Source organism: Microbacterium shimangi (assembly GCF_043556445.1).
Taxonomy (GTDB): Bacteria; Actinomycetota; Actinomycetes; order Actinomycetales; family Microbacteriaceae; genus Microbacterium.
In genome coordinates this window covers 1-57,422 of sequence record NZ_JBIGII010000003.1, presented here as the reverse complement: position 1 = coordinate 57,422, position 57,422 = coordinate 1, and the positions used below count along the sequence as shown (strand labels likewise).

48 protein-coding genes and 3 tRNA genes (1 of these 51 running past the window's edge) are annotated in these 57,422 nt (G+C 67.9%); 30 read left to right on the top strand and 21 right to left on the bottom strand.

All coding sequences use genetic code 11. The features are described 5' to 3' along the window. The 5 genes in view from ACFXQA_RS01955 to ACFXQA_RS01935 are tightly spaced (at most 34 nt apart) and all read right to left on the bottom strand, a layout consistent with a single transcriptional unit that may run on beyond the window. Positions 1-608, bottom strand: the 5' portion of a protein-coding gene (locus ACFXQA_RS01955) for a dipeptide ABC transporter ATP-binding protein (RefSeq protein ID WP_394518110.1). Its footprint begins 1,000 nt before the window's first position; only the first 608 of its 1,608 coding nucleotides appear in the window; its start codon is at positions 606-608; the stop codon falls past the left edge of the window. Further along, entirely contained in the window at positions 605-1,402 is a 798-nt protein-coding gene (locus ACFXQA_RS01950; protein ID WP_394518109.1) for an ABC transporter permease, read from the bottom strand. The genes ACFXQA_RS01955 and ACFXQA_RS01950 overlap by 4 nt, the downstream gene beginning before the upstream one ends. After that, complete coding sequence (locus tag ACFXQA_RS01945; RefSeq protein ID WP_394518108.1) at positions 1,399-2,421, bottom strand: ABC transporter permease; 1,023 nt, start codon at positions 2,419-2,421, stop codon at positions 1,399-1,401. The genes ACFXQA_RS01950 and ACFXQA_RS01945 overlap by 4 nt, the downstream gene beginning before the upstream one ends. Beyond that, a complete protein-coding gene (locus ACFXQA_RS01940) occupies positions 2,421-4,028 on the bottom strand; it encodes an ABC transporter substrate-binding protein (RefSeq protein WP_394518107.1) in 1,608 nt (535 codons plus the stop codon). Before ACFXQA_RS01940 ends, ACFXQA_RS01945 begins: the two co-directional genes overlap by 1 nt. Positions 4,029-4,062: 34 nt before the next feature. Next, positions 4,063-5,265 (bottom strand): metal-dependent hydrolase family protein, encoded by a 1,203-nt coding sequence (locus ACFXQA_RS01935; RefSeq protein WP_394518106.1) that lies wholly within the window; start codon positions 5,263-5,265, stop codon positions 4,063-4,065. Between the two features lie 274 nt (positions 5,266-5,539). Between ACFXQA_RS01935 and ACFXQA_RS01930 the strand changes: the two genes are divergently transcribed. The 6 genes from ACFXQA_RS01930 to ACFXQA_RS01905 all read left to right on the top strand — a co-directional run bounded on the left by ACFXQA_RS01930 (position 5,540) and on the right by ACFXQA_RS01905 (position 11,169). Continuing rightward, positions 5,540-6,016, top strand: coding sequence for a PPC domain-containing DNA-binding protein (locus tag ACFXQA_RS01930; RefSeq protein ID WP_394518105.1), 477 nt, complete (start codon positions 5,540-5,542; stop codon positions 6,014-6,016). Between the two features lie 36 nt (positions 6,017-6,052). Continuing rightward, positions 6,053-7,123: an aspartate-semialdehyde dehydrogenase gene (locus ACFXQA_RS01925; RefSeq protein ID WP_394518104.1), complete on the top strand. Its 1,071-nt coding sequence runs from the start codon at positions 6,053-6,055 to the stop codon at positions 7,121-7,123. Positions 7,124-7,229: 106 nt separating this feature from the next. Beyond that, positions 7,230-8,663, top strand: coding sequence for a malate dehydrogenase (quinone) (gene mqo / locus ACFXQA_RS01920; protein ID WP_394519063.1), 1,434 nt, complete (start codon positions 7,230-7,232; stop codon positions 8,661-8,663). 8 nt (positions 8,664-8,671) lie between these two features. Beyond that, the gene (locus ACFXQA_RS01915) at positions 8,672-9,277 is read left to right on the top strand and encodes a thymidine kinase (RefSeq protein ID WP_394518103.1); all 606 of its coding nucleotides are present in this window, start codon (positions 8,672-8,674) and stop codon (positions 9,275-9,277) included. A 34-nt stretch (positions 9,278-9,311) separates the two neighbouring features. After that, positions 9,312-10,328 carry a UDP-glucose 4-epimerase GalE gene (gene galE / locus ACFXQA_RS01910; RefSeq protein WP_394518102.1) on the top strand — a complete coding sequence of 339 codons (1,017 nt, stop codon included), beginning with the start codon at positions 9,312-9,314 and terminating at the stop codon, positions 10,326-10,328. 136 nt (positions 10,329-10,464) lie between these two features. After that, a complete protein-coding gene (locus ACFXQA_RS01905) occupies positions 10,465-11,169 on the top strand; it encodes a FadR/GntR family transcriptional regulator (protein ID WP_394518101.1) in 705 nt (234 codons plus the stop codon). Between the two features lie 28 nt (positions 11,170-11,197). On the opposite strand, the gene ACFXQA_RS01900 is transcribed toward ACFXQA_RS01905, so the two are convergent. From ACFXQA_RS01900 to ACFXQA_RS01880, 5 genes are all read right to left on the bottom strand, one after another. Then, positions 11,198-11,968 carry an HAD-IIB family hydrolase gene (locus tag ACFXQA_RS01900; RefSeq protein WP_394518100.1) on the bottom strand — a complete coding sequence of 257 codons (771 nt, stop codon included), beginning with the start codon at positions 11,966-11,968 and terminating at the stop codon, positions 11,198-11,200. Positions 11,969-12,051: 83 nt separating this feature from the next. Then, positions 12,052-12,125: transfer RNA gene (locus tag ACFXQA_RS01895), tRNA-Pro, on the bottom strand. A 131-nt stretch (positions 12,126-12,256) separates the two neighbouring features. After that, the gene (locus ACFXQA_RS01890) at positions 12,257-13,762 is read right to left on the bottom strand and encodes a hypothetical protein (protein ID WP_394518099.1); all 1,506 of its coding nucleotides are present in this window, start codon (positions 13,760-13,762) and stop codon (positions 12,257-12,259) included. A 118-nt stretch (positions 13,763-13,880) separates the two neighbouring features. Beyond that, the gene (locus ACFXQA_RS01885) at positions 13,881-14,804 is read right to left on the bottom strand and encodes a metallophosphoesterase (protein ID WP_394518098.1); all 924 of its coding nucleotides are present in this window, start codon (positions 14,802-14,804) and stop codon (positions 13,881-13,883) included. Beyond that, positions 14,801-17,428, bottom strand: coding sequence for a transglycosylase domain-containing protein (locus ACFXQA_RS01880; protein WP_394518097.1), 2,628 nt, complete (start codon positions 17,426-17,428; stop codon positions 14,801-14,803). Before ACFXQA_RS01880 ends, ACFXQA_RS01885 begins: the two co-directional genes overlap by 4 nt. A gap of 100 nt (positions 17,429-17,528) precedes the next feature. Here ACFXQA_RS01880 and sp36 point away from each other — a divergent pair, with 100 nt between their 5' ends. Both sp36 and ACFXQA_RS01870 read left to right on the top strand, forming a co-directional pair. Next, positions 17,529-17,747, top strand: coding sequence for a Sp36 family protein (sp36, locus tag ACFXQA_RS01875; protein WP_394518096.1), 219 nt, complete (start codon positions 17,529-17,531; stop codon positions 17,745-17,747). Continuing rightward, positions 17,744-18,211: a RidA family protein gene (locus ACFXQA_RS01870; protein WP_394518095.1), complete on the top strand. Its 468-nt coding sequence runs from the start codon at positions 17,744-17,746 to the stop codon at positions 18,209-18,211. Before sp36 ends, ACFXQA_RS01870 begins: the two co-directional genes overlap by 4 nt. A gap of 234 nt (positions 18,212-18,445) precedes the next feature. Here the strand turns inward: ACFXQA_RS01870 and acs are convergent, their stop codons facing one another. After that, entirely contained in the window at positions 18,446-20,413 is a 1,968-nt protein-coding gene (acs, locus tag ACFXQA_RS01865) for an acetate--CoA ligase (protein WP_394518094.1), read from the bottom strand. 370 nt (positions 20,414-20,783) lie between these two features. Between acs and ACFXQA_RS01860 the strand changes: the two genes are divergently transcribed. The 12 genes from ACFXQA_RS01860 (at position 20,784) to ACFXQA_RS01805 (ending at position 32,862) form a co-directional block, all read left to right on the top strand. Continuing rightward, the gene (locus ACFXQA_RS01860; protein WP_394518093.1) at positions 20,784-21,851 is read left to right on the top strand and encodes a TadA family conjugal transfer-associated ATPase; all 1,068 of its coding nucleotides are present in this window, start codon (positions 20,784-20,786) and stop codon (positions 21,849-21,851) included. Further along, entirely contained in the window at positions 21,848-22,735 is an 888-nt protein-coding gene (locus ACFXQA_RS01855) for a type II secretion system F family protein (RefSeq protein ID WP_394518092.1), read from the top strand. The genes ACFXQA_RS01860 and ACFXQA_RS01855 overlap by 4 nt, the downstream gene beginning before the upstream one ends. 72 nt (positions 22,736-22,807) lie before the next feature. Next, on the top strand, positions 22,808-23,062 hold the full coding sequence (locus ACFXQA_RS01850) for a DUF4244 domain-containing protein (protein ID WP_394518091.1): 255 nt from the start codon (positions 22,808-22,810) through the stop codon (positions 23,060-23,062). A 13-nt stretch (positions 23,063-23,075) separates the two neighbouring features. Further along, positions 23,076-23,414, top strand: a complete 339-nt coding sequence (locus ACFXQA_RS01845; protein WP_394518090.1) for a TadE family type IV pilus minor pilin — start codon at positions 23,076-23,078, stop codon at positions 23,412-23,414. Next, positions 23,414-23,743, top strand: coding sequence for an Rv3654c family TadE-like protein (locus tag ACFXQA_RS01840; protein ID WP_394518089.1), 330 nt, complete (start codon positions 23,414-23,416; stop codon positions 23,741-23,743). The genes ACFXQA_RS01845 and ACFXQA_RS01840 overlap by 1 nt, the downstream gene beginning before the upstream one ends. Positions 23,744-23,804: 61 nt before the next feature. After that, the gene (topA, locus tag ACFXQA_RS01835) at positions 23,805-26,555 is read left to right on the top strand and encodes a type I DNA topoisomerase (protein WP_394518088.1); all 2,751 of its coding nucleotides are present in this window, start codon (positions 23,805-23,807) and stop codon (positions 26,553-26,555) included. Continuing rightward, the gene (gene tmk, locus ACFXQA_RS01830; protein ID WP_394518087.1) at positions 26,552-27,175 is read left to right on the top strand and encodes a dTMP kinase; all 624 of its coding nucleotides are present in this window, start codon (positions 26,552-26,554) and stop codon (positions 27,173-27,175) included. The genes topA and tmk overlap by 4 nt, the downstream gene beginning before the upstream one ends. Before the next feature lie 50 nt (positions 27,176-27,225). Further along, a complete protein-coding gene (locus tag ACFXQA_RS01825) occupies positions 27,226-28,392 on the top strand; it encodes a DNA polymerase III subunit delta' (protein WP_394518086.1) in 1,167 nt (388 codons plus the stop codon). Further along, positions 28,389-29,930, top strand: coding sequence for an alpha/beta hydrolase (locus ACFXQA_RS01820; protein WP_394518085.1), 1,542 nt, complete (start codon positions 28,389-28,391; stop codon positions 29,928-29,930). Before ACFXQA_RS01825 ends, ACFXQA_RS01820 begins: the two co-directional genes overlap by 4 nt. 68 nt (positions 29,931-29,998) lie before the next feature. Then, positions 29,999-30,071: transfer RNA gene (locus tag ACFXQA_RS01815), tRNA-Thr, on the top strand. Between the two features lie 53 nt (positions 30,072-30,124). Then, positions 30,125-30,520: a hypothetical protein gene (locus ACFXQA_RS01810; RefSeq protein ID WP_394518084.1), complete on the top strand. Its 396-nt coding sequence runs from the start codon at positions 30,125-30,127 to the stop codon at positions 30,518-30,520. 50 nt (positions 30,521-30,570) lie between these two features. Beyond that, positions 30,571-32,862 carry an MMPL family transporter gene (locus tag ACFXQA_RS01805; protein ID WP_394518083.1) on the top strand — a complete coding sequence of 764 codons (2,292 nt, stop codon included), beginning with the start codon at positions 30,571-30,573 and terminating at the stop codon, positions 32,860-32,862. A 251-nt stretch (positions 32,863-33,113) separates the two neighbouring features. Here the strand turns inward: ACFXQA_RS01805 and ACFXQA_RS01800 are convergent, their stop codons facing one another. Further along, entirely contained in the window at positions 33,114-33,932 is an 819-nt protein-coding gene (locus ACFXQA_RS01800; RefSeq protein WP_394518082.1) for a carbonic anhydrase, read from the bottom strand. 44 nt (positions 33,933-33,976) lie between these two features. Here ACFXQA_RS01800 and ACFXQA_RS01795 point away from each other — a divergent pair, with 44 nt between their 5' ends. Together ACFXQA_RS01795 and ACFXQA_RS01790 are read left to right on the top strand one after the other, a co-directional pair. After that, positions 33,977-34,645 (top strand): TetR/AcrR family transcriptional regulator, encoded by a 669-nt coding sequence (locus ACFXQA_RS01795; protein WP_394518081.1) that lies wholly within the window; start codon positions 33,977-33,979, stop codon positions 34,643-34,645. Between the two features lie 18 nt (positions 34,646-34,663). Then, positions 34,664-35,245 (top strand): isochorismatase family protein, encoded by a 582-nt coding sequence (locus ACFXQA_RS01790; RefSeq protein WP_394518080.1) that lies wholly within the window; start codon positions 34,664-34,666, stop codon positions 35,243-35,245. A 3-nt stretch (positions 35,246-35,248) separates the two neighbouring features. Here the strand turns inward: ACFXQA_RS01790 and ACFXQA_RS01785 are convergent, their stop codons facing one another. The 4 genes from ACFXQA_RS01785 to ACFXQA_RS01770 all read right to left on the bottom strand — a co-directional run bounded on the left by ACFXQA_RS01785 (position 35,249) and on the right by ACFXQA_RS01770 (position 38,915). Beyond that, positions 35,249-35,449 carry a hypothetical protein gene (locus ACFXQA_RS01785; RefSeq protein WP_394518079.1) on the bottom strand — a complete coding sequence of 67 codons (201 nt, stop codon included), beginning with the start codon at positions 35,447-35,449 and terminating at the stop codon, positions 35,249-35,251. A 95-nt stretch (positions 35,450-35,544) separates the two neighbouring features. Beyond that, entirely contained in the window at positions 35,545-36,381 is an 837-nt protein-coding gene (locus tag ACFXQA_RS01780; RefSeq protein WP_394518078.1) for an alpha/beta fold hydrolase, read from the bottom strand. A 79-nt stretch (positions 36,382-36,460) separates the two neighbouring features. Then, complete coding sequence (locus ACFXQA_RS01775; protein ID WP_394518077.1) at positions 36,461-37,264, bottom strand: MOSC domain-containing protein; 804 nt, start codon at positions 37,262-37,264, stop codon at positions 36,461-36,463. A 28-nt stretch (positions 37,265-37,292) separates the two neighbouring features. After that, positions 37,293-38,915: a substrate-binding domain-containing protein gene (locus ACFXQA_RS01770; protein ID WP_394518076.1), complete on the bottom strand. Its 1,623-nt coding sequence runs from the start codon at positions 38,913-38,915 to the stop codon at positions 37,293-37,295. 174 nt (positions 38,916-39,089) lie between these two features. Between ACFXQA_RS01770 and ACFXQA_RS01765 the strand changes: the two genes are divergently transcribed. Both ACFXQA_RS01765 and ACFXQA_RS01760 read left to right on the top strand, forming a co-directional pair. Then, complete coding sequence (locus ACFXQA_RS01765; RefSeq protein ID WP_394518075.1) at positions 39,090-39,773, top strand: phosphatase PAP2 family protein; 684 nt, start codon at positions 39,090-39,092, stop codon at positions 39,771-39,773. 151 nt (positions 39,774-39,924) lie between these two features. Further along, the gene (locus ACFXQA_RS01760) at positions 39,925-41,628 is read left to right on the top strand and encodes a S1 family peptidase (RefSeq protein ID WP_394518074.1); all 1,704 of its coding nucleotides are present in this window, start codon (positions 39,925-39,927) and stop codon (positions 41,626-41,628) included. Positions 41,629-42,570: 942 nt separating this feature from the next. Here the strand turns inward: ACFXQA_RS01760 and ACFXQA_RS01755 are convergent. The 3 genes from ACFXQA_RS01755 to ACFXQA_RS01745 all read right to left on the bottom strand — a co-directional run bounded on the left by ACFXQA_RS01755 (position 42,571) and on the right by ACFXQA_RS01745 (position 48,452). After that, positions 42,571-43,584, bottom strand: a complete 1,014-nt coding sequence (locus tag ACFXQA_RS01755; RefSeq protein ID WP_394518073.1) for a hypothetical protein — start codon at positions 43,582-43,584, stop codon at positions 42,571-42,573. Between the two features lie 150 nt (positions 43,585-43,734). Beyond that, a complete protein-coding gene (locus ACFXQA_RS01750; protein ID WP_394518072.1) occupies positions 43,735-44,601 on the bottom strand; it encodes a hypothetical protein in 867 nt (288 codons plus the stop codon). A gap of 122 nt (positions 44,602-44,723) precedes the next feature. Continuing rightward, a complete protein-coding gene (locus ACFXQA_RS01745; protein WP_394518071.1) occupies positions 44,724-48,452 on the bottom strand; it encodes a putative toxin in 3,729 nt (1,242 codons plus the stop codon). A 263-nt stretch (positions 48,453-48,715) separates the two neighbouring features. On the opposite strand from ACFXQA_RS01745, the gene ACFXQA_RS01740 reads away from it, so the two are divergent. From ACFXQA_RS01740 to ACFXQA_RS01725, 4 genes are all read left to right on the top strand, one after another. Continuing rightward, on the top strand, positions 48,716-49,876 hold the full coding sequence (locus ACFXQA_RS01740) for a trypsin-like serine protease (RefSeq protein WP_394518070.1): 1,161 nt from the start codon (positions 48,716-48,718) through the stop codon (positions 49,874-49,876). A gap of 29 nt (positions 49,877-49,905) precedes the next feature. Continuing rightward, positions 49,906-51,282, top strand: coding sequence for a hypothetical protein (locus ACFXQA_RS01735; protein WP_394518069.1), 1,377 nt, complete (start codon positions 49,906-49,908; stop codon positions 51,280-51,282). Between the two features lie 272 nt (positions 51,283-51,554). Continuing rightward, positions 51,555-51,983 (top strand): helix-turn-helix domain-containing protein, encoded by a 429-nt coding sequence (locus ACFXQA_RS01730; RefSeq protein WP_394518068.1) that lies wholly within the window; start codon positions 51,555-51,557, stop codon positions 51,981-51,983. Between the two features lie 1,690 nt (positions 51,984-53,673). Beyond that, positions 53,674-54,672, top strand: coding sequence for a recombinase zinc beta ribbon domain-containing protein (locus ACFXQA_RS01725; RefSeq protein WP_394519062.1), 999 nt, complete (start codon positions 53,674-53,676; stop codon positions 54,670-54,672). A 60-nt stretch (positions 54,673-54,732) separates the two neighbouring features. Here the strand turns inward: ACFXQA_RS01725 and ACFXQA_RS01720 are convergent. Beyond that, positions 54,733-54,808, bottom strand: a tRNA-Lys gene (locus ACFXQA_RS01720). A gap of 267 nt (positions 54,809-55,075) precedes the next feature. Beyond that, positions 55,076-55,747 (bottom strand): fasciclin domain-containing protein, encoded by a 672-nt coding sequence (locus tag ACFXQA_RS01715; RefSeq protein WP_394518067.1) that lies wholly within the window; start codon positions 55,745-55,747, stop codon positions 55,076-55,078. A 250-nt stretch (positions 55,748-55,997) separates the two neighbouring features. Here ACFXQA_RS01715 and sigK point away from each other — a divergent pair, with 250 nt between their 5' ends. Together sigK and ACFXQA_RS01705 are read left to right on the top strand one after the other, a co-directional pair. Beyond that, positions 55,998-56,588, top strand: coding sequence for an ECF RNA polymerase sigma factor SigK (sigK, locus tag ACFXQA_RS01710; protein WP_394518066.1), 591 nt, complete (start codon positions 55,998-56,000; stop codon positions 56,586-56,588). Then, positions 56,585-57,349, top strand: a complete 765-nt coding sequence (locus ACFXQA_RS01705) for an anti-sigma factor (protein ID WP_394518065.1) — start codon at positions 56,585-56,587, stop codon at positions 57,347-57,349. The genes sigK and ACFXQA_RS01705 overlap by 4 nt, the downstream gene beginning before the upstream one ends. Positions 57,350-57,422: the final 73 nt, after the last annotated feature.

Genomic DNA, 57,422 nt, shown 5'->3' with positions numbered 1-57,422 from the left:
GCGGCCGCGAGCGACTGCATGCGGTCGAGCACGTGGCGCTGCACGGTGGCGTCGAGAGCACTGGTCGGCTCGTCCGCGATCACGAGGGCGGGCTCGCACGACCACGCGATGCCGATCAGCACGCGCTGCCGCAGGCCGCCGGAGAGTTCGTGCGGGTACTGGCTCGATCGCAGCTCCGGGTCGGGGATGCCGACCTCACCGAGGATCGCGATCGCGCGGGCCGCGGCATCCGTCTTCGACAGGTTCTTGTGGCGGCGCAGGGTCTCGGCGATCTGCTCGCCGACGCGCATCAGCGGGTTGAGGCTGTGCGACGGATCCTGCGGCACGAAACCGATGCGGGCACCCCGGATGCGGCGGAGAGCCGCCGGACGCGCGCGGCCGAGGTCGTTCCCCTCGAAGAGGATCTCGCCACCTCGCACGCGGGCTTCCGGCGGGAGGAGCCGGACGAGCGCGTGGGCGATCGTGCTCTTTCCCGAACCCGACTCGCCGACGACGGCGACGATCTCGCCCGGCGCGATCTCGAGATCGACGCCGTGGAGGGCGGGGGAAGCCCGACGGCCCGTGCCGTAGTCGACGCGCAATCCGGTCACGGAGAGCAGAGCGGTCATCGGGTTCCTCCGATCGAGCGGGACACCCGGTTCACCGAGAGGACGATCGCCAGGATCACCGCGCCCGGAAGCAGACTCAGCCAGGGGGCCGTGGCGACGAAGTCGCGCCCCGCAGAGACCAGCGCCCCCCACTCGGGCGCGGGGGGCTGGGCACCGAAACCGAGAAAGCTCAGCGCCGATACCGAGAGGATCGCCAACGCCAGCTCGAGAGCCGCCATCGCGATGATGGGGCGCGCGGCATTGGGGAGCACGTGGCGGACGAGGATCGCGGGCCCGCGGACGCCGAGAGTCCGGGCGGCCTCGATGTACTCCTCGCTGCGCACGCGCAGCACCTGCGAGCGCATGACGCGGGCGAAGGAGCCCGCGGTGCCGAGGCCGACTCCGAGGGCGATCGAGAGGGGACCGAACCCGAGCGAGGCGACGACGATGAGTGCGAGGAGGATGCCGGGGATGGCGATCAGCACGTCGACGAAGCGCATGGCGATGAAGTCGACCGCCCCGCCGACGTAGCCGGTGACCAGACCCACGATCGAGCCGACGACGACACCGCCCACGACAGCGAGGCCGGCGGCGAAGAGCGAGAGGCGGGCGCCGTAGACCACGCGCGAGAACACGTCGCGGGCGAGGTGGTCGGTGCCGAACAGGTGCTCGGCGGAGGGGGGCGCGAGGCGGGCCGTTCCGACCGAATCGAACGGATCGTAGGGCGCGATGAGCTGAGGCACGATCAGTGCGGCGACGGTGGCCGCCAGAACCAGGAGCGCGAGGAGGAGTCCGGGTTTGCGCAAGACGCTCATCGAGTCGCTCCCTTCCGGCCGGTGAGGCGTGTGCGGGTGCGGGGGTCGATCACGCCGTAGAGGCCGTCGACGACGAGGGTGACGACGGCGTAGACCAGGGCGACGACGATGACGACCCCCATCACGACGTTGATGTCGCGCGCGAGCACGGCGTCGACGGTGAGGCGTCCGATGCCGTCGCGCGAGAAGACGGTTTCGACCACCGCGGTGCCGCCGGCGAGATAGCCGATCTGCAGGCCGATGATGGTGATCGAGGGCAGGAGGGCGTTTCGCAGCACGTGCCGCACGACGACCGTGCGCTGCGCGAGGCCCTTGGCGTTGGCGGTGAAGACGAACGGGCTCGCGCCGGCATCGAAGACGGCGGCCGAGAAGACCTGGAAGAAGATGGCGGCGGTGGGCAGCGCCAGGGTGATTCCCGGGAGCACGACGCTCTCGAACCCTCTGGTTCCGGATGCGGGGAACCAGCCGAGTCCGAACGAGAACACCGTGATGAGCACCAGCCCGCTGAGGAACGCGGGGATCGCGATTCCGAGCGGGGGCACCTGCGCGACGACGTCCCGCACCCAGGCGGGGCGGGCGATGTAGGCCCAGACGGTGAAGCCGAGAGCGAGGAGGAAGCCGACGACGAGAGCGAACACGGCGACGGCGGCGGTGTGGGGGAATGCCCGTCCGATCATGTCGGATACGGGCTGCCCGGTCGCGATCGAGACGCCGAAGTCGCCCCGCAGAAGCGCGAACAGGTTGGCGAAGTACTGCTGCCAGAGGGGTCCGTCGAACCCGTAGCGAGCGCGGAGGGCGTCGAGCTCGGCGGGGTCGGTCGACGTCGCATCGCCGCCGCGAAGCGACAGGGCGGCGAGCACGGGGTCGCCGGGCAGCGCGTGGATCAGGAGGAAGGCGACGGTGTAGGTCGCCCAGACCACGAAGAGGCACTGGAGGATCTTCGGGATCAGGAAGCGCGCGACCGACGTCGCCCTGCCTCCCCTGTGCGCTGAAACCACGCGCTGCGCCGGCTCGGTCATCAGTCGGAGACGACCGCGGTGTCGTAGAGGTGCAGACGTGCGGCGGAGTCGAACGTGATGCCGTCGACGCCCGCACGCGAGCCGTGCAGCTGGACGGTCTCGAGCGTCGGGATCACGTAGGCGCGCTCGGCGACGATCTGCTGGATCTCGTCGACCAGGCCCTGACGTGCGTCGGCGTCGGCGGTCTGCGACTGCTCCTGCAGGAGCGTCTCGAGTTCGGCGTCGTCCACGATGCCCCAGCGCGACTTCGACGCGGTGGAGAGCAGGGTCCGCAGTGCGTCGGGGTCGGTGCGGGTCAGCGCTGCGCCGACCATGTCGTAGTCGCCCGAGGCGATCGCACCGAAGAAGTCGCCGGAGGAGACCATCTTCAGCTGCAGGTCGATGCCGACCTTCTTGAGGTCGATCTGAGCGGCTTCGAGCACGTCCTGTGCGTAGAAGGCGGTGACGGTGACCGTGAGCGGCTGGCCGTCCTTCTCGTAGATGTCGTTCGAGCCGAGGGTCCAGCCGTCGTCTTCGAGCAGAGCCTTCGCGCCGTCGGGGTCGTACGCGAGCACGTCGCCGAGGTCGGTGTAGCCCGGGGTGGAGGAGGTCAGGACGCTCGTGGGTGCCTGGCCGCTCAGCGACCCGGCGATGACGTTGATCTGGTCGCGGTCGAGACCCTTCGAGATGGCCTGGCGCACGGCTTCGTCGGCGAGGGGACCCCGCGTGGTGTTGATGACCAGCGAGTTGGGAACGCCGGGGTTGGCCTTGGCGTAGAGGTGGTAGTCGGCGCCGCTGAAGCGCGACTCGTCGACGTAGGGCACGTCCTGGATGACGTCGTACTCGCCCGACTCCAGGCCACCGGTGCGTACGCTCGGCTCGGCGATGATCGGGAACGTCACCGACGAGAGGTAGGCCCGGCCCTCGTGCTGGCGGAGCTGCGATGCCCAGTCGTAGCCTTCGCGGCCGACGATCTTGACCGAGTCGTTCGGCACGTAGGAGTCCAAGACGAACGGGCCGGTTCCCACGACCGATGCGCAGCGCGCCTCGGCGGGGGAGGCCACCGTCTCGGGCGAGAGGATTCCGAGCGAGATCGTCGTCGCGCCCTGCTGGAACTGCACGTTGGGCGTCGAGAAGGTGACGGTGAACTCGGTGTCGCTGGTGATCTCGGTGCCCGCGTATCCCGCGAGATACCCGTTCGCGAGCGACGCGGAAGCGCCGAGGGCGACGATCGCGTCGAAGTTGGCGGCGACCGCGTCGGAGGTCAGCGGCGTGCCGTCGCTGAAGGTGACACCGTCGCGCAGCGTGAAGGTGTACGACGTGAGGTCATCGCTCACCTCCCACTCGCTCGCGAGCCACGGGACGATCTCGCCGGTGTCGGGGTTCTGGTCCAGCAGCGAGTCGGTCAGCTGCCGGCCGACGATGAGCGAGGTGGTCACCGAGGACTGCTGCGGGTCGAGGCAGGTCGGGTCTTCCTTCAGCGCGAACACGATGTCCTGCGCGAGGTCGGCTCCGGGGGTCGCGGCGGTCTCGGCGGCGGTGCCGGCACAGCCGGCGAGGGCGATCGCGGCGAGGCCGGCGATCAGGGGAGCGGCGACGCGCCGGGCTCCGGTTCGTGAGGTGGTCACGGTGTCTCCTTGGTGGGGGGTGGGGTTCGGGAGGTCAGGCGGGCAGCGAGCCGGCGATCAGCTCGCCGCGGGCGACGACGGCGACGATGTTGACGGCGTCGAGGGCATCGATGTCCTCCCACGGCTTGCCGCGGACGACGAGGAAGTCGGCGCCGTAACCGGGCAGCAACCGCCCGGTCGTGCCGGTCAGGCCGATGGCGTCTGCCGCGTCCGACGTTCCGGCCCGCAGAGCACGTTCGCTGGTCCACGAGAACGAGGTCTTCATGAGGCGCAGTTCTTCGAGCTGGTCGCCGAAGCGCACCATCACGCCGTTGGCGTCGGTCCCCAGGACGAAGCGGATGCCGGCGGCCGCCGCGCCGACGAAGTTCTCGTCGCGCTCGGTGACGACGGCGCGTCCCTTCTCGGCGGCGTCGTCGCTGACCGGGATCTTGCGATCGGCGATGGCGTCGTTGATGAGGAGGGTCGGGGCGACCGGGATGTTGCGCTCCAGCAGGGTGTCCCAGTGGCGCGGCAAGATGCCGGTGCCGTGCTCGATCGAATCGACCTCGAAGCGCAGTGCGATGTCGACACCCTCCGCCGTGTGCGTGTGGGCGGCGACCAGCATCCCGAGAGCGTGCGCCTCGTCGAGGGTGGCGGCGATCTCGGCTTCGGTCTGGTTGCGCCAGCCGACCTTGTCACCCATCGAGAGCACGCCTCCGCTGGTGTAGATCTTGATGCCGTCGGCGCCCGAGCGCGCCCACTGGCGCACGAGGCGTCGGCACTCGTCGGGGGAGTCGGCCACGGGCGGGCGCTGCGCGTAGTGCGGCGGGGTGAAGAGGTCTCCGTGCCCGGCGGTCATACCGACCGGCCCGTGCACGAGCAGTCGCGGGCCGGGGATGATCCCGGCATCGAGCGCGCGCGCCGCCGAGAACTGCACCTCGCCGCCGCCGAGGTCGCGGAGCGTGGTGACACCGGATGCTGCGGCACGCCGCGCGTGCGAGACGACATGGAGCGAACGCTCCGAGGCGGGTGTGATCAGAGGCCAGGTGAGCCAGTCGTTCGCCGGCGCCCCGGCCGCGGAGTCGAGGTGCACGTGGGTGTCGACGAGTCCGGGGATGACGCTGTACTCGGATGACGCGGGGGCCGTCTGATCGACCGCGGTGATGCGGTCGCCCTGCCACGAGAGGGTGGCGGTCCCGCGCGAACGGTCGCCGTCCCACAGGGTCAGGCCGGAAAGGGTACGCAGGCTCGCGGGCACAGGGGCTCCTCGCGGAAAGGGGCGTTGGGGGGACGCCGAGAGAGGGGGGACGATCGATTCGCCGGGGGTAGGGGCGACGCTGGTCCGGGCGTCAGAATACCGGCGGCCGAAGACCCGAAATCGACAAAGCCGGGTTCCCCGACCCATCCTTAACGAAACCGAAACATGAGCGCGGGTGCCGCGATGCCGGTCGATCGCCGCCCCGGAGCGTGATCCGGGGCGAATATAACGATCGTCCAACGACGCATCGCCCGAGCCGTGAGGAGTCGAAGAAATGCGCACATCCGAAGTCGTGGCGGGTCGCCGCATCCTGGTCGTCCTGCACTCCGGTGACGACGTCATCGCCTCGCTCGCCGAAGCGTGTCGTCGACATGGCGTCGCACAGGCCGCCGTCACGACGTTCAGCGGCGCCTTCCGTCGCGCGCGCCTGATCGCCGCATCCGAACCGCCCCTCGATCCGGAAGTGCCGCTTCCTGATTCGGTCGAGGTGGCCTACACCGAAGGCGTCGGCTCGGGAACCGTCACGGCCGACGAAGCCGGCGGCCACGCCGTGCACATCCACGTCGCGCTCGGCGCGAAAGATCGATCGGGGCGGGCTGTCGCCGGGCATCTTCTCGCGGGCGAGGCGCATTACGTGATCGAGATCGTTCTCGAGGAGATCCTCGCCCCGAGGCTCGTCCGCCGCCCCCATCCCGACTCGCACGGCATCGCCATCCTCGACGTCGACGACGCCGCGGAAAGCCGCCGGTAGAATCGGCGAAAACCACCCGAGCACCGAGGTATCGCCATGACCCGCATCTCCGATTCCGGAATCTCCCTCGCCATCGTCGGCGCCACCGGCCAGGTCGGCACCGTCATGCGCGAGATCCTCATCGAGAGGGCCTTCCCGATTCGCGATCTGCGACTGTTCGCCACGTCCCGCTCAGCGGGTACGACGGTGGACTTCGACGGGCACACCGTCGAGATCGAAGACGTCGCGACGGCCGACCCGGCCGGTATCGACGTCGCGCTCTTCTCGGCCGGCGCGACCGGCAGCCGCGCGCACGCCCCCCGCTTCGCCGAGGCCGGTGCGCTCGTCATCGACAACTCCAGCGCTTGGCGCATGGACCCCGAGGTGCCGCTCGTCGTCAGCGAGGTCAACCCGCACGCGATCGACGAGGCCGTGAAGGGCATCGTCGCCAACCCCAACTGCACCACGATGGCCGCGATGCCGGTGCTGAAGGTTCTGGATGCCGCGGCAGGCCTCGAGCGTCTGATCGTCAGCACGTACCAGGCCGTCAGCGGATCGGGTCTCGCCGGCGCTCAGGAGCTGCTGGGTCAGATCGAAGGCGTGATGGCTCAGGGCGACGTCGAGCGTCTCGTGCGCGACGGTTCGGCCCTCGACTTCCCGCAGCCGGAGAAGTACATCGCGCCCATCGCGTTCGACGTGATCCCCTTCGCGGGCAACCTCGTCGACGATGGCTGGAACGAGACCGACGAAGAGAAGAAGCTCCGCAACGAGAGCCGCAAGATCCTGGAGCTGCCCGACCTGCGGGTCGCGGGCACCTGCGTGCGGGTGCCGGTCTTCACCGGCCACTCGCTCAGCATCAACGCCGAGTTCGCCCGCGACATCACGCCCGACCAGGCACGAGAGCTGCTCTCGAACGCCCCGGGCGTGCAGCTCGAAGAGGTGCCGACGCCGCTGCAGGCCGCCGGCACCGACCCGAGCTATGTCGGACGCATCCGCGCCGACCAGTCCGCGCCCGAGGGCAAGGGCCTCGTGCTGTTCATCAGCAACGACAACCTTCGCAAAGGCGCGGCGCTCAACGCGGTGCAGATCGCCGAGCTCGTTGCGGAACGTCTGGGCGCGAACGCCTGACGCAGGTCTTTCGAGGCCGGGCGCAGTCGCGTTCGGTGTGGTGAATCGCGCCTAGAATCGTCTGGTGAGCCAAGACATCGACGTGCTGCTGATCGGTGGCGGCATCATGAGTGCCACCCTGGGTACGTTTCTGAAAGAGTTGCAGCCCGACTGGAAGATCGCCGTGTACGAGCGGCTGAGCGACGTCGCGCTGGAGAGTTCCAACGCCTGGAACAACGCGGGCACGGGCCATGCGGCCCTCTGCGAGCTGAACTACATGCCGCAGGGGCCCGACGGCTCGGTCGACCCGGCGAAGGCCATCACCATCAACGAGCAGTTCCAGCAGAGTCGCCAGTTCTGGGCCTCGCTGGTCGAGAAGGGCGATCTCGACGCCCCCTCGACGTTCATCAACGCCACCCCGCACATGACGTTCGTGCGCGGTGAGAAAGACGTCGAATACCTGCGCAAGCGCTACGAGGCGCTGAAGACGCAGCCGCTGTTCGAGGGCATCGAGTTCAGCGACGATTCCCGCGTCATCAACCAGTGGGCGCCGCTGCTCATGCAGAAGCGGCTCAAGAGCGACGAGCCGTTCGCGGCCACCCGCGTGCCCGCCGGCACTGATGTCGACTTCGGTTCGCTGACCCACCAGCTCTTCGCCAATCTCAAGGAGAAGGGCGTGGAGGTCGTCACCAACCGCGAGGTGCGAAAGCTCAAGCGCGACGGCGAGGGCGGCTGGCGCATCACGACGCGCGAGACGCTCGGACGCACCCCCGGGCAGCTGACCGCGAAGTTCGTTTTCGTCGGCGCGGGCGGGTGGGCGCTGAAGCTCCTGCAGCGCTCCGGCATCCCCGAGATCAAGGGCTACGGCGTGTTCCCGATCGGCGGCCAGTGGCTGAAGACCGAGAACCCCGAGCTCGTCGCCCAGCACAAGGCGAAGGTGTACTCGCAGGCCTCGGTCGGCGCGCCCCCCATGTCGGTGCCGCACCTCGACACCCGGGTCGTCGACGGCCAGGCTTCGCTGATGTTCGGTCCGTTCGCGACCTTCAGCCCCAAGTTCCTCAAGAACGGGTCGTCGTGGGACATCGTCTCGCAGGTGCGCCCTCACAACCTGCTGCCGATGCTGAAGGTGGCCATCGACAATCCGGGCCTTCTCAAGTACCTGATCGGGGAACTCCTGAAGGGTCACGGGCAGAAGGTCGAGAGCCTCCGCGAGTTCGTCCCGTCGGCGAAGGCCGAGGACTGGCAGCTGCTCGGCGCCGGGCAGCGAGCTCAGGTCATGAAGCGCGACCCGAAGAAGGGTGGGGTGCTGCAGTTCGGCACCGAGGTCGTCACCGCAGAAGACGGATCGATCGCCGGCCTCCTCGGCGCCTCTCCCGGCGCATCGACCGCCGTGTCGATCATGCTCGGCCTGCTCAAGACGTGCTTCCCCGACGACATCGCGCGATGGGAACCCCGACTGCGCGAACTCGTCCCGAGCTACGGCGAGACCCTGAACACGCGGCCCGAGGTCGCGCGCGAAGAGCTCTCGAAGACCGCCGGCGTGCTCTCGATCTCGGTCTGACAGCGGTCGTGGCCAAGCTCTACTTCCGCTACGGAGCGATGAACTCCGGCAAGTCGACGGCCCTGCTGCAGGCGGCGTACAACTACGAAGAGCGCGGCCAGCGGGTGCTGCTCGCCAAGCCCGAGATCGACACGAAGGGCGCCGACCAGATCGCGAGCCGTCTCGGAGTCACCCGTCCGGTGGACTTCCTCATCGCACCGGATGCTGATGCCCGCGACGCTCTGCGAACGGCTGTCGGCGACGAGCCTGTCGCCTGTCTCCTCATCGATGAGGCGCAGTTCCTCACGCCCGCGCAGGTCGACGACTTGCTGCGCATCGCCGTGCTCGACGACATTCCCGTTCTGGCATACGGGATCCGCACCGACTTCCGGACCGAGGCATTTCCGGGGTCCGCGCGGCTTCTCGAACTGGCGCACAGCCTCGAAGAGCTCAAGACGATCTGCCGCTGCGGGCGAAAGGCGATCTTCAACGCCCGGCTCCTCGACGGGCGCTTCGTCTTCGACGGAGACCAGGTCGCCATCGACGAGGGCGCCACGGCCGGCGAGGTCACGTACGAGTCGATGTGCGCCGTCTGCTACCTCACCGAATCGGGCGGCCGACTCGACGGACGCTGATTCGGCGATCGAGCCGAGTCGATAACCTGGGAGCATGCGAGTACTCCTTGCCGGCGGCGCCGGTTATGTCGGAACCCACACGGCCGTAGCCCTCCTCGAGGCCGGTCACGACGTCGTTCTCCTCGACGACCTCTCGGGCACGCAGGCGGTCGCCGCCGCGCGCGTCGAGCAGATCACGGGGAAGCCCGCCCCCCTGGTCGTCGGAGACGCGGCCGACGACGCCGTCGTCGAATCGGTGTTCGCCGAGCACGGTCCGATCGACGCCGTCATCCACCTCGCCGCGTTCAAAGCGGTGGGGGAGTCGACGCAGAAGCCGCTCGAGTACTACTCCAACAACCTCGACACGACCTTCGCGCTCCTCCGAGCGGGAGCGGCGCACGGCATCCGCTCGTTCGTGTTCTCGAGCACCGGCACGGTCTACTCCGACCCGGCAGACCTGCCGTTCACCGAGGAGTCGACCACGAGCGTCGACCTCTCGAACGCCTACAGCAAGTCGAAGCGCATGAACGAGGTCGTGCTCGCCGACGTCGCGCGGGTGAACCCCGAACTCAACGTCACCGTGCTCCGTTACTTCAACCCCGTCGGAGCCCACCCCAGCGGCCTCATCGGGGAGGATCCCTCGGGCGTTCCCAACAACCTCATGCCCTATGTCTCGCGTGTCGCCATCGGCACGCTCGAGCGGGTCGGCGTGTTCGGAACCGACTACGACACCCCCGACGGCACGGGGCTGCGCGATTACATCCACGTCGTCGACCTCGCCGAGGGGCATGTTGCCGCACTCGAGCGTGCACAGCCGGGCTTCACGATCTTCAACCTCGGCACCGGCATTCCGGTGAGCGTTCTGCAGCTCATCGCGTCGTTCGAGGCGGCGGTCGGGCGCGAACTGCCGACCGAGATGCTGCCACGCCGCGCCGGTGATGTGGCAGCCACCTACTGCAACCCGTCGAAGGCCGCGCGCGAACTCGGTTGGCGAACGCGCCTGACGATCGACGACGCCAGCCGCGACTACTGGCACTGGCAGAGCACGAACCCGGACGGCTACGGCGCCTGACCGGAGGCCGGTCCCGAGCCCGACGCCGGTCCCTGCGCCTGTCGAAGGGCCCGGCCGCATTCGTACGTACCCTGTCAAGGGCCGCTGTGTGGTCTGACCATGGGGCCTAGGGTGAGCAGCGCCCCAGGGAGGTGTCATGCCGTCGAATGTCGCTCAGCGCGCCTGGCAGGTCGTACTCGAGAAGATCGAGGGCGATCTGCTCGCAGGGCGCCTCTCGCCGGGCGACCGGCTGCCGCCGGAGCGTGATCTCTCCGTACAGCTGGGGGTCGGGCGCTCGAGCGTTCGCGAGGCCATCCGGGTGCTCGAAGTGCTCGGTCTCGTCCGCACCGGTACAGGTTCGGGGCCTTCGTCGGGTGCGACCATCGTGGCGACGCCGCGCGGGGGGCTCTCGGCGCTCCTCCGGTTGCAGGTCGCCGCCAACGGCTTCGCGATCGACGACGTGGTCAGTACGCGCGTGACGCTCGAATCCGCGGTCGTCGAGGCTCTCGCCGCCGCCGACGCGCCCGATCTGAGCGCGGTGCGCGACGCGATCCGGGCGATGGAGCAACCCGGGCTGGCGACCGCCGAGTTTCTCGCCCTCGATCGGGCCTTCCACGTCGCGCTCGCCGAAGCATCCGGCAACGCCGTTGTGACGGCGATCATGGTCGGACTCCGCACCGCCATCGACGCGTACGTCGAGGCCGGAGCCTTGCGGGTGACCGACTGGGCGGCGACGACGGCGCGGCTGACCGCCGAACACCGCTCCATCGTGGGTGCGGTGGAGAGCGGTGACGCCGAGCGGGCACAGCGGCTGGTCCGCGACCACATCGCGGGGTACTACGCCGAAGCCGTCACGTCGTGAATGCTCCGGCGGAGTGCCGCTCCGACACCTAGCGCGGCGGGAGGGTCGGAACGAGGGCGTCGAGGTATTCGGCGGTGTCTTCCCAGCCCTCCACGGCGTGACATTCGACTCCGAGCGCCAGCACCGGGTAGTCGTTGCCGTCGGGGTCGAGTCGGTCTCCGACGAAGAGCATGTCGTCGAGTGGGATACCGGTGGCGTCGGCGAGCTGCGTCATGCCGTACGCCTTGTCGATGCCGCGGTGGGTGATGTCGATCGACGTCGACCCCCCGGAGCGCACTTCGAGGTCGGGGATGCGCGCAGCGACGGCCTCGCGGAGCGTGTTCTTCTTCTCACCGGTGGGGTCCCACGCCTTCTTGGCGTCGAGCGGAGCCTTCTGCCCGAGCGCCGAGAAGGTGATCTGCGAACCGCGGTCTTCCAGGATGTCGCCCCACGTCTCGGCCGCCCACAGGTCGAGGCGCTTGGCCTCTTCTTCGACGGCGGCGAGGGCGCGGGTCTTCTCGTCGTCGGTCAGCGAGTGGGCGTAGACCGTCTCGATGCCTGCGGGTGTCAGGCGGTAGTACTGGGTGCCGCAGGTCGGCAGAAGGTGGAAGTGGCTGAGAAGTTCTGCGGAGGCCTCGGGCAACCGATCGACGACCTGCGCTCGGAACTGGGCGAGCTGTCCGCCCGAGATGATGGCGACCTCGACGCGCTCGGCGAGGGCGATCAGCAGTTCCCCGATGCGGGGATCGATGGCCGTCTTCGAGGGTGCGAGGGTGTCGTCGAGGTCGAAGGCGACGAGGTGGGGCGTGAGGGCGGGCACAGTGCTCCTGTCTGAAGACGTCTGGAAGAAATGAAAGAAGGCCCCGTCAGGCGACGGAGCCTTCTCGCTCAGATCATATTCAGTCGGGGTGACAGGATTTGAACCTGCGGCCTCGTCGTCCCGAACGACGCGCGCTACCAAACTGCGCCACACCCCGGAGCAACCACACGAGTCTACCCCGATCCGTCGGGTGATTCGAACCCGATGGACGAACGGGCTCCGGGCATGACGCGCCGCCCGCCGGAGGCTTCGGGTGCCTTCGACGGGCGGCGGCCTCCCCGGGGAGGATCAGGCGGATGCTGCGACTCGCCGCCGCTGCTTCAGGTGGGCGAGCAACGCCACCCCGAGAAGGAGCACGGCGCCTCCGGCTCCGGCGATGCGGGGTGTGAAGGCATTGCCGCCGGTCGCCGCGAGCGTGCGCGTCTCTTCTTCCGGGGGCTGCGCGGCCGGCGGCTGTTCGGGCTGCGGCGGCGTGGGCGGCGGCGGGGGAGTGACCACGGTCACCATCTGCGTCGCCACCCCGAAGTTCTCGGTCCAGGTGTACCCCGGTTCGAGGTGAGGGACGGTCCCGGCGTCCTGCGACTTCGCGTCGATGTGCCAGACCGCTGTGTACACACCGGGGCCAGGCAGATCCCTATCCGACGTGACCCGGTACACGCCCGGTCCTTTTGCGGCGTCGCTCACGAGTGCGAGATCACCGACGTGCTCGGCGTCTGCCGGAATCTTCTCGGTCTCGGGGACGACGCTGTCCGTGCGATAGATCTTTGCGGTCGCGGTGATGGCGACGAAGCCACCGCCGAGCGTCTTCGGCCAGACACCCTCCACCGCAGAGAGCGTCACGTCGTCGACGAACGGTCCTCCTTCGATCTCGGGCTCGGCCACATTCGTGGTGACGCGCGGTGTGAACAACACCGGGCGGAGGACCGCATCCGTCGCCTCGGCAGCGAACTCGACGTTCCCGGCCGGACCCGCCGTATCCTGCTGCCCGGGGGTGGTGAAGTGATGTACGGCCGGTGCGAATTCTGCTGTTCCGTGTACTTCGGCGCGCACGGAATACTTCCTGCCGTCCTCCGTGGGCGGCGCCGCGATGATGGCGTAGTCGGTGGCGGGTGAAGCATCGGCGAGCTCGTTCTTGCCCGTGTCGGAGAAGACCGCATTTGCGAGAGTCAGCACGCCGCGGCCGGATGCCTCGAATCGCACGGTTCCGCGCCGAGCGTCGGCGGTGTCGGTGGTCAAGGTCAGGGTCGCGTTCGACGACGGAACCGCCGTGGCCGCAGCCTCTGCGTGGTAGGTCTCGGCGAGGGCGGCGACGGAGTCGCTGTGCTCGGGAGCTATCTTCGAGAACGTCCACTTCACCGCCTCGGCGAGCGAGTCGCCGCGGTACCCCCACGCGTGAAGTGTGGCGTCGCGGTCGGCGGTCGCTTTCACCGCCCACCCGACCGCAGCCGCCTGCACCGGGTCGGAGGTCTGGCCGTATTTGGTGACGAGCGCGTTGATGCCCGCCAGCTGCTGCGGCGACAACCCCGCGGCCGAGTTGCTCACGCCGCGGTCTTCCGAGCCGCCCGTGGGAAGCGGGAGGCCCGGCACGATGCAGTACGTGTGGACGCCGCCGATCAGCATCGACCCGTGCCACCCGTGAGCGGACAGCGGCGCCCACGTTCCGAAGCCGGCGCCCTGGTCGGCGGCCTGCGCGGCGGGCGTCACCCCCAGCACGCCGAGGAGCGCGAGCATGACGCAGAGGAGGGCCGCGGCGGGCCCGCGAAGACGGGGGAGAGAGACGGGCACGGAGGGCATCGCAGCATCCTTTCGACGGGTTCTGTTCGTCGATCGTGCGATGCGGGCGGGTGCTGCGAAGCGGCCGAGGCGGCAGGTGTGGACAGTTCGCGTGAACGGCCCGCTGGGGAGGAGAGGTTCAGCGCGGCAGGAGCGTGAGGAGAGAGACCTCGGGGCGGCACGCGAAGCGCACCGGCGCGAAGATCGAGTGACCGAGCCCGGCGCTGACGTTCAGCGGAACCGTGGTGTCGGCGTGCGTCCACTCGCTGAGCCCGCGGGCCTGGTCGAGCGGGATGTCGCAGTTCGCCACGAGCGCTTCGGGGCTGCCGGGGATGCGTACCTGGCCGCCGTGGGTGTGACCCGCGAACAGCGCATCGGCGCCCAGATCGACGAACGCGTCGAGTACGCGCCGGTAGGGCGCGTGGGTCACGCCGAGCGTCAGATCGGGCTCGTCGAGGCCGCCGATGGCGTCGGGCAGCACCGAGAGGTCGTCCCAATCGCGGTGAGCGTCGTTGACACCGAACGCGGTGATCCGCGTGCCGCGCACCTCGAGCGATGTCGCCGCGTTGTCGATGGGGGCCCAGCCGAGTTCGTCCGAGAGGTAGGCGTCGAGCGATTCGACGTCCATCTCCTCGACCTCGGGCCTTCGCTGGGAAGGCCCGCTGAAGTAGCGCAACGGGTTTCGGAACGACGGGCCCTGGAAGTCGTTCGAGCCGTGGACGAACACCCCCGGAATGCCGGCGAGCGGCGCGTACGCCTCGCGGAGACCGACGAGCGCGTCACGGTGACCGATGTTGTCACCCGTGTTGATGATGAGATCGGGCCGAAGGTCGGCGAGGGCGGCGATCCACCCCTGCTTGCGGCGCTGCCAAGGGGCCATGTGCGCGTCCGACAGATGGAGTACGCGGATCGCCTCGGCGTTCGGAGGAAGGATCCTGAGCGCGTGGTAGCGCACCGTGAACAGATACCGCTCGATGCCGATTCCCCATACGGCTGCGCCGGCCCCGGTCGCCCCCGCCGCCGCGACGGCGGCGAGGGCGACCTTGGTCAGGGATGCGGTCACGGGCAAGAGGGTTTCACGTACGAAACCGCGATCGGCGCACTGGGCTTCGCGAACGAGTCGGCGTTGGGGTTCGTTCCCCCGACGCGGCCCTCACTCGAGGCCCCGGGATCGACGGAGCAACTGCCGGTCAGGTTGGTGAATCCGGCTCCCTGCAGCGCGGCGACCGCCGCAGACAGCGTGCTGCCCGCCACCGTGGGCACGCGGGCCGCCTGCCCGTTGCTCGGGTTGATGGTGATGTTGGCACCCGCTCCTGCCTGGCCCGCGGGATTCTGGGCCGCGACGACGTCGGTCGACTGGTCGGAGTCGACCGGGTCGCCCACCGTCACCTCGAAGCCGGCGGCCGTCAGAGTCGACCGGGCCTGCTCGATGGACTGCCCGACGACGTTGGGCACGTTCCGGAGCACCTGTCGGGTCAGGTTGCCGTCCGGCTGGGGGAATTCGTTGCCGCCGTAGAGGTTGTCGGCCTCTCGCTGGATCTCGCTGGCCATCGGGTAACGGATGTCCATCAGGCGACGACCGTTCGCGTAGTTGCGCGAGATGTCTCCGGAGCCGTTCCAGTTGCCGGCCCAGACCGCGGTCGTCACGTTCGACGACGATTCGATCATCCACGACTGCAGTTCCTGGTGGGTTCCGGTTTTGCCGATGAGGGGGGTTCCGTCGTTGGGGTTTCCGCCACTACCCGTGCCGCCCCGCGCCATGACGCCCTGGAGCGCGAATGCCGCCGTCGAGGCGACCTCGGTCGTGAGGACCTGGTTGCACGAGCGGTCCGGGACCAGCTCGGGCCTGTCGTTGCCCTTGCTGTCGGTGACCCGGTCGATGACCTTGGTCTGGCAGTACTGGCCGCCGTTGGCGACGGTCGCGTACGCGCCCGCCATTGCCAGGGGAGAGACCTCGTCGCTGCCGATGACGGTGTTGGCCACGGGCATCGTGATGGGCTCGCCGCTACCGAGCGAAACGCCCATCTTCGTCGCGACGTTGGCGATGTCGCACAGGTCGAGCTCCGCGGCCATACCGAGATACCCGGTGTTCAGCGAACTTGCGGTGAACTGCAACGGGGTTCCGTTGAAGCCCGCCTGCCGGTTGAAGTTGAAGATCTGCGTGCGGTTCTGGTTCACCCAGTTGCCCGTGCACGAGTTCGTCATGTTCGGAACAGGACGGTCGCGGCCGTTCACGACCTCGCGCAGAGACTTGCCCTGTTCGAGCCAGTCGATCAGTGTGAAGAGCTTGAACGTCGAACCGGCGTTGAAACCCTTCGATGCCCCGAATTCGAGGTTTCCGGCGAAAACGATCGACGAGAGATTGTTGTCGCCGCCGTTGCCGCCCGGCGTGTACTGCGTGTTCTGCGCGAGAGCGAGCACCCGACCGGTGCCTGCCTCGACGCTCACCGCAGTCGAGCCGAAGTCCATGCCGGGGACGGAACTCGGGGCGTACTCCACCATCGAGTTCTCGGCGGTGACCTGCAGGCGCGGATCGAGTGTGGTGTAGATGCGCAGACCGTCCTGACGCAGTGCGCGCGTGCGGTCTTCCGCCGTCTCCCCGAACGCGGGGTCGTTCTGGATCGTCGACACGACGTAGGCGCAGAAGTACGCGAGCTTGCCCGTCGAGGCGCATCCGGTCTGGGCGGGCGTGATCGTGGGTGTGATCGGTTCGGCCGCGGCGGCGTCGTGCTGCTCCTGGGTGATCTTGCCGTCGACGAGCATGCGATCGAGCACGTAGAGCTGACGGGTCTTGGCGACCGAGTAGCCGTCGGCCGCGCTGTTGATCGGGTTGCCGGCTGCGTCGAACGTCGACCCGTCGACCTTGTCGATGCGGTACGTGTTCGGGTTCTGCACGATGCCGGCGAGCGTGGCCGCCTGGCCGAGCGACAGGGCGGAGGCGGGGGTGTTGAAGTAGTACTTCGCCGCCGCATCGATGCCGTAGGTCGTCCCGCCGAAGTTCGCGATGTTCAGGTAGCCGAGGAGGATCTCGTCTTTCGAGTACTCCTTCTCTAGCTGGATCGCGTAACGCATCTCCTGAAGCTTGCGCTCGTAGCCGTCAGCACCGGTGGCGTTCGTCGCCTCCATCCAGCAGCTCTGCAGCACCTCGTCGCGGGTTTGCAGTGTGGTGACCGTGCCGTCGTCTGCGGTCTCGGTCACGGCTTCGGCGTTGCGCTCGCACTGCTGGATCAGCACGTTCTTGACGTACTGCTGGCTGATCGACGAACCACCCTGCGTCGCGCCACCCTGGGCGTTGCTGAGAAGGGCACGAGTGGTACCGATGAGGTCGACGCCGCCGTGCTGGTAGTAGCGGGGGTCTTCACTCGAGAGGATCGCGTCGTAAACGACGGGAGCGACCTGATCGAAGGTCACGGGGGAGCGGTCCTGGTCGAAGAACGACGTGAACTCGACTTCTTCTTTGGTGTCGGGCCGCGTGTAGATCAGCGTCGTCGGCTGCATGAGCTCGCCGATCTCGAGGATGCTCGGCATGTTGTCGAAGATCTTGATCGCGCTGGACGCAGCAGCGCCCGAGACGGCGATGGCGGGGGTCACCGTGGCGGTGATGAGCACACCCGCGACGGCGCTGAGGCCCACGAGGCCCAGGAGGCCCCCGAGCGCGCCCGTAGGCGTCCGTTTCTTGTCAGGCATAGGGTTGATGCTAAGGGAGAATCCTGGGCGATGGCTCGACAGCAACGCCCCTTCCGCAAGGCGGGATTCCCGTGCCCACCTCGACGAATCCGGAGCCGCGATGACCACGTGGGAGTACCTCACCACACCCCTTCTCATCCACAACACCGCCGCCATCCTCAACAACTGGGGCAAGCAGGGCTGGGAGCTCGTGCAGGTGGTGCCCGGGCCCGAGGGCGGACTCGTCGCCTACCTGAAGCGCCCGTCGGGCGCCGGTACCGCCAACGCGGGGCTGGATGCTGCGGCGACCGCCGCCCAGCAGTTCGGGGAGTCGTCATGACCGCATCCGACATGCTCGCCGAACTCGGCATCGAGCTTCCGAGCGTGCCGCAGCCCGCGGGCGCTTACATCCCGGCCAAGGTCTTCGGCGACCTGGTCTTCACCGCGGGTCAGTTGCCGCTCGTGTCGGGCGTACTCCCGGCGACCGGCAAGGTCGGAGAAGGACGCGACCTCGTCGACCCGTCCGATGCGCACCAGTACGCGCGACTCTGCGCGCTCAACGCGATCGCCGCCGCGGCCGCCGCCGTCGGCGATGTCGACCGGATCACCGGAGTACTGAAGGTCACCGGCTTCGTCGCTTCCGTGCCCGCGTTCACGGGCCAGCCCGGCGTCATCAACGGCGCGAGCGAACTGCTCGGCAAGGTCTTCGGCGATGCGGGGCGTCACGCCCGCTCGGCGGTCGGAGTGCCCGTACTGCCCCTCGACAGCCCGGTCGAGGTCGAGGTCATCTTCACGCTCGCCTGAGGCGCAGCATCCGCCCACCCTTCGACCCATCCCGGTCGCATGTCCCAATTTCCGCGAGGAATGGGTGCGATCGTTGCGGAATTCGGGACACGGTAGGCCAGCTGAACGGCGCATGTACCAATTTCCGCGAGGAATGGGTCCGATTGTTGCGGAATTCGGGACACGGTAAGGAGAGGAGACGGATGCTGCGCGCCCAGCACCTCGGCGACGACGCCTGAAGTCGCGTGCGCCGACCTATTTGACCTGCGAGCTGATCACGCTCATCACGGCGGTGTCGGCCAGCGTCGTAGTATCACCGACCTCGCGACCCTCGGCGACATCGCGCAGCAGCCGCCGCATGATCTTCCCCGAGCGGGTCTTGGGAAGCTCGCCCACGATGTACACGTCGCGGGGGCGGGCAATCGGGCCGATCTGTTCGCCGACCCAGCCGCGCAGGGTCTGCGCGAGCCCCTCCGCCGAGTGGGACTTCAAGAAGCTCTGCTTGACGATGACGAACGCGACGACCGCCTGCCCGGTCGTCTCGTCGGACGCCCCGACCACGGCGGCCTCGGCGACCGCCTCGTTGCCGACGAGGGCCGACTCGATCTCGGCCGTCGACAACCGGTGCCCCGAGACGTTCATGACGTCGTCGACGCGCCCGAGCAGCCACACCTCGCCGTCTTCGTCGAGGCGGGCGCCGTCGCCGGCGAAGTAGTAGCCCTTGCCGGCGAACTTCGACCAGTACGTCTCGACGTAGCGCTCGGGGTCGCCCCAGATGCCACGCAGCATGCTCGGCCACGGCTCGGTGATCACGAGGAGTCCGCCGTTGCCGTTCCCGACCGGTTCACCGGCGTCGTCCACCACATCGAGGGTGATACCGGGGAGCGGCACCTGGGCCGACCCCGGCTTGGTCTCGGTGATGCCGGGGAGCGCCGAGATCATGATGGCGCCGGTCTCGGTCTGCCACCACGTGTCGACGATCGGCGCCGTCTCTTCGCCGATGACCGTGCGGTACCACATCCATGCCTCGGGGTTGATGGGTTCACCGACGGATCCGAGCAGACGCAGCGATGACAGATCGAACCGCTGCGGCACATCGCGGCCGATCTTCATGAACGAGCGGATCGCCGTGGGGGCGGTGTAGAAGACGGTCACGCCGTACTTCTCGATGACCTCCCACCAGCGTCCGGGGTGAGGGGTGTCGGGGGTTCCCTCGTAGAGCACCTGCGTCGCACCGTTCGCGAGCGGACCGTAGGTCACGTACGTGTGCCCGGTGATCCAGCCGATGTCGGCCGTGCACCAGTAGACGTCGGTGGCGGGGTGGATGTCGTGCACGACCCGGTTCGTGAACGCCGCCTGGGTGAGGTACCCGCCCGAGGTGTGCAGGATGCCCTTCGGCTTGCCGGTCGTTCCCGAGGTGTAGAGGATGAACAGCGGGTTCTCGGCGGGAAATCCCTCCGTGACGTGGTCGGGCGACGCATCCGGCACGACATCGTGCCACCACAGGTCGCGACCGTCGTGCCACTCGACCTCGTTGCCGCCGCGCCGCACCACGATGACGTGCTCGACGGTCTCTTGAACGCCCGAACCGTTGCGGTCGGCCAGTGCCATGTCGACCGCCGGCTTCAGCGCCGATACTCTGCCCTTGCGATACCCGCCGTCCGCGGTGATGACGAGCTTCGCGCCGGCGTCGTCGATGCGGGAGCGCAGGCTGTCGGCCGAGAACCCTCCGAAGACGACGGAGTGGATCGCTCCGATGCGCGCCACCGCCAACATGGCGGCGACGGCCTCGGGGATCATCGGCAGGTAGATCGCCACCCGGTCGCCAGCGCCGACGCCCAGCCCCTGCATCACGTTCGCGACGCGCTTGACCTCGTCGGTGAGCTCGGCGTAGGTGATCCGCCGCTCGTCGCCGTTCTCGCCCTCCCAAAGCAGCGCGACCCGGTCGCCGTGACCTGCCTCGACGTGGCGGTCCAGGCAGTTGTAGGCGACGTTCAGCTCGCCGTCGGCGAACCAGGTGGCGAAGGGCGGGTTCGACCAGTCGAGACCCTGAGTGAAGGGCGTGTGCCAGTGCAACTCGCGTGCCTGGTCTACCCAGAAGCCTTCGCGATCGGCCGCCGCTCGCTCGTACAGCTCGGCGGTTCCGATCGCGGTGGCGGCGAAGTCGGCCGGTGGGGCGAAACGTCGGGTTTCCGAGAGGAGGTGATCGATCTGGCTGCTCATCGCGGCGCTCCCTTGCGTATTCGATTGGCGGGCGGATGCTGCGAAGTCGCCGCGCCGGGCACGGTCAATCTAGCCACGCTCCCGGGGTGAGGCTACCTCCGATAGTCGGTCGACGACGAGCGACCATCGATCGTGTCGTCGCCGCGAGAGGCGTAAGATCGATCACAGCCGAACTTCGATTCCGGCACTCGCGGTACGCGCACCCCCCCATTCGTGCGTGCCGCGCGGCGGCACCTCATACCCCCCTATGAGGTGCCGCCATCTCTTTGGCCGCCTCGCCTCGTCCTCCCCATCGAGCGTCTGGCAGGGGTTGTCCACCGGCCGCCCTGATCCACCTCGGTGGCCCGAGACCTCTTCCTACCGTCGAGGAATGGCTGTTCCGTTCGTCGTCACCCCGCGTCCTCGCGAACCGCGCGTCGAGCGGACCGAGCGTGAGCCGAGAGCACCGTCCGCCCGTGCCGACCTCGGGGCGCGCTCGATCGCGGGCGACGAGGGCGCGTCGCGAAGACCCCCGGCGCTCGAATCGTTCGGGCGCTACCTCGACGATCCCGACGTCACCGACCTGTTCGTCAACGGCGCGGCGGGTCTTTTCGTCGATCGCGGGAACGGACCGCAGCGCGTGCGCGAGTGGCACGCTGCCGAGCGCGACGTGCGCGACCTCGCGGTGGCGTTGATCGGGCTCGGAGGCCGGCATATCGACGACGCCACCCCGTGCGTCGATGTGCGGCTCGAGCGGGGCCTGCGTGTGCACGCGGTGCTTTCCCCCATCGCGCATCAGGGCACGTCGATCTCGATACGCGTGCCGAAGATCAGCGCGCCCGACCTCGACGAGCTCGCGCGCGGCGGTCTGGTCGATGCGCCGGGTGCGGCACGGCTCGACCGGCTCGTCGCCGATCGTGCGAATGTGCTCATCACCGGAGCCGGAGGTTCGGGAAAGACGACCCTGCTCTCGGCCATGCTGTCGCGCGCCCCCGAGACCGATCGCATCGTCACGATCGAAGACGTCGCCGAGCTGCGGTTGCGTCACCCGCATCACGTTGCGCTCGAGGCGCGCCAGCCCAATCTCGAAGGCGCGGGCGGCGTCGACCTGGCGCGCCTGGTGCGCGAGGCGCTGCGCATGCGCCCCGACCGGTTGGTGATCGGGGAGTGCCGGGGTGCCGAGGTGCGCGATCTGCTGAGCGCGCTGAACACCGGGCACGACGGCGGCGCAGGAACCCTCCACGCCAACGGTCTGAGCGACGTGCCCGCGCGCCTGGAGGCGCTGGGCGCACTCGCCGGCCTCGACGACCGCTCACTGGCCCGCCAGGTCGTGAGCGCGATCGGGTGCGTCGTGCACCTCGCGCGGGGTTCAGACGGGCGACGTCGCGTGATCGGCGCCGCGAGACCGGTGCTGAAAAACGACCGACTGTCGGTGGAGGCACTGGGGTGGTCGGAATGAGGCGGCGCACGAAACCGGGGGAGTCGGATGCTGCGGCCGCCGCCGACTCGGTGCTGCGGCTCTCGGTTCTCCTCCGCGCGGGCGTGGCACCCGGGCGCGCTTGGACGTTTCTGGCGGACGCCGGTGACGCCGTCGCCGTCCGTGTCTGTGCGGCGGTCGCCGCCGGTGACGACACGGGCGAGGCGCTCAGCGCGGCGGGCGGACCCTGGCGCGACGTCGGTGCGGCGTGGAGGGTGGCGACCACCGTCGGTGCGCCTCTGGCTGAGAGCCTCCGCGACGTGGCATCGGCCCTCCGCGACGGTCAGCAGGCCGCTGACGAGGTGCGCGTAGCGCTGGCCGAGCCCGCGGCGACCGCTCGGTTGATGAGTTGGCTGCCGCTGGTGGCCGTCGGCCTCGGCTTCGTCCTCGGGTTCGACACCGTCACCGTGCTCGCGGCGAACCCTTTGGGCATCGCCTGCCTCGTCGGCGGTGTCGCGCTGATCGTCGTGGCACGCCGGTGGACCGCGGCGCTGGTGCGCCGGGCGCAGCCGACACCGGGCATCCCGGGAATGGACGCCGAGCTGACCGCGATCGCGCTGGGCGGTGGCGTGTCGATCGACCGGGCGCGCGCCCTCGTGAGTGAGCAGGCGGCTACAGGCGGATCCACCGAGGTCGACGAGATCCTCGGTCTCTCGACCGCGGCCGGGGTGCCCGCGGTCGACCTGCTGCGCTCCTCGGCGTGGCTGGCACGCCACCGCGCTCGCACCGACGGTCGCCTCCGCGCCGCAGCGCTGTCGTCGCGCCTGCTTCTTCCGCTGGGCGTCTGCACGCTCCCGGCCTTCCTGCTGCTCGGCGTCGCCCCGATGCTGCTCAGCATCCTCTCCTCGGGCGTGCTGGTCGTGTGACCCCACCCGCCTGTCGCAAGCCGTCCCATAAGACCCCGCCCATCGCAAGCCATCCCGTATGAAGGAGTACCCATGTTCGATACCCCGCCCGCCGAGACCCCCTCACGCGTCGGCGCCCTGCCCACGCTCACCCGTCGCCGAGCGCAGCGACTGTTCCGCCCCGGCTCGGGGTTGCTCCGCGACGAGTCGGGCGCGGCCACGGCGGAGTACGCCATCGCCACGATGGCGGCCGTCGCGTTCGCCGGCCTCCTCGTCGTCATCATGCGATCCGACGAAGTGCGCGGCATCCTCACCGACCTGGTGCGTCGGGCGCTGACTTTCGAATGAGGCGGGCCAGGGCGTGAATCACCGTCGCGCACTCGGTCAGCGCGGCTCGGTCACGGCGGAGTTCGCCGTCGTCCTGCCGGCGATCGTGCTCGTGCTGCTGCTGGGCGTCGGGGCGTTGGGCGCCGCCGCCCGGCAGGTGCGGTTGCAGGATGCTGCGGCCGACGCGGCGCGTCTCGTCGCGCGCGGCGACGATCCCGGGCGCGCGCACGCGGTCGTCGGTGCCGTGGGGGGCACCGCCGACATCGAGCAGCGCGGCGACCTGGTGTGCGTCATCGCTCGGGCCCCCGTGCCGCTCGCCCTGCCGGTGGAGGATCTGACCGCCACGTCGTGCGCGCTGGCGGGCGGGCTCTGATGGCCGGGACGATCGCAGGCGTCGGCATCGCCGCCGGTGTGGTCGTCGTCACGGTCGCCCTCGCCGCGGTGGGGGCGGCGTCGGTCCACACGCAGAGGTTGGCGTCGGCGGCCGATGCGGCGGCGCTGGCTGCCGCCGACGCCGCCAGCGGCGCGGCAGCCGGCGTCCCCTGCGAGCGGGCCGCAGAGGTCGCCTCTGCCGCGGGTACCGCGGTGAGCGCCTGCGACCTCGATGCGCTGGTGGCCACCGTCACGGTCTCGGCGCCGTTCGGAGCGATCGCCGCGTCGGCGTCGGCCCGCGCCGGCCCCCCGCCGACCGCCGCGCCGTGAGCGAGCGAAGGGTGTCTCTTCGGATCTCGTGTGTATGGTGTGCAACGACGAAAGGACCCCAGTGGCACACGGCAAAAAGCTCGTCATCGTCGAGTCCCCCACGAAGATGAAGTCGATCCAGGGGTACCTCGGCGATGACTACGAGGTGTTGAGCTCGGTCGGGCACATCCGCGACCTGGCGAGCAAGAAAGACATCCCCGCCGAGAAGAAAGAGGCCTACGGGAAGTACTCGATCGACGTCGACAACGACTTCGACCCCTTCTACGTGGTCAACGATCGCAAGACGAAAACCGTCGCCGAGCTCAAGCGTGCCCTGAAGACCGCCGACGAGGTCTTGCTCGCCACTGATGAAGACCGCGAGGGCGAAGCCATCGCGTGGCACCTGCTCGAGGTGCTCAAGCCCAAGGTCCCCGTCAAGCGCATGGTCTTCCACGAGATCACCAAAGACGCCATCCGCGCCGCCGCCGAGAACACCCGCGAGCTCGACCTCGCCCTCGTCGACGCGCAAGAGACCCGGCGCGTGCTCGACCGTCTCTACGGCTGGGACGTCTCGCCGGTGCTGTGGCGCAAGGTCGGCTCCGGCCGCGAGGGTGCGGCGCTGAGCGCCGGTCGCGTGCAGTCCGCCGCGACCCGCATGGTCGTCGAGCGCGAGCGCGAGCGCATGGCCTTCGTCTCGGCCTCCTACTGGGACGTCGAGGCGCTCGCCGCCAAGGACGCCTCCTCTTTCACCACGCGACTGGCCCGCATCGACGGTGCACCGCTGGCCCGCGGCGGCGACTTCGACGACCGCGGAACGCTCAAGAAAGCCGTCGTGGTCCTCGACGAGGCCGGCGCACGAGAGCTGGCGGCGGCCATCGAGGCCGCCGCGAAAGCATCCGTCTCGAGCGTCGAGGCCAAGCCCGGCACGCGCAGCCCGAAGCCGCCTTTCACGACCTCCACCCTTCAGCAAGAAGCCGGACGCAAGCTCTCGATGACGGCGAAGCACGCGATGAGCGTGGCGCAGCGCCTCTACGAGAAGGGGTACATCACCTATATGCGTACCGACTCGACGGCGCTGTCGGCGCAGGCGATCACCGCGGCACGCGAGCAAGCCGTCTCGCTGTACGGCGACAAAGCGGTGCCGGCGAACCCGCGCACCTACCGCAACAACGCCAAGAACGCGCAGGAGGCCCACGAGGCCATCCGCCCCTCGGGTGAGCACTTCCGCACCCCCTCGTCGCTGTCGGGCAACCTCGACCGCGATGAATCGCGGATGTACGACCTGATCTGGAAGCGCACGGTCGCCAGCCAGATGTCCGACGCCAAGTACGAGACCACCACCGTCACCCTCGTGGTGAAGGCGGGTGCGAAGAGCGTCGAGTTCACCGCCTCGGGCACCGTCTACACCTTCAAGGGCTTCCTCGAGGCCTACGAAGAGGGCAGCGACGAGAAGCGCCACTCGTCCGACACGAGCGACGACCAGTCGCTCCCGCCCGTCGCCGTCGGCGACGTCTTGGCGATCAGCGATGTCGAGCCCAAGGGGCATGCGACCTCACCCAAGCCGCGCTACACCGAGGCGAGCCTGGTGAAGGCGCTGGAAGAGAAGGGCATCGGGCGGCCGTCGACCTTCGCCAGCATCATCGACGTCATCCTCGACCGCGGCTACGTGAGCAAGCGTGGTCAGGCACTCGTGCCGAGCTGGCTCGCGTTCAGCGTCGTGCGACTTCTCGAAGAGCACTTCGCCGACCTGGTCGACTACGACTTCACGGCAGCGCTCGAAGACGACCTCGACCGGATCGCCCGCGGGGAGCAGGGCCGCGGCGCGTGGCTCAAGTCGTTCTACTTCGGTTCGGAAGACCAAGTGGGGCTCCGCAACATCGTCGACAACCTCGGCGAGATCGACGCCCGCGAGCTGAATTCGACCAGAATCACGGATGCTGCCGTGCTCCGCTTCGGCAAGTACGGGCCCTACCTCGAGATCGCGGAGTCCGCCGACCCCGAGGCCAAGCCCCGCATCGTCAACGTGCCCGAAGATCTGGCCCCCGACGAGTTGACCGCCGAGAAGGCGCAGGAGCTCATCGACGCCCCGGTCGCCGGTGACCGCGTGCTCGGGGAGAACCCCGAGAACGCCAAGCTCATCGTCGTCAAAGACGGCCGGTACGGCCCGTACGTGCAGGAGCTCGAGCCCGAAGACCCCGAGAACGTCGACGAGGCGACCGGTGAGGTCGTCGAGGCGCCGAAGAAGCGAGGCGCCAAAAAGGTCGAGGCACCCAAGCCGCGCACCGCGTCGCTGTTCAAGTCGATGTCGGTCGACACCCTCGACCTCGAAACGGCGTTGCGCCTCCTGACGCTGCCGCGCGTCGTCGGCGCCGACCCCGAGTCGGGCGAGGAGATCACCGCGCAGAACGGTCGTTTCGGTCCCTACCTGAAGAAGGGCACCGATTCGCGGTCCCTCGACAGCGAGCAGCAGATCTTCGACGTCACTCTCGAAGAAGCCCTCGCGAAGTACGCCGAGCCGAAGTACGGCGCTCGTCGGGCGTCGAGCGCGCTGAAGGAGTTCGACAACGACCCCGTCAGCGGCAAACCGATCCGTCTGAAAGACGGCCGTTTCGGCGCCTACGTCACCGACGGCGAGACGAACGCGACCATCCCGCGCGGTGAGGTCGCTCTCGACATCACCTTCGAGCGTGCGGTCGAGCTGATTGCCGACAAGCGGGCGAAGGGCCCCGCTCCGAAGCGCGCGACCACGCGCAAGGCGCCCGTCAAGAAGGCCACGGCGGCACCCAAGAAGGCTGCTGCGCCGAAGAAGGCGGCGCCGAAGAAGACGTCATGACGGGGGCCGGACTCTTCCTCACCCTCGAGGGGGGCGACGGCGCCGGCAAGACCACGCAGGCGCGCCTTCTCGAGGAATGGCTCACCGGCGCCGGCCGCACCGTCGTGCGCACGCGCGAGCCGGGCGGCACCGAGGTCGGCGTCCTCATCCGCGACATCGTGCTGCACCACCGCGGCCACGTCGCGCCGCGGGCCGAGGCATTGCTCTACGCCGCAGACCGTGCTCACCACATCGAGACGGTGGTGCGCCCCGCGCTCGACCGCGGCGATGTGGTCATCCAAGACCGTTACCTCGACTCGTCTGTGGCCTACCAGGGCGCAGGCCGCGTGCTCGACCCCGCAGAGGTGCGCGATCTGTCGCTGTGGGCGGCGGGCGGTCTGCTGCCGCGGCTGACCGTGCTGCTCGATCTCGACCCCGCCGCAGCACGGGCGCGGCTGGACGCGGACGACAAGCCCTTCGATCGCCTCGAAGCCGAGAAGAGCGACTTCCACGCGCGAGTGCGCACGGCATTCCTCGCCCTTGCCGCGGCCGAACCCGAGCGGTTCCTCGTGGTCGACGCGGCTCTCCCCGTCGACGAGCTCGCGGCGGCGATTCGCGAGCGCGTCGCATCCGTTCTCTGAAGCGTCGGAGCCGCGCGAACGCTGTCGGCGCCCGCGATTAGGGTGGGACCATGTCTGGCGCCGTGATCGACCCCATCGGGGTCGGCGCACCGTGGGACGCCGTGTGGGGTCAGGAAGAGGCGGTCAAGGCGCTGCGTACCGCAGCATCCGATCCGTCCGCGCTCTCGCACGCGTGGCTCCTCACCGGCCCGCCCGGCTCGGGGCGATCGACACTGGCGCGGGCTTTCGCTGCCGCACTGATCGCCGAGCCCGGCGACGAGGCGGCGATCCGACAGGTGCTCGCCGGCACGCATCCCGACCTCACGGCGTTGCGCACCGAGCAGGTCATCATCCGAATCGACGAGGCGCGCCGGCTTGTCGAGCGCGCTTACTTCGCGCCGTCGCTCGGCCGGCATCGGGTGATCGTCGTCGAAGACGCCGATCGCATGACCGAGCGCACCTCGAACGTGTTGTTGAAGGCGCTCGAAGAGCCTCCCGAGCACACCGTCTGGGTGCTCTGCGCGCCGAGCGACGCCGATCTGTTGCCCACGATCCGCTCGCGGGTGCGCGTGCTGCGTCTGCGAGAGCCCGAGGTCGACGACGTCGCCGAGCTCATCGTCCAGCGCACCGGCGTCGATCGAGCCGTCGCCGTGGAATCTGCCCGCCACGCGCAACGTCACATCGGCATGGCGCAGCGACTCGCGACCGACGCCGACGCCCGCGCGCGACGGGCCGAGACGCTCGCGGGCGTCCTGCGGGTGCGTGGTGTCGGCGATGCCGTCGAGGTTGCCGGCCAGATCGTGCGCGTCGCGACCGACGATGCGAAGGCGCTGACGGCGATCCGCGACGAGCAAGAGCGTTCTGCGCTGCTGCGCACCATGGGCGTGCCCGAAGGCGCGGCGGTTCCGCCGGCCGTTCGAGGGCAGGTCAATGCGCTCGAGGACGATCAGAAACGGCGCGCCACGCGCAGTCTGCGCGACGGAATCGATCGGGTGCTCACCGACCTGCAGGCGCTCTACCGAGACGTGGTGCTGCTGCAGTTCGGCCGAGACGGAGACCTGATCAACGCCGAGCTGTCTGTCGAGCTGCGCGCGGTCGCGGCGGCATGGTCGGCCGAACGTACGCTGGGCGTTCTCGATCGCATCGCGACGACGCGTCGGAACCTGGAGCAGAACGTCGCCCCGCTCCTGGCGCTCGAGAGCATGCTGATCACCGTCGCGAATGGGAGCACGCCGTGAGACGACCGCACCGCAGAACAGTCTCACTCGTCTCGGTGGTCGCCGCGCTCGCGCTTCTGGTCAGCGGGTGCTCTTTCTTCGCCCCGGAGGCATGGACACCGCCCCCGTCGGCGACGCCCGACGTATCGGGGGTCTCCGCCGATCTCGTGCCGTTCTACGGCCAGGAAGTGGCGTGGGAATCCTGCGTCGCCGAAGAGCAGTTCGACTGCGCCAGCGTGCGGGTACCCCGCGACTGGAACGCCCCCGCGGCGGGCGACCTCGAGATCGCCGTCATCCGGCACCGTGCCGACGACGGTGAGCCGATCGGATCGCTCCTGACCAATCCCGGCGGCCCCGGGGTGAGCGGCGTCGACACCGTTCGTCAGAGCCTCAGCGGGGTCGTGGGCTCAGAGCTCCGCCAGAACTATGACGTCATCGGATTCGATCCGCGCGGGGTCGGGGCGTCTACGGCCGTGAACTGCTACGACGGGGCCGATCTCGACGCCTACCTCTTCGACATCCCCGAGGCCGAGCGCGGCACCGACGCGTGGGAGGCCGAGCTCGAAGAGCGCGACGCCGCGTTCGCCGCTGCCTGCGAGGCGAACAGCGACGGCATCCTTCCGTTCATCTCGACCGAGAACGCCGCGCGCGACCTCGATGTGATCCGCGCGGTGCTGGGCGAGACCACCCTCGACTACCTCGGATACTCGTGGGGCACGGCGCTCGGAGCGCAGTACGCGCAGCTCTACCCCGACCGGGTCGGTCGCATGGTGCTCGACGGTGCCCTCGACCCGTCGGTGCCGGCGTCGCTCGTCGGGGTGGGGCAGATGGAAGGGTTCCAGCGCTCGCTCGAAGCGTTCCTCGCCAGCTGTCTCGAAGACGACGACTGCCCGTTCCGGGGCACCGTCGACGATGCGCTCGCCGATCTTGATGCCCTGTTCGCCACCGTCGATGCGCGTCCGCTCACGGCAGCCGACGGCCGCGAGCTGGGGGCCGACACGCTGATGACCGCGATGCTTGCGGCGCTGTACTCGCCCACCAGCTGGTCGTACCTGCAACTCGCTCTGGTCGGAGTGCAGGACGGCGATCCGGCAGCGGCCTTCACGCTCGCCGACGCCTACAGCGACCGGCAGGGCGGCAGCTATATCGGCAACTCCGAAGAAGCGTTCCCCGCCTACAACTGCATGGACTACCCGCTCTCGACCGAGGCCGAGGCCGAGTCGGCCGCCGTCGAACTCGAGCGGGTGGCGCCGCTCGCCGCCGAGTACCTGCTGGGCCCCGACGGTTGCGAGGCATGGCCGTACCCGCCCACCGGCAAACGAGAGCGCGTGACCGCCGAGGGCGCAGCTCCGATCCTCGTCATCGGAACGACCAGCGACCCCGCCACGCCGTACGAATGGGCGGTGTCGCTCGCCGAACAGCTGCAGTCGGGTGTCTTGATCACCCGGGTCGGCGAGGGGCACACGGGCTACAACAAGGGCAACGCCTGTGTCGACGAAGCGGTCGAGGCCTACCTCGTCGAGGGAGTCGTGCCCGAGGCCGACGTCCGCTGCGAGTGACTGCCGTGGTACATGTCGTGCCCGTAACCAGGTAATATCGGTGATCGTGCATCGCGCGAGCGACGCGCGCCACCTTAGCTCAGACGGCAGAGCGATTCACTCGTAATGAATAGGTCAAGGGTTCGATTCCCTTAGGTGGCTCCGGATGAACGGGCCGCTGCGGCGGCCCGTTTGCCGTATCTCCAGGAGGGGCCATGACGGGCGCTGTCGATGCGATCGTCGAGATCTTCACGTGGATCGGCTTCGGCGCCGGCGCGATGGTCGCCGGCCTCGCCTTCATCATCTACATCGCCGATGGCACCTGGGTGCCCGTTCGGGCGGTCATCGAGGATCTCGGAGACCGCCGCGTCGCGCGGTGGTTCGACGGTGACGGCGGTGTCGGTGAAGCGACGCTGTCGCACTCCGACCACGAAGAGCTCGGCGATGTCGACATGGCCGATGTGTTCGTACGACGCGGATCACTGGATCGGATGCGTCTGACCCGCCGGTCTCCGGCGGTGCGGGCGTTCTCGCTCCTGGCGTGCGGGTTGGTCGGGGTGGGCGTGGTGGGGCTCATCGTCTCGCTCGTCATGCTCTTCGCCGCGGGCTGACCTCGCACTCGGGCTGGCGTCCGTGACATATCGCTAGATAAGCTAGCGATATGTCACAGCCTGATCTTGCTCGTCGTGGTCCGACCCGATGGTTGCGCATCGGTATTCCGGTCGTCCTCGTTCTGATCTGGCTGGTCGGGGGCTCGATCGGCGGTCCGTACTTCGGCAAGGTCGACGAGGTCGCGGTGAACGACCGCTCGTCGTTCCTTCCGCAGTCCGCTGACAGCACCCAGGTCGGCGAGCGGCTCGCCGACTTCGCCGGGAGCGACAGCATCCCGGCCCTCGTCGTCGTCACCGCCGACGAAGGAGAGCTGACTTCCGCACAGCTCGCGTCGCTGCAGACGCTCGCCGACGACATCGCCGCGTTGCCGGGCATCGCGGGTGACGTCTCGCCGCCGGTGGTGTCGGACGACGGGGCCGCGACCCAGATCTTCGTTCCCATCGACGGCGCAGGCGACGTGGGCGAGATCGTCGCCGAGGTGCGCGCCACCGTCGCCGACGATGCTCCCGACGGCACCGAGGCCTGGGTCACCGGCCCGGCGGGGTTCACCGCCGATCTGGTGCGCGGGTTCCAAGGGATCGACGGACTCCTCCTCATCGTCGCCCTCGGCGCCGTCTTCGTGATCCTCGTCGTGGTCTACCGGTCGCCCCTCCTTCCGATCCTCGTGCTGCTCACCTCGACCTTCGCGCTCTGCGTCGCGCTGCTCACCGTGTGGTGGCTCGCCAAGGCGGGGGTGGTCGTGCTGAACGGACAGGTGCAGGGCATCCTCTTCATCCTCGTGATCGGTGCCGCGACCGACTACGCGCTCCTCTATGTCGCCCGGTTCCGCGAGGCGATCGGAGACGGTCGGCGAAGGTGGGATGCCACGACCCGGGCATGGCGCGGAGCATTCGAGCCGATCCTGGCTTCCGGGGGAACAGTCATCGCGGGCCTTCTGTGCCTTCTGCTGTCGGATCTGGCGACCAACCGCGCGCTGGGGCCCATCGCGTCGATCGGTATCGCCTTCGCCGTCCTTTCCGCGCTCACCTTCCTGCCCGCGCTCCTCGCGCTGTTCGGCAAGGCCGCCTTCTGGCCGTTCGTTCCGAAGCCGGGGTCGAGCGCGATCCCCGATGACCTCACCGCACCGGCCCGCGGTATCTGGCCTCGGCAGGCGAGATTCGTCGCCCGTCGTGCCCGCCCGCTGTGGATCATCTGCATCGTCGTGCTCCTGGGCGCATCGGTGGGTGTCACGCAATTGAAGGCCGACGGCGTGCCCTCGAGCGACCTGGTTCTCGGCGCATCCGAGGCGCGCGACGGGCAAGACGTGCTCGCCGAGCACTTCCCCGCGGGCTCGGGCAGCCCGGTGTACGTGCTCGTCGCCGACGACGAGACCGCGGGCGCCCTCGAGGTGTTGGAAGGTTCGGCCGGCGTCGAATCGGTCTCCGCAGCATCCGCCGACTCGCCCACGGGGCAAGCGAGCGTGATCCTCGAGAACGGAACGCCCGTCTACACGGCGGTCGGCCCGCCCGGATCGCCCGCGCCCGAGCCGACGCTGTCGGAGGGAGCGGTGCTCCTCAGCGGAACGCTGACGGATGCTGCCGACTCGGTCGCCGCCGAAGACACCGTCCGAGCGCTGCGGGCATCTCTCGACGACTCGCTGGGCGAGGGCACCGCTCTCGTCGGCGGCGAGACGGCGACCGACGTCGACTCCAACGACACGTCGATCCGCGATCGCACGCTGATCATTCCCGTGGTCCTCGCCGTGATCCTGGTGATCCTGATGCTGCTGCTGCGCTCGATCGTCGCCCCGGTCATTCTCATCGGCACGGTGATCCTGTCGTTCGGCGCCGCCCTCGGCGTGAGCGCCCTCGTCTTCGACGGCGTCTTCGGATTCCCCGGTGCCGACCCCGCCGTGCCCCTGTACGGCTTCGTCTTCTTGGTCGCGCTCGGGGTCGACTACAACATCTTCTTGATGTCGCGGGTGCGCGAGGAGTCGCTCGTGCACGGCACGCGGCAGGGCATCTTGCGCGGGCTCGTCGCGACCGGGGGAGTGATCACCTCGGCGGGGCTCGTGCTCGCCGCCACTTTCGCAGCCCTCGGCGTGATCCCGATCCTCTTCCTCGCCCAGATCGCGTTCATCGTGGCGTTCGGAGTACTGCTCGACACCTTCCTCGTGCGTTCGCTGCTCGTGCCCGCGCTGGCCTACGACATCGGACGCCATGTCTGGTGGCCGTCGAAGCTCGGACGAACGGATGCTGAGCCCGCCTTGCACACCTCCGCCCGCACTGACTCAGGTTCGTTCGCCGCGATCGCGCCGACACGCCGGGATCTGAGGCCCCGGCACGGCAACCAGCCTGAGTAAGTGCGGGAGTGCCGGGGGCTCGGCGCTCGGACGCCGTCGGTCGGCGGTATCCGCCCGGCCATCGCCCACGCCGCGCCGCCCGCACTAACTCAGGCTCGTTCGCCCCGATCGGGCCGACACGCCGGGCTGGGGTATGCGGCGGCGTCGCTCAGCCTGAGTTAGTGCGGCAGAGGCGACGCCGCACGCCGCACGGTGGTCAGTCGGCAGCATCCGACTGACCCCGCGCGCGGCGGGGGCGCCGAAGTGGCGCCCTACTCCGTGACCGTCGCCGTCGAGAGGCCGACCTCGCGGCCGTTCAGCGGCTGGACGGGGCGGCTGTTGTGGCCGTAGGCGGCCTCGAGCGCGCCGATCTGAGCGGCACTGAGCTCGACCGGCGTCTGCATGACGATCCACTGCACGTCCTCTGAGCACGGCGGGGTGGTGAGGCTCCCCGGGTAGGAGAAGTGCTGCAGGTCGGCGGGCACCATGGCGGCCAGGTCGACCGCCCCGGTGACCGCCTCGGCGGAGCCGGCGGTCGCTGCGTCGATGAAGGCGCTGTAGGCGGCGTTCTCGGCGCCTTCGACCGCCATCACCCCGACGACGAGGAGGTTGCCGGCGTCATCGGCGTGTACGAAGTGGAACTCGACCGGGGCGGCCTCGCCGTCGACGGTGTGCTCCGATGGGTCGTGGAAGTGCATCTGCAGGAGCGTGTAGGTCGTGCCGTCGTACTCGACCGAGGCCGCCTCGTCGGCGACCAGCTGATAGGTGTGTCCGGTGTTGATGATGTGGTCCTGGATCGCCCCGTAGGCGAGCGAGAGCTCGTCTTCTGCCACGGGCGCGGCGCTGGTGAGGTCGATCGGCGACTGCGCGGTGCCGGTCTCGCAGAGCTCGTAGTCTCCCGCCAGTTCGCCCCAGTGGGAGGGACCTTCTTCGCCCTCGTACGTCCAGTGCGCGGGGGTGGCGCTCGGCGTCGCGGTCGGGGTGGCAGAGGGGGCGGCCTGGCCGCTCGAGCCGGTGGCGCACCCCGTGAGCGCGAGACCGACCGAGGCGATCGCGGCGACGATGCTGAGACTGCGGATGTTCTTGGGCATGGTTCTCCTGGGGGAAGGCGAGGGGGGAATCACAAACAGAATAGATGTTCTCTATACCGCCCGGGGGTACGTTCTACGAAGAATTCACGAAAGAAAGAGGCGCCCACGTGCCGAAGGTCAGCGATGGATACCGCGCGGCGCGCCGCGAGGAGATCGCCGATGCCGTGTTGCGTCGCATGGACGACGTCGGCTACTCGCGGCTGTCGATGGCCGACGTCTTCGCCGAGGCGGGCATGTCTGCGGGCTCGGTGTACTCGCACTTCCGCAGCAAGTTCGAGATCGCGGTCTTCGTCGTCAAACGTCTGCACGACGGATTCACCGCCGATGTGCGGCAGTGGGGCGCCGAACGAGCGGCCGCGGGCGAACCGGTCGATCCGCCGACGCTGACCCGGTGGATGCTCCGGCGTGTCGCGTCCCGCCGCGCGAGTCGCGTCCCGCTCCTCCAGCTGTGGGCCGAAGCGACGGTGCACGAGCCGTTCCGCGTCGAGCTGCGGCGCAACATGGCGGTGCTCAGGGCCGAGCTCGTCGCGATCCTGCGTCCGTGGGCGGAGGCACAGTATCCGCACGATGAGAAGGCCGCGAAGTTCGCCGCGCGACAGGCCGCCCGCGGCTCGCTGCTCGTGTGCGCGGGCTTCATCAGCCAGTCGGCGGTCTATGGCGACGGCGACATCGACCGGTACCTCGCGACGATCCGCGGCGTGGTCGGGGGCTGAGCGTCGTACGCTCGGACGATGACCCGAGCGCTGTTCATCGTCGACGTCCAGAACGATTTCACCGAGCACGGCGCGCTCGGCGTGGCGGGCGGTGACGCCGTCGCCGAAAGGATCTCCGCCTACCTCGCGGCGCACGCCGACGACTACGAGATTATCGTCGCCTCACGCGACTGGCACGACGGCGACAACGACAACGGCGGCCATTTCGCGACGGGAACCCCCGACTTCGTCGATACCTGGCCGGTGCACTGCGTCGGCGGCACCTTCGGCGCCGAGTACGACGAGGGGTTCGACACGACCTCGGTCACCGCTCACCTGAAGAAGGGGCAGGGAAAACCCGCCTACTCGCTGTTCGAGGGTGTGGGTGACGACGGAGCCACAGCCGCCGGGCTGCTCGATGAGCACGGCATCGTCGCCATCGACATCGTCGGGCTCGCGACCGACTATTGCGTGCGCGCGTCAGCGCTCGACGCCCTCGCCGCGGGTCGCGCCGTGCGGGTGTTCACCGACCTCGTCGCGGGCGTACACCCCGATTCGAGCGCGGCGGCTCTCACCGAGATCGCGGCAGCGGGCGCGGGCGTGACCCGCTCCGACGCCTAGCGGTCAGAACCCGCTGGGGCGCATCCACGCAGCTTTGCCCTCTGCGCGGCGCGCGGCGCTCTCGGGCGAATCGACCGGCTCGCTGCCGGCTCGCATCGTGTCGTCGCGCGGGGCCTCAGCGGCGTCTCGGTCTTTCCGGCGACGCCAGACGACGCCGGCCGTTACGAGACCCGCGAGGAAGAGCAACGGTAGCGCGATCTCCATGCCTCGAGGGTATGTCGGCCCGCTCGTGATCGAAAGGGCCCGGCCTGACCGAAGAGGGGCGGATGCTGCGTCCGCCCCTCTTCGCTGTGTGCCGGCTACTTCGAGAGGAAGTCGAGGACGACGCGGTTCCACTCTGGGGCGTGGCTGACGTTGACGCCGTGAGGGGCGCCCGCGACGACGTGGAGCTCGCTTCCGGCGATCGCCGCGTGGGTGCGGGCACCCGAACCCTCGAGCGGCACCGTGGCGTCGGAGTCGCCGTGGATCACGAGCGTGGGAACGGTGACCTTCTCGAGGTCGTCACGGAAGTCCGTCGATCCCCACGCCGCCATGGATTCGAGGGCGGCTGCTTTGCTCGCCTGCTTCGCCAGAGCGAGCGCCTCCTGACGCTGCTCCTCGCTGACTTTGAGCACACCATCCACCGAGAAGAAGTCGGTCACAAACTGGTCGTAGAAGTCGTCGGCGTTCGCGGTGAGGCTCGCGGCCATCTTCGCGGCTGCGCCGCCTTCGAGCGGACCATCGGGGTTGCCACGCGTCTTTAACAGGTACGGCGTGACCGCCGAGGCGAAGACGACGCTGCGCACTCGCTCCGATCCGTAGAGACCGAAGTACCGCGCCACCTCGCCCCCGCCCATCGAGAACCCGACGAGCGTGACGTCGGTGAGATCGAGAGCTTCCAGAACGGCGTGCAGATCCTCGGTGAGTCGGTCGTACCCGTACCCGGTGAGCGGCTTGTCGCTGCGCCCGAAACCCCGGCGGTCGTACGTGATGACGCGGTAGCCGGCGGCCTCGAACGCGGGGACCTGCTCTGACCACGATGCGCCCGAGAGCGGCCAGCCGTGGATGAGGACGACCGGGCGACCCGATCCGCCGGTGTCGTCGACGTGCAGATCGACGTCGGTGAGGATTCCGTGGTGGGCGGTGATCTCGGTCATGGTGAACCTTCCGTAGTGGTGCCGGGGTATGTCGGTGATTCGAGGCGGGGGCGGCGTCGGATTGGACAGGGGGCGGGTGTCAGGCAGCGGACTCGACGGCGATGTCGTCACCGACACGGATGACACCCGTGCCGTCGACGGGCAGGAGGAGAATTCCCAGGGTGGGTTCGGGCTGACCGAACTCCGTCGTCAGCAGGCGCAGCAGTCGCGCGTCGCGCTCGCCGCTGTCGGGGTTCGCCATGATGGCGGCGCAGCGTTCGATCGGCCGCTGGATGTCGAACAGCACCTCGCCGATGCGGACTCGGCCGCTCCATGCGAGCTCTTCCCAGGGGTCTGTCGCCTCCGCGACGATGTTCGACCGGAAGCGGCGGTCATCGATCGGAGCCGTGACGGCGGCCCCGATGGACTCCACCGACGCGCGCCCGTGCAGCGAAACGTACCCGCGCGGGCGATCCTGGAACCGCGAGAGGCGCCCGTCGCCGATGAGGCGAAGGGGCAGGATCCCGTCGCCCTCGAGCCGACGCGCGTCGGTCGAGGCGGCGACGAACGAGGTGACCGCCCGCTCCAGCTCGCGCCTCCCCGTGTCGTCGAGGCCGGCTTCGACGAGAACGCGGTCACCGTCACGGATGCTGATGCGAAGGCTGTCGGCATCGAAGCGCAGGCGCAGCCGAGCGAGCGAGGGAAAGTCCATCAGGGCGAGGCCGCGGCTCTTCGGCCAGTAGTCGAGACCGTCTCGCTCACGCGGTAGGGTGTCATCGGCGAAGCGGAAGGCGAGCACGCGGTCGCCTTCGATGCGTCCGTCGTGCTGCACGACCAGCTCGTCTCGAGACTCCGGCGTGAATCCCTTCACGGGGTAGCGGTACAGCGCGGCGACGTGGGGCACGGCCCCATCTTTTCACCGTCGCGGGAGATCAGCGCGAGACGAGGGTCAGTGTCATCTTCGCCCGGTACATCCCCGGGGCGGCTTCCGCCGGAGCGACCAACCGCAGACCCGCGGTGAACGTGGTCTCGCCGATACCCTCACCGACGGCCGCGGCCGCGAACGTCGTGCCCGTCGCCGACGCCGTGAACGGTGCGGCAGGGGCCACGCCCGTCGCGGTGCTGCCCTCGGCGGCCAGGGCGGGCGAGACCGTCAGCGACGACGCCGGCATGCTGTTCGCACCAGAGGTGAAGTCGGTCAACGAACTCAGCAGGGTGTAGCCCGGCCGGGAGACCACCCTGGCGTCCGTCACCGAGAATTGCGGAAGCGTCGTGGTGAACACCGTGTTGCCGTCCACCATCGCCGGTGCGCCGAAGACCGCGGTCGCGTCGGCCGGGACGTTCAGCGACAGCGGACCATCGGTCGGTGCGAGAACGGTCGCCTCGAGTTCGATGGAATCCTCGCCGCCCTGCGCGTCGTCGGCGCAGCCCGCGCTCGCAGCATCCGCCCCCGGTATGCGGCTCAACTGAGTGAGCCCGGCCGCGACCAGGTTGGCGGGCAGGGGTGCGTAACCGAGCGACGTCGTCTCCTGCTGCCCCTCGCACAGCAGGTATCTCGCGAAGGCGCCGAGTGCGCGTCCCTTGTCGGCCGTGAAGCCGCCGCGGACCTCGGTCGGAGCGATGAGGTACGCGTAAGACGAGAGCGGGTAGGCCCGGGCGTCGGGGTTGCCGTAGACGCCGTCGAGGATTTGCGTGAGGTAGTCGGGGGAGGTCGGGTCGTCGTTCACCCGCGCACCCGCGAGCGCGACCGAGACGTTCTGCGCGGAGGGCGCGACGTAGTCGCCGGCGGCGTTGCGCAGGTTCGCCACCGGGAAACCGGTCGTCAGGGCGTAGGAGTTCTCCACGTAGGTGATCGCGCCTTCGCCGTACGCCTGGCTGACGTAGCCGGCTACGCCGAGCGAGCCGCTCCGCGCTCTGCCGTTCGCGGGCACGGGGAACTTCGAGGCCACCCCGGTCGTCCAAACGCCGGGGTACTCCGCGGAGAGCCACGCGGTGAGTTGCGCCGATGATCCCGACGCATCGTCGCGGACCACGGGAGTGATCGCCCGGTCGGGCATGACCAGCGTCGGGTTGTCAGCCTGGATCGCCGCATCGCTCCAGTTGACGATGGCGCCGCTGAAGATCCCGGCGACCACGGCGCCGGAGAGCTGCAGATCGGTCACCCTCTTGCCGTCGATCTGGAGGTTGTACAAGAACGCGGTTCCGCCCGCCAGGGCGGGCAGGTAGGTGAAGCCGGAGGCTGTTTCGGGCGCTGAGCCGTCTGCGGGGGTTCGCTGGAACGGAAGTTCGCTCACCGCGAAGTCGACGGTTCCCTCGATGAAAGCACCGCGGGCCGCGGTGGAACCGAACCCCGAGTAGGTCACCGTCACGCCCGGGTCGCCGGCGACGTCACGACGCCACTGGTCGATGGCGTTCTGCGCCCACGTCGAGCCGGCACCCGAGATCCGCGCGAAGTCTTCGGCCTGTGCGGGGGCCGCGAGGCCGAGCGTCATCGCGGTCACCGCGACCACGAGTGTTGCGACCGACGTGCGCGCACGCCGACTGAGACCGAACATCAACGAGCCCTCTTCCTCGGAAAGGAAGAACTCACTTCCCCCGGGCGCGAACCTATCGTTCGCCGCGGCGGCTCCACCGTCGTTGCGACGGATGTACGACGAGCGTTCACCCGTCGTATCCGCACCGTGCGTGTCCCCCCGCCGACCGCATCCGTGTGTCTAGGCTCTCGTGTGATGAACGACACCCGTCAGGCCGCGCCGCTCCGCTCGTCGCCGACCACAACCGATTCGCGGCGCAGCGTCGCTCTCGTCGTCGGAATCTCCGCGACGGCGCTTTTCGTCGTCCTGCGAATCGTCGTCGCCCTGGGCGGCCACGAACCCCTCCCCGTCGACATCGCGTGGCACGACCTCATGATCGCGACCCTCAGCGAGGTCGGCATCATCATCGCGTGGATCCCGGCGATCGTCGGTGGCACCATCGGCATGGTCGTCGTCGGGCTGATCATCATCGGACTCTTCGTATGGCGAAGAAGGCGATCGGATGCGGTGGTCCTGACGATCGCGATGATCGCCGTCGTCGCGATCGGAGCACCGATGGCCGCGGTCATCGCCCGTGTCCGCCCCGCGGATTCGCTCGCCGAGAGCGTGCCGACCTCTTTCCCCTCCGGACACACGGCCGTGGCCACGACCGTCGCCGTCATCCTCGGCATCCTCCTCCGGCGCTGGTACGTCTGGGTGATCGGGGCCTTGTGGGTGGTCGTGATGATGTGGAGCCGCACCTACCTCCAGGCGCACTGGCTCAGTGACGTCGTCGCAGGCTTCGTCGAGGGCATCGCGGTGGCGACCCTCGTGTGGTGCGCGGTCGAAGCGCTGCGGTATCGCCGCGCGGCACGCGCTTCGGTGGCATCGACGGGCTGACGCAGGACTCGTCGCAGGAAAATTTCTCCCCGGCGCTTCTGAGAATTCCCTATGGTGTCCCTGACGCCAGTGGTGGTGTGGGGCAATCACTTGGTCTTCTCGCGCGTCGGTACTCCGGTGTCCCGACTCCTAACGAATGCGGGAAGAGAAGATGACCCTGAGCAAGAGACATGCCGCGGCGATCGCGGCGATCGCCGTCGCACTGTCCGGAGCGTTCATTCCCTCCGTCGCCGTGGCCGGTGAGCAACCGTCGGCTCCGACGTCGGGTCCCGCCTTCGACGCGGCGGCAAAGGAGCTGCTGAACGGAGAGGGCGTCGAGGCCGTGGCCGTCGACGGCGACGGCCGTGTGGTCGTGTACACGGCGTCACCGGATGACCTCGACCTCGCGGCGAGCGAGTTCGTCGAGGGCAACTCCAACGTCTCGGTGCGGGTGCTCGATGCGCCGTTCACCGCGACCGACGACACCGACGTCGTCGGCGGCGCGGGGTATCTCGCGCTCGACCCGGAGGGTCCCGTCAGCGCGACGGTGTGCTCGATCGGCTTCACGGGGTGGAACGCGACCGGTGGTCCCGCCATCATCTCGGCCGGGCACTGCGCCGACGACGGCGTCTCGACCGCCAGTGTCCTCACACTCCCCACCGGCGATCCCGCCGGCGGAGCCACGGACAGCAGCCAGGTCGAGCCCACCTATCTTCTCGGCGAGCTCGGCTTCGCCCAGTTCGGCGGACCCGGCGACACCGTCGGGGAAGCGGGATCTGCCGACACAGTGGACATCTCCGCCTGGGACGTCGTCAACGACGAGCTGACCCTTCTCCCGGCGATCACCGACTGGACGACCGCAGCATCCGAAGACCTCTCCGCCTCGGCCACGCCCGTGCGGTCCGTCGGCACGGCGCAACTCGGCCCGATCGAGAAGTCCGGCCGCACCACCGGTCTAACGGTGGGCACGGTCGACGCCGTCGAAGGGTGGGCGCTCGTCGACGGCCGACAGGTCTACGGCTTCCTCGCCACGATCGCTGCCGGTGACGGCGACTCGGGCGGGGCGTTGTACCAGGGGTCGACCGCGGTGGGCATCATCTCCGGCGGCGCGACCCTCGGCGGTGTCTCGATCGTGTGGGGGGCCGACCTGCAGGCGGGTCTGGCGGCCGCCGACGGTTACTCGGTCTCGCTGTTCGTCGATCCGCCCGTTCTCTCGTCGCCGGTCACCGGCGGAGAGGTCATGGTCGGCGGGGCCATCTCTGGCACCGGCCCCGCCGAGCACACCCTGGTCGTGACTCCGGACGGCGCACCATCCTTCGACGTCCCCATCGACGCTTCGGGTCAGTGGAGCTTCGCCGCGCCCGACGCGCCGGGAGACTTCGGCTTCACCCTGTATGCCCAGGAGGGCTTCGACGTGTCGAAGGAGACCGCGTACACCGTGGGGGTGCTTCCCGCCCCGCCGGTGATCGCCAACCCCGCGGACGGTGCTCTCTTCGCCCTCGATGCGGCCCCCACGGGTGCGAACGGCTCCGGACGGGAGGGTGCGCGGGTCATCGTGACCCTCGACGGCGCCGTTGTCGGCGAGACCGAGGTCGTAGACGGAGCCTGGTCGGTGCCGTTCGCCGCTGTTCCCGGCCCCGGCGCGCACACTCTCGTCGCGCGTCAGACGGTCAACGGGCAGAGCAACTCGGCCACCGTCACCTTCGAGGTTGCCGCGGCCCCCGTCGTCACCGGCGGCGGCAACCTGCCGTCGACGCTTCCGGCCACCGGGCTGGGTGATCTCACGCCGCTCGCCACGAGTGCCGGCATGCTTCTCTTCGCCGGAGGGTTGCTCGTCGCCGTCCGTCAGGGGAGTCGGCGGCTGGGGCGGCGATAGCGGGTTCCCTTGCCAGTAGTGCGCCGATGCTGGTTTTGACACTTCTGTCGCGCTCACTCCGTCCAGACGCGCGGGGGAGCGTTTCGAGTCCCCCCGCCTACGAACGAGATCTTCGCCGCTGCGGGGTCCCGCGAGTAAGGCAGGACTGTGGAGATAGCAGTGCCATCGCGGTGCTCTGCCTCGATGTGGAGGGCGTCCGCCCCGTTGACCAGGACGTCGCTTACGACTGCGAACGCGGTAGGTATCGGCCTCCGCGCGGACACCCTCGAGGATTAGGTCGAGGAGATCTTGCGAGGGCGGACGATCGTCGCCGATGATGTCAGTCGCGAAGGCCTCATACTGACCGTCACGAAGGATCGCGCCCCCGAAGGGGTACATCTCTCCGTACCTGCCGAGGGTCTGCTCGGCGAACGGCACAAGCTGAGCGAACAGCGCATCTAGGTCGTCCTGGACCATTTGCGGGGTCTCGTCCCGCCAATTGGGTGCGGGCTGGCCCCCCGCCGCATCCGCGTCCGTCCAGACCCAGCCGGATGCGGCCACGACGCTCGGTTCGCCGAGTTCCACTTTCTTGGTGAGACGCTTCCGGGTGGCGGGGAAGACGACACTCACGGCGCCTCCTTCCGGCCGGTCAACGGCTACGCGGATGCCATCGCCACTGCCATGGCGGACCAGGGAGACGACTGCCACCGCGCGAAAGCTATCGATGTTCGCCCGCGCGATGTCTACAAGGTGCGTGATGACCTCGTCCGGGTGGGTTTCCTCGCTGAGGTCTGAGGTGACATGAAGCTGATCTCCACCTATGCCGATAGCCGCCCCGAACGGACGGATTCGGCCCAGCGGCGCGAAGCGTTCTACCGCCGCCGGTATGACCATGTTCACCAGGAGGTTGAGGTCGTCCTGGGGGGCGAGCGTCGTGTCTTCGTCGTTCGTCATCATTCCGTCTCATCCGTCCACACGAGTGTCGAGCCAAGCGTCGCAGAGATCGTGGATCTCTCGAGACCCGAAGATGTAGGCGTCTATCGTGTCGATGTCGTCGATGAACCATCCAAGGCGCACTACGCCGAGGTCGGTGTTGACGAGGACGTGGTTCTCGTCTTCTTGCGGTGCGCTCTCGATGGCGGTGAACAGGGCTTTGCCTAGCGGTCCGGTGAGCTCACCGCGGAGTTCTCGGCGGAGGAACTTTGCGAACCGCTTCCAGTCCGGAAGTTCGAATGATGTGGACCATTCGACTGCGTTTGCGCCCAGCACCGGCTCCGGCCGTGCCTCTTCCGCGCGGGCAAGCTCCGCCCGCGCCCGCCCGCTCTGCTTTGCGCGACGAGCTAATGCCCTGGCGGCGTCATGCGCCTCCCAGGGCATAACCGTTGTGCCAGGAGAAGCTGCCAGATGATCTTCAATGAGTGGCAAGCCCGGATTCGAACGTGAAGGCAGGAATGCTGCTGCGGGGAAGAGGTTGCGTAACTCTGACGCCGCTTCAGGCGCATCTCCCTCGCCGTCGATCCATGGCTCAACCGCCGTGCGAACCAGGATGCCACCGCTCGGCGTGGTGAGGGCACCCGTCGCTGAACGCAACTCCGGAATCCGGTCTGCGAACGCGGGACCGAAGTAGTTGAGCCAGAACGCTCCCGGCAGGTGACTGGTGATGTTCACGTCGCCGTTGGCGCTACCAACGCTGCCATAGGCGGCGCCAGACACTGCAACTAAAGCCTCGAAGAGTTCGGCGACCCTGTCTGGTCCTTCGTCCGCGGCCGCTCCATGCTCCAGCCACACTTGTTCGATGCGGTGACCGGTGAGAACGTACTGGCGCTCCCCGTCGATGTTCTGCCCCGTATACCCACCTCGGCCGGGAAAGAGCGCGATTCTGCCGTAATAGGCCTGCCCCCCGGCGTCGCGCCATTCGGTGAGCCAGTCCAACGGAAGGTTGTGGTTGCCGATCACCGCCTCCAGTGATGGGGCCACCGTGATCCGTGCGGGGTCTCCGCCTACCTTCCGAGGGCGCAGTCCGGGATAAGCGTCGAATGCGCGGCCGATTGCGAGCGCATCCGTCAGTGATAGGTCAGCGTATGAAACAAGAACCAGTCGCAGTCTTGACCAACTGCTCAAGGCGCCTCAACCTTTTTCGTTGGCTCGGTACCAGGAGTCGCAGAGATCGTGTACTTGCTGTGAGCCGAAGATGTAGGTGTCGACGGTGTCTACGTCGTCGACGAACCATCCGACGCGCACCACGCCGAGGTCGGTCTTGATGAGGACGTGGTCCTCGTCGTCTTGCGGTGCGGTCTCGATGACGGTGAACAGGGCTTTGCCTAGCGGTCCGGTGAGCTCACCCCCGAGTTCTCGGCTGAGGAACCTTGCGAACCGCTTCCAGTCCGCAATGTCGAGTGATGTGGACCATTCGACAACCGGCGAGGTCATCACTGGCTGCGCACGACTACGCACTGCCACGGCGAGCTCACCCAGCGCACGCGTGCGAAGTTGTTCGCGATCTGTTGTTGCGTTGAGACCGCGTAGCGCCGTAATGACCGCCTGGTCGAGTTCGGGCTGTTCGGACAGCGAGCGTACCTCGGCAGAGCCGGCCCCGCCGCTCAAGCGCACGATTGGCTCCACGAACTCTTCGCGCGCAGCGCCATTGTCGACGCGCACGAGGGTCATGAGGTCCTTGAGTTCCCTGTTCGTGGCCATTGCCGCTAGCGCGTACGCGGCCCCAGCTTGCTCCGAACGCCCGTTCGGCTGCACGTACCGGCTCATAACCAGGTCCCAGTAGGGCAGTCCTTCGGGCCTTCCGAACAAACGCACTATTCGATACCGCACGAGGTCTGGGTAAGAACCCCTCTCCAGATGGTGTGCCAATATCGCCAGTGCTGTGGGCCAGGACGTCGTCTCGTTCCGGTCAAGCTGCGGCGGTGTTGCGATGTCGTAACCCGCTGAGCGCAGATCGCGCACAATCGGAAGCTCCGCCCGCGCGATTTCCGCCTCCACAGCATCCTCCCGGCGGGCCAATGCTGTTGCATTGTTCGCCTCGGCGCGTTCCCGGTCTCGTTCGGCTTGTCGCCGTATGACCTCCGGTGGCGTACGCCACCCGAGTCGCTCATTCTTTGGGCTCATGGGATGCATTTCTTGTTGATGAGGCCTTCATTGATGACAGCCTGCAGAGGCGCCGAAATGATCGTGGCCTTCACTGTGGCAGAAGCGCAACGCACATACAGGTCGAACTTGAGCTTTGGTTCCTGCTGGCGCGCGAACGAAAGACTGTCCACGAGCTGCCTTGTGTAGGACTGGCTGTTTACATTCTTGATTTCGGTCACGACTCCTGTGTCAAGGTTCAGACCGTCCAGGATTCGATTCCGCCCATTGATCGTGATCGAAGTAGGTAGGCCGATGTCGGCGACGCCGCGAACCGCGGCCTCACCTCGTTGCCCGATTGCGACCGGAATAGGGCCGCCACAGGATGACTTCGCGGCGAGTCCGATGGCACCAGCACGACTTACTGAAGCGGACGCACTCGACGCGGCCGTGCGGGCCGTAACGAACCCGACCGTGCAGGCGGCACCGCTGTACCGCTCGACGACGCGGAGCGCGTCCTGGTGACGGGCGAAGAACTCTACGATCTGCGGGACCAGTCTGCCGAGGAGGGCGATGGCTTTGCCTGCTTGAAGAATCTTGCCGATCGGAAGGAATCCGATGAGGGACATGGCGCAGGCGCCGATGTCGCCTTTGGTTACGCAGTTGACGATGTCGGTGATGCCGAAGAAGTCGAGCAGCAGCTGTCCGCCGATGCTGATGAGGTACTGCGCGAGGTCGCCGGTGGCCAGGGATTGTCGGGCGGCCATCAGCTCATCGACCGCGGCCTGACCTCCGGCAGCGCGCGCTGCTGCGATCTCGGACTCCGAGGGAGTCGCGGAGGTCGTATCGACTGCGCCGCGGGAGAGGTAGCCTGCTTCGTCCTCTTCTTGCTGCTTCACCGCTGCGAAGTCGAGAGCCTGGGTCGCGGCTTTGGCCGCAGCTGCGGCGTCCTTTCCCGCGGCGGTGGCGCTCGCACGGGCGGCGTTGGCGGCTTGCGCGGCGTCGCGCGCTGAGCGCTGAGCTGCGTCGGCGGATGCGGTCGCGTTGGACGCCTCCTGTGCGGCAGCGACGGCGCTATTGCGTGCCGTGTTCGCTGCGTCCCGGGCGGTGGCAGCCGACGCGCGGGCTTGAGTTGCGGACGCTTCGGCGTTGTCGGCGAATGTTCGCGCCTGGGAGGCGGACTGAGAGGCGTTGGATGCGTGGGTCGCGGCCTGATTCGCGGCCGCTTGAGCCTCGGCGGCGGCGTTCCGTGCAAGTGCCGCCGTTTGTGCGGCCTTGGAGGCCTGCGCTTGCGCGTTCTTGGCGTCGGCGGTCGCGGCTGCGATCAGCGAGTCGACCATTGCGATGTGCGCGCTGGTTTCCTGGTCTCGCTGGCGAGCTTCCAGGAGCCCGACGCTGAGGAATTGCCGGAGGCCGCCTCGGGGACCGTCGAGTGCGACCTGTGCTGCTGCCTGCACCTCCGGGGTCCCGGAGCTCGAGTACTGGTAGGCGGCGAGCCTGTCGTCGCGGTCACGGGCCGTGTACTGGCCGCTTTGGACGAATACGCGAGCCGCAGTCGGGGCGGAGCTGGTGAGCGCAGCGTTTCCCGCTGCGGTGACTTGGCTGCCTGCGCCGTTGAGGATGGTGTAAATCTGCTGTCGGAAGGAAGCTCGGGCTGCGGCGTCGTACCCGGTAGCGATGAAGGTCGCGATCTCTTCCGGGCCGCTGTACAGAGCATCCTGCGCCGCAAGCTGCACGGGCTCGGGCCCGTCGTAGGCGTGGGGGATCGCCTGTTCCCATTGGTCTCGCTCGATCGCGGTCAGGCGGCTCTTGGAGAGGAACTCGACGACGGCGGCGTCTCCGCCGATGAGCGCTGTCTCGGCAGCGGCGCGAACCCACTGACCGCCCGTCTGGATGAGACCGAAGACGGCTCGGCGCGCGGCCGGCATCTGCGCGGGGATGTTCGCGCCGGGCGCGGTCAGCGTCGTCACCAGGCCCTGCGTCTCGGCGGCGGCCGCCTGCGATTCCTGTTGCTGCTGGGTCTGGGCCTGTGTGCGTTGCTGTTCGATCTGCGCTGCGGCTATTGCACGGGCGCGGTTGAAGGCGCGCTCGTCGTCGAGACGCTGAGTGTCGGCTGCGCGGGCGACCTGTGCGATCTGCGTCGCCTTCATCACGGCAAGCGTCGCGGCGTCTGCAGCGTTTCGGGCCGCTGTCGCGGCCGCTTGGGCGCGGGAGGCTGCGTAGGTGGCGTTTCCTGCCTGGGCAGCTGCCTGGTCCGCGGCGGCCGCGGCGGCGTCTGCGTGTCCAGCCGCGGCGTTCGCGGCGTTTCGGGCGTCGGTTGCTGCTGCGGTGGCCTGGGTGGCCAGCGTCGCGACATGCTGCGCCGCAGCATCCGCACGGTCCGCGGCTTCGTTGGCTCGACGAGCAGCTTCGCGTGCCTGCGCGGCTTGCTGGCTGGACAACCCGGCCTGGTTCGCGACCTGCGTGGCAGCCTGTGCGGCGAGTCGCGCGTTCGCGCCTGCGCTGGACGCAGCGTTCGCGGCGGCCGCAGACTGCGTGACCGCTTGCATGGCAGCGCTGGCGGCGTCGACCGCGCGCCGCGCGTCAGCGGCCGCGTTGCGCGCGCCCTGGGCCGCCTGTCGGGCCTCGGCGGCACGAGACGCGTTGGTCGCGGCGGCCGCGGCGGCGTTCTGAGCCGTGGCTGCCGCCTCGTTCGCCCGTGCCGCGGCAGCTGCCGCAGCACGGGCAGAGTTCGCCGCGGCGGTCAGAGCGCGGGTGGCGTCTTGGCTTGCTTGAACAGCGACTTCGGCGCCCTGAGCTGCTTGCTCAGCGAGCTGAGCAGCGCGTGAGGCGGCCTGTCCTGCGAGTGTGGTGGAGGCGGCAGCCGCGGCTGCCTCATCGGCGGCGCGTCGGGTGGCCTCTTTCGCCTTGTTGGCGGACGAGACAGCTTGTGCCGCTGCTGCTGTCGTGGCGTCGGATTGTTTGCGGGCTTCGTCGCTCGCCGCTTTGGCCTGGTCGGCAAGTTGGGAGACCGACGCGACCTCGGCGTCGCGGGCGGCTGCGACGTACTGGCCGTAGCGGAGGAAGTCGGAGATGATTCGCGCGTCGCCGGAGTTGAGCGCTTCGCTGGCCTTGGTCTGAACCGTCGGTGACCCTGTGGAGGAGAGCCGGTATGCGGCCTGACGGTCTTCGCGCACACGGGCGGCGTCTTCGCCTGTCAGCACGAACGTGCTGATGGCCTCATCCGTGCCCACGCGGAGTGCTGCCTGAGCCGCGGCTTTGACGAGAGTGGGCCCGTTCGCAGCGAGCTCGGTGACGCGTGCACGATCATCCTGCGCCCATGCGGTGCGCCAACCGGAGGAGATGAACTGGGCCAGTGCGGCGGAGGATGTCGAGCTCAGGGCGGTCTCGGCTGCGCTTCTGACAGCGGGTCCGCCAGCCATCGTGATGGCGATAGCCGTGACCCGGTAGTCCTGCGTGAGCGCGGTGTGCTGCGTTGTGGAGATGAATTGGCTGACGCCTGCGGGGCCGCCCAGCAGCGCCGTGCGGGCAGCGTCCTTCACAGCGGGGCCGCCTGTACGCCAGAGGCGGATGGCGCCTTCCGTGTCCGTCGCGGGCTGGAGAGCGGCGCTGACGCCGGGAGTGGTCACCGCTAGGGCCGGGCTCGAGGCGACCGCTCCCAGTTGGACGGTGAGGGCGAGGGCGGCGAGCATCGCCAGCGTCGACCGAATAGGAACTCGGAACGTCGCACGCCACTGCGTTTTCCGTTCGCGTCGCTTAATGCCCATCCCGCACTCCTTCTGTCCCCGCCACAAAGTGAATGCCCTCTCGCCCCCTAAAGACGAAGCAGAGAACGTTCACGACCGTATCCGTTCTCGCGAAATCGCTAAGTGAACGTTTAAAACTCAAGACGGCGTAGAGGTGAACGAGCGGCGACGCAAGCCGCAATTCTTTTATTCGGCTCTCAATGACAGACGCAGTCTCGCTAGGTTCTCCGACTGAGACAGCGGATTCGCTTCCTCAACATGATTTGCAATCGAAAGAGGACGGAATGGACACGCGTTCACCGCGCTGGAAACGCATTGTGGCGATTGGCCTTGCCGCCGCCGCTGCCGTGATAGCTGCCGCATTCACGCCAGCACCGGCGACGGCTGCTGTTCCGGGACTCGACTTCACGGTGGAGGACAACACACACCCGGGCGCCGCCCGGATCGCTACCGATTACGGCATCACGCTGGGCAAAGGCAGCGGCTCGATCATGCTCGCCACTTGCGCCATCGGGACAGGCCAGATCGAGGTTGAGACCATCCAGAATCTGGAGCCATTGTGTTTCCGGGTGACCGGGAACGGTTGGCTGAAGATGCAGATCACCGGCGCATTCGGAGTGGGAGCCGGCAACGGCGAACTCTCCGCGACCTCCACCCAGTCCGGTCAGACCACCACCATCGTCGTACCGGCAAATCAGCGGCGCGGAGTCGGCGCGGTCGACGGACAATCCACGATCCTCGAGCTCGAAGTCAACAGCTACACCGGCGCCGCGCGGTCTGCGAAGCCCTCCGACACTCCCACTGGCCAGCACCCGTACGCAGCAAAGATCACCACCGGAAAAGGTTCCTGCTCCGGTGCACTGATTTCCCCTCGTTGGGTTCTCACCACGGCCAGCTGCTTCAGCGCGACCCCGGCCCAGTACACCTCACTCACCACCGGCACACCGTCCACACCGTCGCGCGCATGGTTCGGTCTGGCGACGAGCAAACCGCCGGCAAACATGGGATTCTCCATCGCGCAGGTCGTTCCGTTCAAGAACGCACCGGGGCGTGACCTCGCACTCGTGCTGCTGTCCAAGCCGGCGACCGGAATCACACCGATCAGTCTTCCCACCGTCACTCCGACGGCTGGCGCGGCCGCGACCTTCACTGGTTGGGGGCGCAACGCCACCGAGTGGCTTCCCCCCGTCGGCAAGACTCAGGCTCTGACAGTGACCGCGGTAGAGGCGGGGGTTCTGCGGACGCAGGCAGCCGCCAGCGCGATGGCTTTCTGTGATGGCGATGCGGGAGCGCCCGTTGTTTCAGGAACGACGCTCCTCGGAATCGCCTCGCAAAGCGGCGAGGCGGGATGCGTCTGGTCCGCATCGACAGACCGTAGCGGCGCTGCAAGCCGGGTGGACGACATCCTTCCGTGGATCTACTCCGTCATCATCGCCAACCCCTGATTCACGACAGCACAGAACAGGCACCCATCATGAGCACTATCGTCATATCTCGTCCCGCCAGAACAGCACTCGCCCTCGCACTCGGCGTCGCAGTCGTCTGCGCCGGGATGGTCGCGACACCGGCCCACTCCGCTCAGAACGAACCGACACCCTCGGCAGGTGATCTCGGGACATCGCGGATCGCGCTGGACCACGGCGTTTCCTTGGCCGACGCACAGGTCGCAGGCGGTCGAAGCGGCCGAGACGTTGTCGGCTACCGCTACTCGGATCTCAATGTCGTCGGCGAGTACTACCCCATCGAAAGCGTCACCCCAGACGACTTCACGGACTCCTACCGGGAACAGTTCGGAACTGAGCCGAGGATTACCGAACTCGTCGTGCTGCGAGAGGACCCCCGAGCGTCGGCGAGAGGAGTTGTCGGCATCACAGCTCAGGAACCGAACCTCCTTGACGGGGCGGGAGACCTCACTGCCGGACTCGACGCGGTGCCCGAGTCGTTTTCGACCGAAGGAACCGTGTGGGATTCTGCCCGTGAGGATGTCGACGACGCACAGGCCCGGTCCAAAACCGGAACCGTGGACGCTGCCTCCCCGGACGTGACGACGATGGCGGTGCCAGCCCCTATCGCGCAGGACTGGAAGCCCAGCACAGTGCAGGTCAGCGGCTCCGGCTGGAGGTCATCGAGCGTGACAGCCGGCGTGAACATGCACAACTACTGGATCACCAGCCCCGGAGCTGGCCTGCAGGGCGAGAACTTCAACAACGTCCCCGCAAAGTGGGGGGTGGAGTTCAAGGTCACCCTCATCAACACCGCCATCGAGTCGTCGCACCCCAGCCTTCGTCGCACGCCGACCGCGCAGGGGGAGTGCCCCGGTATCACCGATGTCCGCAACCAGTTCTGGGCGCGAAACGACACGTTCAGCGGCTGGTCGATCTACAACTTCGGTCCAGCTGCAAACCTCACGCAGATCGGTGCGTACCTCGACTGGAACGATGAGGCATCGCTCTGCAGCGCTCAGACCTTCTCGCTGGGCATCGGCTATCCGAGGAAGATGCCGAAGACCTACAACAACAACTTCGAGTTCATCACCAACGTGTACTCCACCTTCGGATCGGCCACCAGCAGCAGCCTCGTCACCTCCGAAATCCGCGCGGTCGAAGGCTACAGCTGCGAGGTGTTCCCCTACGTCGCCCCCGATTCCAGCTGCATGGGAACCGACACCAGTCGCACCTGGCCGGTGACGAACTACACCAGCTTCGTGTCTCTCTTCACCCGCACGGGCGCAGCCCTCACCACATCGCCCAGTGTCCGTCAGCCGGTCTACTCGGGCGACACGCTCATTCCTCAGAACTGTGTCACCTTCAACCGAGGACGAGTGCCCATCCGCCAGTGCTGGGCCAGCTGACGACCTGACGGAAACGATCGGAGCAACAGTTCCCCGGTGCCGAGGGAGTCGATCCTCACCTCGGCACTGGGGCGGCTGGGTAACGAGATTGAGGACTCGTGGTCGCTGAAGGTCACCCTGTGCGGTCAGACCCACGACACGGTCGCCGGGCTGCACGCTCCCAGGAACGAGTGCGACGCGGCCAAACAAGAAAGCGCCAGCCGCAGGGCTGGCGCTCCTGATGAACTCCAAGCAACCATCATCTTCAGGTCGCCGGTTTGAGTGCGGTTGACGTGGTGGGGCTTGTCGAGGCGTACTCGAATAAATCAGCAGGGGCTTCGCACCTCCGTAAATTGGCGTCAATAAGCTCAAGCCGCGCTGCTCAAACGGAGCCCTCTGTCGTCCTAAAGAAGTCTCGGCAGCTGACGGTTGCCGAACGCGCGGCCTTTGCTGAGGCGTATCGTCAAGGTGCCAACGTCAGGGTATTAGCGCGGAACCTTGGCGTCCATCGTTCGACATTGCATGAGCTTGTGCGCCGGCAGGGCCTCGAGCGGTTGCCCGTCGGCGTGACACCGGAGCAGCGTGTGCTCGTGGCTGCCTACGAAGAAGGAGCGACGTTGGCCGAGTTGGCGGCGGCGCACAACATGGGTCCGAATCGGGTTGCGCGGATGCTTCGGGCGGCGGGCGTTGAGCTTCGTTCGCGAGGTCGTCGGCCGACTTGAAGAGAGAGGGATCTGCTAGGACGTTCTTGCCGTGCCCGGCCGAGGCCGTGTCGAGCAGGATTCGAGCCAGCCACAGCCGCACGACGTCGATGTTCAGGCAAAGTAGAGGCTCGGCTCTGACCTCCATCGTCGTCCGAATGCTGTTCCGTCAACCCACCGGCACGTTGGTCCGCTGTGGTTGACGGGGTAGGAGCGCAGGACGATGTACGCGACCTTGGCGCTCAGATCCCCCGGCTGGCGAGCAGAAACTGGTTCGACTAGAGACGCGCTTCATACGCGTCTTTGCGGGATCTAGAGCAACGCGGCGCTTCTAGAGTCAGGTCAGCTCGCACAAATCGACCCGTGCATGCCCCAAAGGCACAAGCCAGCCACGACGGCCAGCATCAGATGGCCGCCGCCAACGAGCAGGCGCCTGCGCTTGGGCATGGCTATCACGCCGGCCAGAGCGGCCAATAAGAACCCCGCGTAGGGCAGGAGAATCACTGCGCCCTTGGAAAACGAGGCCACGATGGCGGGCAACGAAGATTCCGCGTTCGAGCCTCCCGGGCTACTCGTCGCGCCGATGGCAGCAAATAACAAGATAGGAAAGGCAAGCACAGCGAACAAGGCTCCGTTGGCTACCGCTGCACCCGCTCGCACGGACCGGAGGGGCATGTCCGCGCCTTGAGGCAGAATTCTGTCCGCGACCCACCCCGCCGTGGCGGACAGCACGAGTGACGCCGTCAACGCAAGCGATAAGCCGAGATACCCACCCGGATCGCAACTGCTTGCGTCCAACCAGGGGCCATAAATACTGACCGTAAGAACGGCTGGGGGCAGCACGAGCAGGGCTAGGTACGATGCGGTGCGCACCGTGGTCCGGGGATACCTTAGTTCTTGCCTCGAGTCACGCACGACTCAGTATCGCATCGGCGAAGCCCTCAGATATCTGAGAAATCTGTGCGGTAGTCGGTCTAGGGACATTCCCTAAGATGAGGTTCACGGGGAGCCCTAGCCACGGTGGTCCACTCCAGAGGTTCTTCGCAGCGGCGACCAGGTTCGCTCTGCTCCCGCCGAACCGCCAGGAATGGAACGTACGGTATCTCCAGGTTGCGTCACGACGGCGTTCGTATTCGATTTCTCGAATGCAGTCCGCGATTGACCTGCTCGGCGTCGTGTTTAGCATCGCCGCGCATAAGTAAGCGTCTACATCACCTAGCAGGTCCTCTATCCCGAAGCTGTTCTGGCGGGTTGCATGACCAACATTCTCTGCCATCCAAGCCCGGACGGTGCCAGTGTAAGTTGATCTGTCATTTCTATAGAAGAATTCCCAAGCGGACACCAGATCCAAAGCCCACGCCCCCAAGTCCGATACTGCACATGAGGAACTATTGCGCGGGACTCCATGCTGGATGTAAGCATTTGTACTCGCAGCCCAGTGCCGGATCCTGGATACGTAAGTGATGACGGGTTGCGAAGATGCGGCTTCGTACGAGGCCCGCCTGTTGGCGATCATCTGTGCATCCTCAGGCGTCAGGTTAGGTGACTGCTCGGGCAGAGGGGTGAACTGCGTCCATGCCACTCCCAGCGCGTCTCCAGAACTCCCCCAATAGCTAGGGCGCTGCAGCATATGCAGAATGAAGTTGTTTGCAAAGATGTTGCCCCCGTTATAGCTAAAGTTCCGGGGTTCCCACATTTCAGCGGTCACTGACTGGCCAGCAAAATTGCCTTCGAACTGTTCGCAACGGGGAACTACAGCATCCCAGCGTTAGCCGACGAGCTATATCTACGAGGCCTCAAGTCGCGCGCCACCAGGAGCCGACCCGCTGGCCAGCTCTCCGATAACCAGTTGTTGCGGCTCCTCCAAGACCCGTACTACCTCGGTCTCGCGCGCTACAAAGACCAGCTCTACGAGGGGCGTCACGACGCGCTCGTCGACGGCGCACTTTACGCGCGGGTCCAAGAGGTGGTGTCGCTGCAGAGCACCGGCGAGCGCCAACGCACTCATCATCACTATCTGAAGGGCAGCCTCTTCTGCGGCCGGTGCGACGAAACGGATGAGACCGGCTGGATGGTGCTCGCCAACGTTAACGCCCGGGCCGGAACGTATGAGTACTTCTTCTGCCGTCGGCGGCAAGAGCATCTCTGCGACTCTCCATATATCCAGTCGGCCCGGATCGAGAGCGCGATCGAGCAATGCTGGATGTCGCTAAAGGTCACGCCCGGGTTTCTTGACGCGTTTCGCAGGGGAGTAAAGCAAACCGTCGAGCAGGACCAGGCCGCTGCGCGCTCCCTCCACAGACAGCTCTCCGACAACCTCACGAAGCTTGATGCTCAGGAGCAGAATCTGCTCGATCTCGCGGCGGACGGACTGATCGCGCGCGACACGATCCGCAAACGGATTACGGCCATCACGAAGCAGCGGGCGATCATGTCATCCAAGTTGGACAACGTCGAGCACCACCTCGCAGCCGTATTGAACTACATCGATGCTGCCGTCTCGCTCCTCGAGCGTCCTGGAGAGTTGTACGCGCAAGCATCCGATGAGACCCGTCGAGCCATGAACCAGTCCGTGTTCTCGAAGCTCTTCATCTACGCGGACGAAGTGACCCGCGTCGAACTCCGGGAGCCGTTCGACGCCATCCTCGATGCGAGTGCCATGTTCGGGTTGCCACAGAAAAGCACCCCGGAACCGGGCGTGCTGAGGTAACTTCTGCTGCTCGCGCCATTCTAAACATCGCTTTTGGCGATGTTTCGAGTAAGGCGCACGTGGTGGGCCCCGTGGGGCTCGAACCCACGACCCGCGGATTAAAAGTCCGATGCTCTACCGACTGAGCTAGAGGCCCTCGCCGACAAGCCTACCGGGCAACCGCGGCGTCATCGTTCCTGCGCAGCGGTCCGGCTCCGCGGCATCCGCTTCACGCTGTCCATCTATGCGCCGCGCGAGCACGAATCGGCCGCGCGAACAGCGACGGCGCAGATGACGGCCGCGCGACGACCCGGCGATCACACGAACAGGCGCTCACGCGCACGAAAGAAGCGACTGCCGGAACCCCTCGCCTGGGTTCCGGCAGTCGCCGTTCAGAGCCGACCCGAAGGTCGGTCCGGCTTGCTTACGCAGCCGGGGGCATCAGCACCGTGTCGATGAGGTACACGGTTGCGTTGGCCGTGGTGACGCCACCGCAGATGACTGCGGCCTGGTCGCCGACCATGATGTTGTCGCCACTGCCCGTGATGGTCAGGTCAGCGCCGTTGACGGTCGTGAAGGTGCCGTCGATCTCGTCGGGGCTCATCTGGCCGGGGATCACGTGGTACGTGAGGATCGACGTCAGCAGTGCGCTGTCGGTCTTCAGCGTCTCGATCGTTGCGGGGTCGATCTTCGCGAAGGCGTCGTCGACGGGGGCGAAGACGGTGAACTCGTCACCGTTCAGCGTGTCGACGAGGTCGACATCGGGGTTCAGCTGGCCGCTGACAGCAGCGGTGAGCGTGGTGAGGATGGGGTTGTTCGATGCGGCGACGGCCACCGGGTCCTGCGACATGCCCTCGACGGAGCCTGCGCCGTCCGGAACAGCAGCGGCGTAGTCGGCGCAGCCGGCACCGACGAGGTTGGCGGCCGGGTCCATGGTGTCCGCCGACGGCGAAGCGCTCATCGAGGGAGCGGACGACTCCATCGAGTCGTCGGTGGTGCTGCCGGTGGACGTGGAGCCCATCGAACATGCGGTGAGGGCGAAAGCCGATGCCATGACAAGGGCGAGGCCACCGGTGATCTTCTTGGTGCTGAGCATGATTTCCTCCGAAGTTGGGAGCCCGGGGATCGGGCTGCTGCATAACCAAGCCCCGGTGCGGGGGTCTGGCACACCGTGGAGGCGGTGTACAGGCTGTTCGGTACGGGTACCGAATCGGATTGACCCCTGGGCGGATTTCGTGCGGAAAGTTCCTCACGGCTTCTCGCGCATAAGAGGTGTGTGCATTCGGCTTCGAGGCACACCCGACCTGTGCGTCGTCCGAGCGCGGGGAGTGGGGCATGCTTGACCCATGGTGATCGACGGCGTGGACGTGCCAGACGACGGGGCCCAGCCCGTCGATCACGTGGCCGAACTGCTGTTGCAGGTCGCCGCCGGCGACGACGCAGCCTTCGCCCGCCTCTACGACATGATGTCGTCGCGCGTCTTCGGGCTCATCCTGCGCGTTCTGGTTGATCGCTCGCAGAGCGAAGAGGTGCTGCAGGAGGTTTTCCTCGAGATCTGGCAATCCGCTTCGAAGTTCGCTCCGAAAAGAGGGCAAGGAAGATCGTGGGTGCTCACAATGGCACACCGTCGGGCTGTCGATCGCGTGCGATCGTCACAGGCGAGTGCCGACCGTGATGTGCGTGCGGGCTTCCGAGACATCGAAGCCCCCCGTGACGATGTCGCGGAGAGCGTCGAGATGAGAATCGAAGGACGACGAGTCGCCGAGGCCGTCGCCGCTCTACCTGCGGCGCAACGCGAAGCGATCACCCTCGCCTACTACGGCGGGTACAGCCAGAGCGAGATCGCCGCGCTCGTGGGCTCGCCCCTCGGAACGATCAAGACAAGAATGCGGGATGGGTTATCCCGCTTGAGGACCCTGATGGGGGTGACGACATGAACGAAAACACCTTTGCCGAATTAGCGGCAGGTTACGCGCTGAGCGCCCTGTCGCCCTCTGACCTACTCGCCTTCGACGCCGCACTCGCCGAACACCCTGAATGGGAGAAGCACGTGCGCACCGAGGCAGATACCGTCGCTCTCCTCGCCGATTCCGTTGCTCCTGTCGCGCCACCCGCCGCTCTGCGCGACGCACTGATGGCGCGCATCGCCCTGACTCCTCAGACGACGGATGCTGCGGACGAAGAAGATTTCGCCGCCGCCGGCCCCGCGCCGGCCGTGACGCCCGTCCGCGCCCCCAGCGGCGGAATGCGTCGTCGGTGGTTCACCCTGGCGGCTTCGATCGTCGCTGTTCTCGCACTCGGCTTCGGTGCGGTCACGATCAGTCAGCAGTTGACCCGACCTGCCGCGGTCGTTGCTCTCGAGCAGATCGAGAACGCCGCAGATGCGCAGTCGGCGACGGTTCCTCTCACCGACGGGGGAGAGGCCACCGCGCACTGGTCCTCCGAGCTGGGTGAGGTGGTCATCGTCTCCGACGGGCTGCCGGCTCTCGCTAGCGACGAGACCTTCGAACTCTGGTTCGTCCGTGACGGAGCCGCGGTGTCTGCGGGCGTCTTCGACGCGAACGACGGTTCCGCGACCGCGCTGCTGGCGGGGACGTACCAGCCCGGCGACGTGATCGCCGTGACCGTCGAGCCCGATGGCGGTTCGCCGTCCGGCGCGCCGACGAGTGAACCGATCCTCGCGATCGCGACGGCCTGACGATTTCTCCGGAGCGGGGGGGATGTTGGCCAACATCCCCCCCCCCTTCTTTGTTTCCCCACTGGTGGACTTT

What these genes read in the sequence shown, in the direction of transcription:
- ACFXQA_RS01950 (WP_394518109.1), bottom strand. Translation starts at nt 1,402, where the DNA reads ATGAGCGTCTTGCGCAAACCCGGACTCCTCCTCGCGCTCCTGGTTCTG.
- ACFXQA_RS01945 (WP_394518108.1), bottom strand. Translation starts at nt 2,421, where the DNA reads ATGACCGAGCCGGCGCAGCGCGTGGTTTCAGCGCACAGGGGAGGCAGG.
- ACFXQA_RS01930 (WP_394518105.1), top strand. Translation starts at nt 5,540, where the DNA reads ATGCGCACATCCGAAGTCGTGGCGGGTCGCCGCATCCTGGTCGTCCTG.
- ACFXQA_RS01925 (WP_394518104.1), top strand. Translation starts at nt 6,053, where the DNA reads ATGACCCGCATCTCCGATTCCGGAATCTCCCTCGCCATCGTCGGCGCC.
- mqo (WP_394519063.1), top strand. Translation starts at nt 7,230, where the DNA reads ATGAGTGCCACCCTGGGTACGTTTCTGAAAGAGTTGCAGCCCGACTGG.
- galE (WP_394518102.1), top strand. Translation starts at nt 9,312, where the DNA reads ATGCGAGTACTCCTTGCCGGCGGCGCCGGTTATGTCGGAACCCACACG.
- ACFXQA_RS01905 (WP_394518101.1), top strand. Translation starts at nt 10,465, where the DNA reads ATGCCGTCGAATGTCGCTCAGCGCGCCTGGCAGGTCGTACTCGAGAAG.
- ACFXQA_RS01890 (WP_394518099.1), bottom strand. Translation starts at nt 13,762, where the DNA reads ATGCCCTCCGTGCCCGTCTCTCTCCCCCGTCTTCGCGGGCCCGCCGCG.
- ACFXQA_RS01880 (WP_394518097.1), bottom strand. Translation starts at nt 17,428, where the DNA reads ATGCCTGACAAGAAACGGACGCCTACGGGCGCGCTCGGGGGCCTCCTG.
- sp36 (WP_394518096.1), top strand. Translation starts at nt 17,529, where the DNA reads ATGACCACGTGGGAGTACCTCACCACACCCCTTCTCATCCACAACACC.
- ACFXQA_RS01870 (WP_394518095.1), top strand. Translation starts at nt 17,744, where the DNA reads ATGACCGCATCCGACATGCTCGCCGAACTCGGCATCGAGCTTCCGAGC.
- acs (WP_394518094.1), bottom strand. Translation starts at nt 20,413, where the DNA reads ATGAGCAGCCAGATCGATCACCTCCTCTCGGAAACCCGACGTTTCGCC.
- ACFXQA_RS01860 (WP_394518093.1), top strand. Translation starts at nt 20,784, where the DNA reads ATGGCTGTTCCGTTCGTCGTCACCCCGCGTCCTCGCGAACCGCGCGTC.
- ACFXQA_RS01855 (WP_394518092.1), top strand. Translation starts at nt 21,848, where the DNA reads ATGAGGCGGCGCACGAAACCGGGGGAGTCGGATGCTGCGGCCGCCGCC.
- ACFXQA_RS01850 (WP_394518091.1), top strand. Translation starts at nt 22,808, where the DNA reads ATGTTCGATACCCCGCCCGCCGAGACCCCCTCACGCGTCGGCGCCCTG.
- ACFXQA_RS01840 (WP_394518089.1), top strand. Translation starts at nt 23,414, where the DNA reads ATGGCCGGGACGATCGCAGGCGTCGGCATCGCCGCCGGTGTGGTCGTC.
- tmk (WP_394518087.1), top strand. Translation starts at nt 26,552, where the DNA reads ATGACGGGGGCCGGACTCTTCCTCACCCTCGAGGGGGGCGACGGCGCC.
- ACFXQA_RS01825 (WP_394518086.1), top strand. Translation starts at nt 27,226, where the DNA reads ATGTCTGGCGCCGTGATCGACCCCATCGGGGTCGGCGCACCGTGGGAC.
- ACFXQA_RS01810 (WP_394518084.1), top strand. Translation starts at nt 30,125, where the DNA reads ATGACGGGCGCTGTCGATGCGATCGTCGAGATCTTCACGTGGATCGGC.
- ACFXQA_RS01805 (WP_394518083.1), top strand. Translation starts at nt 30,571, where the DNA reads ATGTCACAGCCTGATCTTGCTCGTCGTGGTCCGACCCGATGGTTGCGC.
- ACFXQA_RS01800 (WP_394518082.1), bottom strand. Translation starts at nt 33,932, where the DNA reads ATGCCCAAGAACATCCGCAGTCTCAGCATCGTCGCCGCGATCGCCTCG.
- ACFXQA_RS01795 (WP_394518081.1), top strand. Translation starts at nt 33,977, where the DNA reads ATGTTCTCTATACCGCCCGGGGGTACGTTCTACGAAGAATTCACGAAA.
- ACFXQA_RS01790 (WP_394518080.1), top strand. Translation starts at nt 34,664, where the DNA reads ATGACCCGAGCGCTGTTCATCGTCGACGTCCAGAACGATTTCACCGAG.
- ACFXQA_RS01785 (WP_394518079.1), bottom strand. Translation starts at nt 35,449, where the DNA reads ATGGAGATCGCGCTACCGTTGCTCTTCCTCGCGGGTCTCGTAACGGCC.
- ACFXQA_RS01780 (WP_394518078.1), bottom strand. Translation starts at nt 36,381, where the DNA reads ATGACCGAGATCACCGCCCACCACGGAATCCTCACCGACGTCGATCTG.
- ACFXQA_RS01770 (WP_394518076.1), bottom strand. Translation starts at nt 38,915, where the DNA reads ATGTTCGGTCTCAGTCGGCGTGCGCGCACGTCGGTCGCAACACTCGTG.
- ACFXQA_RS01765 (WP_394518075.1), top strand. Translation starts at nt 39,090, where the DNA reads ATGAACGACACCCGTCAGGCCGCGCCGCTCCGCTCGTCGCCGACCACA.
- ACFXQA_RS01760 (WP_394518074.1), top strand. Translation starts at nt 39,925, where the DNA reads ATGACCCTGAGCAAGAGACATGCCGCGGCGATCGCGGCGATCGCCGTC.
- ACFXQA_RS01745 (WP_394518071.1), bottom strand. Translation starts at nt 48,452, where the DNA reads ATGGGCATTAAGCGACGCGAACGGAAAACGCAGTGGCGTGCGACGTTC.
- ACFXQA_RS01740 (WP_394518070.1), top strand. Translation starts at nt 48,716, where the DNA reads ATGGACACGCGTTCACCGCGCTGGAAACGCATTGTGGCGATTGGCCTT.
- ACFXQA_RS01735 (WP_394518069.1), top strand. Translation starts at nt 49,906, where the DNA reads ATGAGCACTATCGTCATATCTCGTCCCGCCAGAACAGCACTCGCCCTC.
- ACFXQA_RS01715 (WP_394518067.1), bottom strand. Translation starts at nt 55,747, where the DNA reads ATGCTCAGCACCAAGAAGATCACCGGTGGCCTCGCCCTTGTCATGGCA.
- sigK (WP_394518066.1), top strand. Translation starts at nt 55,998, where the DNA reads ATGGTGATCGACGGCGTGGACGTGCCAGACGACGGGGCCCAGCCCGTC.
- ACFXQA_RS01705 (WP_394518065.1), top strand. Translation starts at nt 56,585, where the DNA reads ATGAACGAAAACACCTTTGCCGAATTAGCGGCAGGTTACGCGCTGAGC.